The following is a 52,562-nucleotide window of genomic DNA, read 5'->3' as shown; positions in this document are numbered from 1 at the left end:
TCCAAACAAAAACTGTTTCAGAGCAATCTGAACCAAACGCCAGTCAAAAACCAGCATCAAAAAAACACCACACCCCCAACACGGGGCGTCAAGAATGTGGCAAAAAACAACAACAAACAAAAACCACCAAACACACTATTGAGTTCTCAAACAACACGCCCGACTGAGAGCGCAACCTACCGCCGGCATTTAGCCGCTGGTCGGTGCTGCGGACAGTCAGAATCCGGTCTGATTCTCTCGAATCGTTCCGGGGTGTCTCTGGGGCTTCCGTTTCCGGCCGCTCCCTGCGACGTGGATTAAGTTACGCGAGGGGAATCTGAGAGTCAAATCGCCTGGTCAGGAGTGGTTTTGCTCGGTTCAAGATCAATCCTGAGAGCGAACCGGGGCCGGCGATCAGCCGACCCTGGTGACCCCGGCCACAGTCCGTTTGCCGCGGCGCACTACCAACCAACGCCCGTGCAGGAAATCGGCGGTATTCGGCGTCCATTCCTCGCTGTCGACACGCACGTTGTTGACCGAAACCCCGCCCTCGCCGATCGTCCGCCGCGCCGCACCCCGGCTCGCCGACAGTCCGGTGGCGACCAGGAGGTCGACGATGCCGTCCGGGGCACCGTCGGCCAGCTCGGCCACGGTGGTCTCCCGCAGCGCGGCCGCCAGCGTCGGCTCGTCGAGCCGCGACAACTCCCCGCGGCCGAAAAGCGCCTGGCTGGCCAGCTCCACGGCCTCGGTCGCCTGCTCGCCGTGCACCAGGGTGGTGAACTCCTGCGCCAGCCGGCGTTGCGCCGCCCGCTCGTGCGGGCGTGCGGTCGTCGCCTCCTCCAGCTCACCGAGCTCGTCGGCGTCCAGGAACGTGAACCAGCGCAGGTAGCGGATGACGTCGGCGTCGGCGGTGTTGAAAAAGTACTGGTAGAAGGCGTATGGGCTCGTCATGTCCGGGTCCAGCCAGAGGCTGCCGCCGCCGGTGGATTTCCCGAACTTGGTGCCGTCCGCGGCGGTCACCAGCGGCACCGTCAGCGCATGGACGGTGGCCCCCAGCTTCTGGCGGACCAGGCGCACGCCGGCGATGATGTTGCCCCACTGGTCGGAGCCGCCGATCTGCAGCGTGCAGCCGTGCCGCTGATGCAGCTCCACGTAGTCGTTGGCCTGCAGCAGCATGTAGCTGAACTCGGTGTAGGAGATGCCCTCGGAGTCCAGCCGGCGCCGGATCGTGTCGCGGTCCAGCATCACGTTGACCGAGAAGTGTTTGCCCACGTCGCGCAGGAATTCCACCGCCGACATCCGGGCGGTCCAGTCCAGGTTGTTCTCGATGATCGCACCGGTCGGGGTGTCGTCGAAGTCGACGAAGCGCTCCAACTGGCCGCGGATTCGCTCGGCCCAATCGGCCACGGTGTCGGCGGTGTTCAGTGACCGTTCGCCGGTGTCGCGGGGGTCGCCGATGAGGCCGGTGGCCCCGCCGGCCAGCACGATCGGCCGGTGCCCGGCACGCTGGAAACGGCGCAGTGCCAGCAGCGGGACCAGGTTGCCGGCGTGCAGGCTGGGTGCCGTCGGGTCGAACCCGGCGTAGACGGTGATCGGGCCGCGGGCCGTTTCAGCCGCCAGCGCGTCGGCGTCGGTCGACTGGGCGATCAGGCCGCGCCAGGTGAGTTCATCGAGGATCGTCGTCGTCGGCATGGGTTGATTTTCCCGGATCAGTCGCTGGCGCCCGGCGCCGGTGCCCGCGGGCTGCGCCGAAACGCCGAGACCTCCGGGCACCCGGCCACCCACAGCCGCCACGGCCGGTCCGCGGCCTGACTCACGCCGACCCGGGGGCCGGCCAATCCGGGCACTGCGTCGTTGAGCTGCAGGCGCACCGGACTGCCCGGGTCGAACAGGTCGATTCCGTTGTCGTCCATGGTGATTCCCAGTGCGGCACACAGGTTGCCGGGTCCGCGGGCCAGGGCGGCGTCGGCCGCCGCACCCCGTCTGGCGCGGGCCGCCGCCAATCCGTCGACGACCACGCCGGAACGCATCAGCACGGCGGCCGCGGTTCCGTCCGGCCCGCAGGCGACGTTGGCGCAGACGTGGATCCCGTAGCTGCGGTAGGTGTACAGGTGCCCCGGCGGGCCGAACATCACCGTGTTGCGGCCGGTGGGGCCGCGGTAGGAGTGCGCGGCCCGGTCCGGCCACGGCCCGTCGGCCACTCCCCCGTAGGCCTCCACCTCGACCACGGTGATCTGCACGTCGCGGCCGGTCAGCGTCGCGCCCAGCAGTCGGCGCGCAGCAGCGACCGGGTCGACGGCAAGCTGCTCGGCGCTCACCGGTCTGATTCTGCCCGTAACCCTTGACAGCGCTGCACGCCGGGGCGATATTCATCGCATGGTGAATTCCTTCGACGGTGTGCACCCGGTCGCCGTCGACATCGATCGGCTGCGGGTGGTCCGCGGTGGACGCCCGGTGCTGCACGACCTGTCGATGCGGCTGCCGGCACACGCCATCACCGGGATGCTCGGCCCGTCCGGATGCGGCAAGACCACGTTGATCCGCTGCATCGTCGGCAGCCAACTCACCGCCTCCGGCACGGTCACGGTGCTGGGTGAACCGGCCGGGTCGGCGTCACTGCGGCACCGGGTCGGCTACATGCCGCAGCGCGCCACCGTCTACGACGACCTGCGGGTCATCGACAACGTGCGGTACTTCGCGGCGCTGCTGGGCGCCGACGCGGGCGCGGTCGACGGGGCGATCGCCGCGGTCGACCTGCAGCACCAGCGCACCGACTACTGCGGCAACCTGTCCGGCGGTCAGCGGGCGCGCACCTCACTGGCCTGCGCGCTGGTCGCCGCACCTGACCTGCTGGTGCTCGACGAGCCGACCGTCGGCCTGGATCCGGTGCTGCGCAGCGACCTGTGGCAGCAGTTCCACGAGCTGTGCCGGCGCGGGACGACGCTGCTGGTGTCCAGCCACGTGATGGACGAGGCGGACCGCTGCGGCGGGCTGCTGCTGATGCGCCAGGGCCGGCTGCTGGCCCACACCACACCTCGCCGTCTACGAGAGGACACCCGATGCACGTCACTGGAGGACGCATTCCTGTCCATCATCAGGCGCAGCACCGCGCCACGAGCCGGCTGACCGCGAGAGCGTATCTGGCCACCACCTTGCGGATCCTGCGTCAGCTGGCCGGCGACCACCGCAGCGTCGCGATGATCCTGCTGCTGCCCAGCCTGGTGATCGCCCTGATGTATTTCATGTTCCAGAACACGCCGCACCCGCCCGGCACGCCGTCGGCGTTCGATGTCGCCTGCCTGATCCTGCTGGGGATCTTCCCGCTGTTCCTGATGTTCGTGATCACGTCGATCACGATGCAGCGCGAACGAGCCTCCGGGACGCTGGAGCGCATCCTGACCACGCCGTTGCGGCGGTTCGATCTGCTGGCCGCCTACGCGACGGCGTTCTCGATAGCCGCGGCGGCGCAGGCGATGCTGGCGTGCGCCGTGTCGTTCGGACTGCTGGACTTCCACACCTCGGGCAGCCCGCTGTGGGTGTTCGCGATCGCGATCGTCAACGCGGTGCTCGGCGTCGGTCTGGGGCTGCTGTGCAGTGCGTTCGCGCGCACCGAGTTTCAGGCCGTGCAGTTCATCCCGGCGGTGATGGTGCCGCAACTGCTGCTCGCCGGGATCATCGTGCCGCGCGCGGCGATGCCCGACTGGCTGCAGTGGATCAGCGACGCGATGCCCGCCAGCTACGCCCTCGAGGCGGTCCAGCAGGTCGGTGCGCACCCGGACCTGACCGGGCTCACCGTCCGCGACATCGGCGTCGTGTTGGCCTGCACCGCGGTGACGCTGTGCCTGGCCGCGGCGACACTGCGACGGCGGACCGCGTGATGTCGAAACCCCGGCGTCCGGGCCGGCCACCCGGATCCTCCGACACCCGCCGACGCATCCTGGACTGCGCCCGGGAATTGTTCGCGCGCAACGGAATAGCACACACCTCCGTGCGGGCCGTCGCGGCGGCGGCGGGCGTGGACGCCGCGCTGGTCCACCACTACTTCGGCACCAAGCAGCAGTTGTTCACCGCCGCCATCGACGTTCCGATCGATCCGATGGCGGTCGTCGGAGCGCTGCGCGAGGTGCCGATCAGTGAACTCGGCCACCGGATCCCGTCGATCCTGTTGCCGCTGTGGGACTCCGAACTCGGTTCGGGATTCATCGCCACCCTGCGATCGATACTGGCCGGTTCGGAGGTGAACCTGTTCCGCACCTTCATCGACGACATCATCACGGTGGAGGTCGGTCCCCGGGTGGATCAGCCGCCGGGCAGCGGAACCGTCCGCATCCAGTTCGTGGCATCACAACTGGTGGGCGTGCTCACCGCCCGCTACATCCTGAAGCTCGAACCGTTCGCGTCGCTGCCGGCCGAGCAGATCGCCGCCACCATCGCGCCGAACCTGCAGCACTACCTCACCGGGGATCTGCTGGACCTGTCTGCGCCGTGAGCCGGGCGTGCTCGTCGTCGTCGACGGAGCGGGCCTCATCGACCAGCAGCACCGGAATGCCGTCGTCGATGCGGTAGGCCCGACGCAGGCGCGGGTTGTAGAACACCTGTCCGTCGTCGGTGTCCACCAGCAGCAGCGGACCCCGGTCAGCCGGGCAGACCAGGATCGCCAACAACGCCTCGTCGATCACGAGTGACCCCCGGCCAGTTCGGTGCGCACCGCCGCCGTCAGCCGTTTGAACTGCCGGGTACCGGCGTCGAGGTACCACGCGTTGCGCCCGGCCTTGGGCAGCCCGGATTCCTTGAGCATCGGACGGTAGACGGTGCTCAGCGGCAGGTCCGCCACCACGTGCACCACATCCGGCCCGATGCCGACGGGCATCTCCGCGACCGCCTCGGTCAGGTCGGCGGCGGTGACCGTCGCACCCGGCTGCAGCATGACGGCCGAGACCGCCAGGTGACTGTCGCCGACCGCAACCCGATAGGTGACCGCCAGATCGACGCCGGTGACAGCGCCCAGCGTGTCGGTGACCAGCATCGGGTACACCACCCCGCGCTCGGTGTGGATCGTCGACCCGCGCCCGCCGGCCAGCCAGTAGTCGCCGTCGGCGTCGCGCCGGAACAGGAACTCGGTGGAGATCCAGGTGTCGGCGGGGGCGAACACGCCGCGCTTGACCGACGCCGACGGATCGATCGGCCCACGCGGCTTGGCGAGCAGCACTCCGACCTCGCCCGCCTCGGCAACCTGCACGAAACCCCGCTCGTCCTCCAGGATCAGGTCATGCTCGGAGTCATAGGCCGCCAGCTCCACGGTCACCGCGCCGGGCAGCGGGCGGCCCTTGCTGCCCACCTTGGCGCCGGACACGTTGGCGAGCACCGCCTGACCATCGGTGGTGGCGAAGAACTCCACGATGTGGGCCGGCGCGAACGCGTCGGTGACCCGCTGCCAGAGCCCGGTCGGCATGCCCGACCCGATGAACAGCCGCACCGGGTGGTTACCCTGCAGCACGAAATCCGGGTCGTCGATGACCTCGCGCAGCATCGCCCAGGTGTAGGTCACCACGCTGACGCCGTACTGGCGGACCTCCGCGACGAAGCGGTCCGGGTGCAGCCCACGCGAGAGCGCGATCCGGGCGCCGCCCACCACCGCGCCGCCCAGGCTGACCAGCAGGCCGGACTCGTGGTGCAGCGGGGTGAGGCAGTACACCGTGTCGGTGGGGCCCAGCGCCGCCGCCGATGCGGTGCCGAACGCCGACAGCGCCCAGCGGTAGTTGGTGATCTGCTTGGCCACCAGTTTGCCGCCGACGGTCCCGAACGCCACGTACGCCAGGTCCTGCGCGAAACCGGGGTTGGGCCGGTACCAGCCGGGCAGTTCGACCGCGTCGGGGTCGATCTGCTCCATGTCGACGACGTCCACGTCGTCGGGCAGGTCCAGATCCCGGGTCTCGCCACCGCCGAGCACCAGCACCTGGCAGTTCAGTTCCCGCGCCGCGCCCGCCGCGCGTTCGAGATTGACCGGGCCGGTGATGATCTCGGCGACACCGCCCAGGCGGGCGGCGGCGACCAGGTCCCCGTCCGGCGGCATCAGCACCGCCACCGCACCCAACCGCGACAGGGCGGCGATCGCCACCAGCGCACTGGGCCGGGTCGCCATCAGCACACCGACGTGCACGCCCTGGCGCACCCCCATGTCGATCAGGCCGTGCACCACGTTGTTGATGCGCCGGTTGACCGCCTCATAGGTGTGCACCCGCCCGTCGAACAGCAGGAATTCGCCGTCGGGCGAATCCGCGGCCTGCTCGTCGATGATCCGGCCCAGCGAGATCCGGGTGTGGTCGTTGATCTGACCGAGCCGTGCCAACCGGGGCAGTGTGCGGGCCGTCTCGATTGCGATGGTGCGCACCGACTTCCGCGCCGCACCGACCGCGTCGGCGGCGCCGCGCGCCAGCGTCATCGCGACCCCGGAGGCCTCCCCCAGCCCGTGGGCGATGCGCGACGTCATCGCCACCCCGCTGGCGGTGTGTGCGGCCGGGTGGTCGACCATCGGCGCCACCCCCGCCGGCCGCGGACCGCGCCCGGTCTGCCACATGATCCACTGGGCGACGGTCGGCCAGGTCTCATCGGCCGCCTTCGACCCCACGACGAGCCCGAAATGGCCTGCCCGGATGAGGTATTCGTAGACCTCCGCGTTGGAGGCCGCACGCCGGATGCCGCGCACCGCGACCGGCTGGCCGATGTCGTCGACCTCACCGACGAACGCCAGGATCGGGCAGGTGATGTCGGTCAGCGTGACCAGCTGCCCGTTGATGGCGAAACCGCCGGTCATCATCCGGTTGTGGGCGATGAACTGCTTGAGCAGCTCCGAGATCGCCGGGCCGGACCAGGCGATCCAGCCCTCCGACTCCAGGAATCGGCGCTGCGCCTCGCGCGGCAGCAGCGCCTCCCGGTCATGCAACTGGCGCAGGAATTCCAGCCGGGCCTTCGCCGTCTTCAGCGGGTCCATCATCTGGAAGCCGATCCGCGCCTGCCAGCCGGAGATCTCCAGCCGGTTGAAGACGTGGTCGGCCATGAAGTCGGCGACCGTGGAGGCGATGTTCGCCGGAACACCCATCGGCAGACCGGCCAGCGTGTCCACCGGGGAGCCGAACGTGATGATGCTGGCGAGGCTCTTCGAACGCCGGTAGGCCCCAACCTGATAGGCGAACATGCCGCCCTGCGAGTAGCCGGCCAGGTGTACGTCGCAGCCGGCCGTCTCGGCCACGGTGTCGATCGCCTCGCTGAGTGCGACGATGTGGTCGGCCAGGTTGCGCCGCATCCCGCCTTCGACCTCGTCGGGCGAACCGAAGTCGATCACCCAGACGTCGCAGCCGCTGGCGTGCAGGATGCCGACCGCACCGTCCTCGCGGGTGACGTCCCACATGTTCGCCGACATCATCATCGGGTGCACCAGCAGCACCGGCGGCCCGGGCTGCGGCTGTCCGGGCCGGTTGTCCGGCGGGAAGTAGCGTCGCAGCTTGTACATCGGGACGCTCTCGACGATCTGGAACGGCGACGGCACCGCGCCGGTCTCCAGGCCGCCCCAGCGCAAGACCTCCAGGCCGTTCTGCGCAGTGGCAACCAACCACTCGACCGGCCTGGTAATGGCCGACAACTTCAGATCCACCGTCGCTCCCCTGCCTCGATGACGTGCACATTCTGGCACACCAGCACCGTCGCCCCGATGGGTTCAGTCACCGCAGTAACGTTCACGCGGTGGCACACCTGCTCGGAGCCGAGGCTCTGCACCTGCAGTACCCCACCGGTGTGGTGCTGGACGCGGTGACCCTGGGGGTCAACGACGGCGCCCGGATCGGCATCGTGGGTCGCAACGGCGACGGCAAATCCAGCCTGCTGCGACTGCTCACCGGCCGGTCGAACCCCGATTCCGGCCGGGTCACGCGACGCAGCGGGCTGCGGGTCGGCCTGCTCGATCAGTCCGACACCCTCGACGACGACAGCACGCTCGGCGCGACGCTGGTCGGCGACGCGGCCGATCACGAGTGGGCTTCCGATCCCCGGATCCGCGACGTCGTCGACGGGCTTGTCTCCGACATCGCTTGGGATGCAACCATTTCCGGACTGTCCGGCGGGCAGCGCCGGCGGGTGCAGCTGGCCGCGCTGCTGATCGCCGACTGGGATGTGATCGGGCTCGACGAACCCACCAACCATCTGGACGTGCAGGGCATCACCTGGCTGGCGGCGCACTTGAACGCGCGCTGGGCCCGCAACACCGGTGGCCTGCTGGTGGTCACCCACGACCGCTGGTTCCTCGATGAGGTCGCCACCACCACCTGGGAGGTGCACGACGGGATCGTGGAGCCGTTTCAGGGCGGGTACGCGGCCTACGTGCTGCAGCGGGTGGAGCGCGACCGGATGGCGGCGGCGTCCGAGGCCAAACGGCAGAACCTGATGCGCAAGGAGTTGGCCTGGCTGCGCCGCGGCGCCCCGGCGCGCACCTCCAAGCCGAAGTTCCGCATCGAGGCGGCGAACCAGCTGATCGCCGACGTGCCGCCGCTGCGCAACAGCGTGGAACTGGCGAAGCTGGCCACCGCGAGGCTGGGCAAGGACGTCATCGACCTGCTGGACGTGTCGGTGTCCTTCGGCGGGCGTCCGGTGCTGCGCGACATCGAGTGGCGGATCGGCCCGGGTGAGCGCACCGGGATCGTCGGCGCGAACGGCGCCGGGAAGTCGACGCTGCTCGGACTGATCGCCGGGACGGTGACGCCGGACAGCGGGCGGGTCAAACGCGGCAAGACGGTCCGGCTGGGGATCCTCGACCAGCAGTCCGGCGAGTTGGCGGCGGTCACCGGCGATCGGGTCTTCGAGGTGCTGGGCCGGCTGCGCGCCGAATTCATGGTGGACGGCCGCGAACTGACCCCCGCCCAGTTGCTGGAGCGGCTGGGCTTCGCGCGCGATCAGCTGTCGGCGCGGGTCGGTGAGCTCTCCGGCGGTCAGCGCCGCCGGCTGCAGCTGATGCTGACGCTGCTGGCCGAGCCGAACGTGCTGATCCTCGACGAGCCGACCAACGACGTCGACACCGACATGCTCACCGCCACCGAGGATCTGCTGGACTCCTGGCCGGGCACGCTGATCGTCGTCTCGCACGACCGCTACCTGTTGGAGCGGGTCACCGACCAGCAGTACGCGATCCTCGACGGCCGGTTGCGGCATCTGCCGGGCGGGGTCGACGAGTATCTGGAGCTGTCCGCGGCCGTGGCGCCGGCCGCCAAGGCGGTGACGGCTCCGGCGTCGGCCGGCCTGTCCGGGGCCGAGTTGCGGGCCGCGCAGAAGGAGATGACGGCCGTGGACCGGCGGCTGGCGCGGCTCGCCGAGGCGGTCGACGCCAAACACCACGAACTGGCGGCACACGATCAGTCCGATCACACCGGGCTGGCGCGGCTCACCGCCGAACTGCGGGCGATCGAGGCCGAGATCGAGCAGCTGGAAATGCGCTGGCTGGAGTTGTCGGAAACGGTCGAGTAACGAGCGGGCCAATCGGTGGCAGGCCCCGTTCGGCTGTTTTACGCTAGCCGTCTAACGCCAAGACTTTTTGTCCGACTGTGGGCGTGAGATCGCAGGAGCCCGATGAACCCGAAACCGAGACGGCTTCTCGGCGTGTGGTGGAACGAACCGCCCAACGACTGGCTGCGGGATTTCCTCGAATCTCGGGACGTGCTGGTCTGGTTCCAGCGCGGCATCGCGAGTTGCGGGGCGGCGTTGAGCGTTTTCTCGGGACTGGCCGCGTGGAGCCAGACCAACGCCCACCAGACGACGGCGCGGCTGGCGACGGCGGTTCTGGTCACCCTGATCCTGATGTGGTCGCTGCGCTGGGTGGTGCGGCCCTGGCCGACCCGGCAGGAGTCCGGGTGGCTGCTGGGTGCAGCTGATGCGGCGATCGCCGCGGGCTGCTGGCTTGAGGGGAATCGGCTGGCCGGCCTGGACAGCACGGTGACGTTCCTGTTGACCGGGATCTACCTGATCTTCTTTCACGGCCCGCGGGCTCAGACCGCCCACGTCGTCGTCACGCTGGCCACCACTGCGGCCCTGGCGGTCCGGCTGGGTCTGTCGGAGAACGACGCCGCCGGGTGGGCGCTGGCCGGCGCGCACGCTCTGCTCTGTCTGACGGTCAGCGTCGGGGTGCTGCCGGTGCTGCAGGTGGGGTTCTGGACGATCCGCCGCAACGACGCCGACGCGCTGATCGATCCGCTCACCGGGCTGGCGAACCGGCGGGGGCTGGACCAGTTGCTCAACCGCCGCCCGCGGCGCACGCAGTGCGGCATGATGTGCGTCTTCGCCATCGACCTGGACAACTTCAAGAGCATCAACGACCGCTACGGGCACCTGGTCGGTGACGACGTGCTGGTCCGCACCGCCGCACGCATCCAGTCCGCCGTGGGTCCGGGCGGGGTCGTCGCCCGGATCGGCGGGGAGGAGTTCGTGGCGGTGGACCTGCTGCAGCCGTCGTCGGTGCAGCCGTTGGCCGAACGCATCCGGTCCGCGATCGCCGACACCACCGAACCGCAGGTGACCGCCAGCATCGGGGTCGCGATCACCGCGGCGCAGACCCTGCCCGACAGCCGCGGCATCGCGATGGCGCTCAAGTGCGCCGACAACGTGATGTACGCCGCGAAACGGCGCGGCGGCAACGCGGTCAACCTGCACCCGTGCACGGCGTACAGCCAGCTGGTCGGGCCCGCGTAGCCGGTTCAGCGCCGGATCAGCGCCGGATCAGCGCCGCTCGAAATGCTGGTAGTCCACCGGTGACCGCCAGGCGCCGCCCCACGCCCAGCCGCGGTCGGTGAACGCGCGAACCGCCGGGTCGCCGGCGTGCAGCAGGCCCGGTTCGATCCGGTGCCGGTCGGTGTACACCGCGGCGTTGACCGGTTCGATGCGGGTGCCGGTGACCGAGGGGTTCAGCAGCGGGTTGACGTCGATCGCCCGGCCGTAGGCGTGCAGCGCCCAGCTGCCGGAGCCGGGGATGCGCCGGCAGTTGAACGCCGAGGTGTTGTCGTCTTCCATCGACAGTTCGTCGGAGGCGTGCGGGTAGGCGGCCGCCGTGCGCATCTTCTCGATCGGGAAGCCCAGCCGGTACAGCTGGTCGAACACGGTGACGACCTGGTCCACCAGCTGCGCGTGCACGATCAGCTGACCGCGATGCGGCTTGGCGTCGAACCCCAGGTGGGTGAGCGTGACCCGGCGCAGCTGCGCCGGGGAGACCGGGCAGCCGGGATGCCAGCTCGCGCCGAGGTCGGCGGCGGTGACGGGGGTGACGACGGCGGGTTGGGGTGGGGTGTCGACGGGCGGTGCCGCGGATGCTGTTGCGGGCGGTTCCGGCGGCGGTTCCGGTGCCGCGCATTGCGGCAGTACACCGCAGATCACGGCCAGGATCGTCAGCTCGGCGACACGTCGGCGGAGCGGTGTGCGGGTAGCAATGCGCCTGAGGCTAGCGCACGGCCCTGCGAACGCAGGCAGACTGGGGTATCCGCTTGTCATCACCCCCAGGAGGACAGCATGAAGATCAGCACGATGATGAAATCCGCCGTCGCGACCGTCGCCGTGGCAGCCGTCCCGGTGACCGTCGCACCGCTCGCGTTCGCGGCCTACCCGATCACCGGCAAGCTGGGCAGCACCCTGCAGGAGACCGACAGCGTCGGTCAGGTCGTCTTCTCCTGGAATGTCGGCGGCCTGCAGCCCAGCAGCGACACCATGCCGGACTTCCCGGTGGCCGGGAAGGTCTGGGAGGCCACCGCCACCGTCCGCGCCATCCACGGTCCGGTGACCCCGGCGATCTCGCAGTTCAACGCCGTCGCCCCGAACCAGGCGAGCTACCGGGTGCTGTGGGAGGTCGCGTCGCCGAAGGGCATCAGCGGCGCCACCATTCCCGAGGGCGCGCAGTCGACCGGGAAGATCTACTTCGACGTGACCGGTCCCGCGCCGACGACGGTGACGATGAACAACGGCATGCAGGATCTGATGATCTGGGGGCCGTGAGCGGGGATCAGCCCCGCAGCGCGGCGCGCAGCCGACCTTCCTCGGCGCGAACGATCTCCAGCTGCCGCTGCACCTGACTCGATGCGGTGCCGCCGCGGGCGTCGCGGGCGTTGACCGAGCCGGTCACGGTGAGCACCTCGCGCACCTCCGGGGTCAGCTCCGCGCTGATCTCCGCGAGTTCGGCGTCGGTGAGCTCGTCGAGTCCGACGCCGCGCCGCTCAGCGGTCTGCACCGCCGCACCGGCCGCCTCATGCGCCACCCGGAACGGAACGCCTTGGCGCACCAGCCATTCGGCGATGTCGGTGGCCAGCGTGTAGCCGGCGGGCGCCAGTTCAGCCATCCGGTCGGTGTGAAAGGTCAGGGTGCCGACCAGGCCGGCCATTGCCGGGCAGACCAGCTCCAGCTGCGCCGCGGAGTCGAACACCGGCTCCTTGTCCTCCTGCAGGTCCCGGTTGTAGGCCAGTGGCTGCGCCTTCAGCGTGGCCAGCAGTCCGGTCAGGTTGCCGATCAGCCGGCCCGACTTGCCGCGGGCCAGCTCGGCGATGTCCGGGTTCTTCTTCTGCGGCATGATCGAGCTGCCGGTCGACCAGGAGTCGTGCAGGGTGACGTAGCCGAATTCCGTTGAGCTCCACAGGATGATGTCCTCAGAGAGCCGGGACAGGTCCACCCCGATCATCGCGAATACGAACGCGGCTTCGGCGGCGAAATCCCGCGCGGCGGTGGCGTCGATCGAATTGTCCGCGGCCGCAGTGAAACCCAGGTTGGCAGCGATCGCGTCGGGGTCCAGGCCCAGGGATGAGCCAGCCAGCGCACCGGATCCGTACGGCGAGATCGCCGCGCGTCGGTCCCAGTCCACCAGCCGGTCCACGTCGCGCAGCAGCGGGTGCGCGTGCGCCAGCAGGTGGTGCGCCAGCAGCACCGGCTGCGCCGACTGCAGATGGGTCTTGCCCGGCATCACCGCGTCCGGATGCGCGGCGGCCTGCGCGGCGAGGGCGTCCACGATCTGCAGCACCCCAGCGGCGACCCGGCGCACCGCGTCGCGCAGCCACATCCGAAACAGCGTGGCCACCTGGTCGTTTCGGGACCGTCCGGCCCGCAGCCGGCCACCGAGATCCGGCCCGACCCGGTCGATCAGGCCGCGCTCCAGCGCGCCGTGCACGTCCTCGTCACTGGGCAACGGCAGGAAGCTGCCGTCGGCGACATCCTCGCCGAGACTGTCCAGCCCGGCCAGCAGTCCGTCGCGCTGATCCTCAGTGAGCAGCCCCGCACCGAACAGCACCTGGACGTGCGCCTTGGACGCGGTGACGTCGTAGGGCGCCAGCACCCAGTCGAAATGGGTGGACTTGCTCAACGCGGCCAGCGCGTCGGACGGGCCGTCGGCGAACCGGCCGCCCCACAGCGAACCCTCGTTGGTGCTCATCGGGTCACCTTTCTTCGGCGAGCAGACGCGAACGGCCCCAAAATGGTGCCGCAAAGGGTGCTTTCGCGTCTGCTCGCGCCAACAAAATCAGGCCAGGTCGCGGCGGGCGGAGATCTTCGAGCTCAGTCCGTGGATCTGCACGAAGCCCCGCGCGGCGGACTGGTCGAAGGTGTCACCCTCGTCGTAGGTGGCGAGGTTGAAGTCGTACAGCGACTGCGCGCTGCGCCGGCCGTTGACGATGATGTGCCCGCCGTGCAGCACCAGCCGGATGTCGCCGGAGACGTGCTGCTGGGTGTCCTCGACGAACACCTCCAGCGACCGCTTCAGCGGGCTGAACCACAGGCCGTCGTAGGTGAGCTCGCCCCACTTGCGGTCCACGCCGCGCTTGTAGCGGCCCAGTTCGCGTTCCAGGGTGACGTGCTCCAGCTCGGTGTGTGCGGTGATCAGCACCATCGCGCCGGGGGCTTCGTAGATCTCGCGGCTCTTGATGCCGACGAGTCGGTCCTCGACGACGTCGAGCCGGCCCACGCCCTGCGCACCGGCGCGGGTGTTGAGCTCCTGGATGATCTGCAGCACGGACAGCGGCCGGCCGTCGATCGCCACGGGAGTTCCCTTGTCGAAGCTGATGATCAGCTCGTCGGGGGCGTTGAAGTGGACGGTCGGGTCCTCGGTGTAGTCGTAGACGTCCTTGGTGGGCGCATTCCACAGGTCCTCCAGGAACCCGGTCTCCACCGCGCGGCCCCACACGTTCTGGTCGATCGAGAACGGCGAGCGCTTGGTGACGTTGATCGGGATCGCGTTCTCCTCGGCGAACTTGATCGCCTTCTCCCGGGTCCAGGCGTAGTCGCGGACCGGGGCGATGACGTTGAGTTCCGGTGCCAGCGAAGCGAATCCGACCTCGAACCGGACCTGGTCGTTGCCCTTGCCCGTGCAGCCGTGCGCGACGACGGTGCCCCCGTGGCTGCGAGCGGCGTCCACCAGATGCTTGACAATCAGCGGCCGGCTGATCGCCGACACCAGCGGGTAGCGGTCCATGTACAGCGCGTTGGCCTTGATGGTCGGCAGGCAGTACTGCTCGGCGAACTCGTCGCGGGCGTCGACGACGACGGCTTCGACGGCGCCGCAGTCCAGTGCACGCTGACGGACCACCTCCATGTCCTCGCCGCCCTGGCCGAGGTCGATGGCGACGGCGACGACCTCTTTGCCGGTCTCCTTGCCGATCCAGCTGATCGCCACCGAGGTGTCCAGGCCACCGGAGTACGCCAGGATGACGCGTTCGGACATCAGTCAATCTCCTTGTTTCGATTGTTCGAGAGCTCTTCCAGCGCGGCGGCGAGTTCAGCACCGGTCATCGGCTCGCGCGCTGCCACGAAGATCGTGTCATCCCCGGCGATGGTGCCGACGACGGACGGGAGTGCCGCGCGGTCGACCGCGCTGGCCAGGTAACCGGCCGCGCCGGGCGGGGTGCGCAGCACGGCGAGATTACCAGTGGAGTCGACGGAGACCAGCAGGTCACCGAGGAGCCGGGCCAGCCGGTCGGTGCCGCCGGACATGCGCAGCGGGTTGCCGTCCTCGGGGATGACGTAGCCGCCGGCTCCCCCGTCGGGCCCGCGCAGCTTCACCGCGCCGAGTTCCTCCAGGTCGCGGGAGAGGGTCGCCTGGGTGACCTCGATGCCGTCGGCGGCCAGTTTCGCGGCCAGTTCGGTCTGGCTGCGCACCGGCGTCGACGACAGCACCTCCACGATGCGCGCCTGTCGGCCCACCCGGGTGATGCCGCCGTCGGGCCGGGTCATCCCGAGCGCTCCAGCAGCCACACCAGCAGCGCCTTCTGTGCGTGCAGCCGGTTCTCGGCCTCGTCCCACACCGCGCTGCGCGGTCCGTCGATCACCGCGTCGGTGATCTCGTCGCCGCGGTGCGCGGGCAGGCAGTGCAGCACGGTGACGTCGGCGGCGGCGCGGGCCACCAGGGCGTCGTTGATCTGATACGGCCTAAACGGCGCCACCCGGTCCAGCCCGTCGTCCTCCTGGCCCATCGACGTCCAGGTGTCGGTGACCAGCACGTCGGCGCCGTCGGCGGCGGCCGCCGGATCCTCGGTGAGCGTCACCGACCCGCCGGTCTGCGCGACCCGCCGTTGTGCCGCTTTCACCACTTCCGGGTCGGGGGTGAAACCGGCCGGGGCGGCGACGGTGACGTGCATGCCGGCGGTCACCCCGCCGAGCATCAGCGAATGCGCCATGTTATTCGCGCCGTCGCCGAGGTAGGTCATCTTCAAACCGGGCAGTGCGCCTTTGCGTTCGGCGATCGTCTGCAGGTCGGCCAGCACCTGGCAGGGGTGGAAGTCGTCGGAGAGCGCGTTGACGATCGGCACGGTGGCGGTGCTGGCCATGTCGATCAGGCGCTGCTGGGCGAAGGTGCGCCACACGATCGCGTCCACGAAGCGGGACAGCACCTGACCGGTGTCCTCCAGGGTTTCGTCACGGCCCAATTGGGTGGAGCGGCCGTCGACGACGACGGCGTGCCCGCCGAGCTGGGCGACGCCCATCTCGAACGAGAACCGGGTGCGGGTGGAGTTCTTGTCGAAGATCACCGCGACCCCGCGCGGCCCTTCCAGCGGGCGCCGGCTGAACGGGTTCTTCTTCAATTCGGCTGCCAGCGCCAGGATTTCGGCTTGTTCGGCCGGGGTGACGTCGTCGTCGCGCAGGAAGTGCCGGATCATGCTGCGCCCCCGGCGTTGTCGAGTACCTGCGGCAGCGCGGTGATGAAGCTGTCGACCTGGGCGTCGGTGATGACCAGCGGCGGGGCCAGCCGGACCACGTTCGCGGCGGCGGCGTTGACCAGGAACCCGGCGTCGCGGGCAGCGGCCTCCACGGCCTTGGCGGCCGGTGCGGTCAGCACCACGCCCTGCAGCAGCCCCTTGCCCCGCACATGGTCCACCAGCGGGTGGCCCAGTTCCTCGATGCCGGCGGTGATCGTCTTGCCGAGCAGCCCGGCGCGCGCGATCAGGTCCCCGTCGGCCAGTGCGGTGAGCACCGCCAGCGCGGCGGCGGTGCAGACCGGGTTGCCGCCAAAGGTGCTGCCGTGCATGCCCGGTGCCATCAGGTCGGCCGCCGGGCCGACGGCCAGACAGGCGCCGATCGGCATGCCGCCGGCCAGTCCCTTGGCCAGGGTGACCACGTCGGGGGTGATGCCGTCGTGCTGGTGGGCGTAGAACGTGCCGGTGCGCCCGACACCGGTCTGCACCTCGTCGAGGATCAGCAGCGCACCGTGTTTCGTGGTGATCTCCCGGGCCGCGGCCAGGTAGCCGTCCGGTGGGACGACGACGCCGCCCTCCCCCATGATCGGCTCCAGGAACACCGCGGCGGTGGTGCCGTCGACGGCGCCGGCCAGCGCGGCGGCGTCGCCGTAGGGCACGTGGGTGACGTTGCCGGGCAGCGGCTCGAACGGCGCCCGTTTCTCCGGCTGCCCGGTGAGCGCCAGCGAACCCATCGTGCGACCGTGGAATCCGCCTTGGGCGGCAACGATGTTCGTCCGACCGGTCAGCCGACTGATCTTGAACGCCGCCTCGTTGGCCTCGGCCCCGGAGTTGCAGAAGAACACCCGGGCGGGTGCGCCCAGATGGGCGACCAACTGTTCGGCCAGGGCGATGCCCGGCTCGGTGGCGTACAGGTTGGAGGTGTGGCCCAGGGTGCCCAGCTGCGCGGTGACCGCCTCGATGATCGCCGGGTGACGGTGGCCGAGCACGTTGACGGCGATGCCGCCGAGCAGGTCGACGTAGTCCTTGCCGGTGTCGTCGGTGACGACGGCGCCGTCCCCGGAGACCAGTGCCAGCGGCGGGGTGCCGTAGTTGTTCATCATCACCGCTTCCCAGCGGGTCTGGAGGCTCATGGGGTGACCACTTTCGTTCCGGTGCCGGCATCGGTGAACAACTCGACCAGCACGCAGTGTTCGACCCGGCCGTCGATGATGTGGGCGCTGGGCACCCCGCCGCCGACCGCCCGCAGGCAGGCTTCGACCTTGGGGATCATGCCGGATTCCAGACTCGGCAGCAGTTGTTCCAGTGCGGCCGTGTCGATCTCGCTGACCAGGGAGTCGCGGTTCGGCCAGTCGGTGTAGAGGCCGTCGACGTCGGTCAGCATCAGCAGCTTCTCGGCGGCCAGCGCTTCGGCCAGTGCGGCGGCGGCGGTGTCGGCGTTGATGTTGTGCACCACGCCGTCGGCGTCGGGGGCCAGCGTGGAGACCACCGGGATCCGCCCGGCCGCAATGAGATCCAGCACCGCGGCGGTGTTGACCTGGTCGACGTCACCGACCAGACCGATGTCGGTGGCCACGCCGTCGACGGTGACGCTGCGGCGCACCGCGGTGAACAGTGCGGCGTCCTCCCCGGTGATGCCGACCGCGTACGGGCCGTGCGCGTTGATCAGGTTCACCAGTTCCCGGCCGACCTGACCGAACAGCACCATCCGCGCCACGTCGAGCACTTCCGGTGTGGTGACCCGGAATCCGCCCTTGAAGTCACCCTCCACGCCGAGGCGTTTGAGCATCGCGCTGATCTGCGGGCCGCCACCGTGCACCACCACCGGGTGGATGCCGCAGTTGCGCAGGAACGCCATGTCCGCGGCGAACGCGTGCTTGAGGGTGTCGTCGGTCATGGCGTTGCCGCCGTACTTGACGACGACGATCTTGTCGTGCAGTTGCTTGAGCCACGGCAGGGCCTCGGCGAGCACCTGGGCTTTGACGGCGGTGCTGAGTGCTTCGGTCATGAGCTGTACGCCGAGTTCTCTTCGACGTAGGCGTGCGACAGGTCGGTGGTGCGCACGGCCGCGCTGCCGCTGCCCTGGTTGAGTTCGACGGTGACGTGTACGTCCGGCCCGGACAGGTCGACCTCCCGGGCACCGGGCTGCGGGGCGCCGCCGGTGAACACCGCGAATCCGTTGAACGACACCGTGATCGCATCCGGGTCGATGGTGAACGGCACCATCCCGGTCGCGGCCAGCACCCGGCCCCAGTTCGGGTCGGAACCGAACAGCGCGGTCTTGACCAGGCTGTCGCGGGCGATGAGCCGGGCGGCCACCAGTGCGTCGTCCTCGGTGGCGGCGCCACTGACGGTGATCGTGATCCGCTTGGTCACGCCTTCGGCGTCGGCCTGCAGCTGCGCGCACAGGTCGTCGCAGGCCTGCAGCACGGCGGCGTCGAGGTCGGCCTGGCTGGGCGTGATCTCACTGGCCCCGGAGGCCAGCAGCAGCACGGTGTCGTTGGTGGAGCAGCAGCCGTCGATGTCGAGGCGGTCGAAGGTGTGCGCGGTGGCGCGCCGCAGCGCGGTGTCCAGTGCGGCCGCATCGACTTTCGCGTCGGTGGTCAGCACCACCAGCATGGTGGCCAGCGACGGCGCCATCATGCCGGCGCCCTTGGCCATCCCGCCGAGCGTCCAATTGTCCCGGTGGTGCACCGCAACCTGTTTCGGCACGGTGTCGGTGGTCATGATGGCGCGGGCGGCCTCGTCGCCGCCGACCAGTCCACCGGCCATCTCGTGCACGATCTCCGCGGCGCCGGCCAGCACCTTGTCCATCGGCAGCCGGTCGCCGATCAGCCCTGTCGAGCAGACCGCGACCTCGACGGCGCCGGTGTCGGTACCCCAGTCGCTCAACGCGGCGGCGACCGCTTCGGCGGTGGCATGGGTGTCCTGAAAGCCGCCGGGGCCGGTGCAGGCGTTGGCGCAACCGGAGTTCAGGATGACCGCCCGCAGCCGGGCGCTGTTCAGGACCTGCCTGCTCCACTGCACGGGTGCGGCCTTGACCTGGTTGCTGGTGAACACCCCGGCCGCCGCGTAGTCCGGGCCTTCGTTGAATACCAGTGCCAGATCGAGTTTTCCGGAGGCTTTGATGCCGGCGGCGATGCCCGCGGCCCGGAAGCCTTCCGGGGCGGTGACGCCCTGCGCCCGCACCAGCCGTGTTGCACTCACGGTGCCACCCCCACTGTGGTCAGCCCATCGGTCTCCGGCCAGCCCAGGGCCAGGTTCATCGCCTGCACGGCGGCGCCCCCGGTGCCCTTGACCAGGTTGTCGATCGCGGCGATCGCGATGAACGTCGAGGCGTCCTCGTCGACCGCCACCGCGATGTGCGCGGCGTTGCTGCCGATCACCGATCCGGTCCTGGGCAGTTGCCCTTCCGGCAGCAGATGCACGAACGGCTCGGCGCCGTACGCCTTTTCGTAGGCGGCCCGCAGTTCTGACAGCGGCGCTTGTGTGCGTGCCGTGCAGGTGGCGAGGATGCCGCGCGACGTCGGGATCAGCACCGGGATGAAGGACACGGTGACGTCCTTGTCGGTGGCCGCCCGCAGCCCCTGGCTGATCTCCGGGGTGTGCCGGTGCACGCCACCGACACCGTAGGCCCGCGCCGACCCGATCACCTCCGAGCCGAGCAGGTCGACCTTGGCCGCCCGGCCCGCACCGGAGGTGCCGCTGACGGCGACGACGTTGACGTTCGGCTCGATCAGCCCGGCCGCCACCGCGGGCAGCAGCGCCAGCAGGGCCGCGGTCGGGTAGCAGCCGGGGACGGCGATCCGGCGGGCGTCTTGCAGCCGCTCCCGGTGTCCGGGCAGCTCCGGTAGCCCGTAGGGCCACTTGCCGGCGTGCGCCGAGCCGTAGAACCGCTCCCAGTCGCCTGCGTCGTCGAGGCGGAAGTCGGCGCCGCAGTCCACCACCAGGGTGTCCGGGCTGAGTTGTTCGGCCAGCGCCGCGGAATGACCGTGCGGCAGGCCGAGGAACACCACGTCGTGGCCGGCCAGCACCTCGAGTTTGGTCGGTTCGATGACCCGGTCCGCCAACGGGACCAAGTGCGGATGCTGCTCCCCCATGGTGCTGCCGACACTGGACGCCGCGGTCAGCCTGCCGATCTGCAGCCGGCCGTCGGCGTAGGCCGGGTGCCCCAGCAGCAGCCGCAGAATCTCGCCGCCGGCGTACCCACTGGCACCGGCGACCGCCACTTTCACCATGCGAGCATTCTGCATGTATATGCAATACAACGCAAACCGATACAGACCGCCCTCCGCGAGAGTGCAGAAATGTTCGGCAAACCCCCTGGTGGAGATGGACCGTTGTGCACGCTCGCCGGTCGAGAGGAAGGGGCTACCCCCTCAGGGTTGCGCCGACGCGTTCCGCGGCGCAAGCCACCGCGGCGTCGCGGGCCGCGCTCGCCTCGTCCTCGGTCAGAGTGCGGTCCGCCGCCCGGAACCGCAGCGCGAACGCCAGCGACTTGTGCCCGTCGCCGACCTGCGGGCCGGTGTAGACGTCGAACAGCGACACGTCCTCCAGCAACTCCCCCGCGCCGTCGCGCACGGCGTCGGCCACCGCCTGGGCGGTCACGCTCGACTCCACCACCAGGGCGACGTCCTGGAACACCGCCGGGAACGGTGACACCCGCGGCGCGGGCAGCGCCTGCGCGAGCGGGACGGCGTCCAGGTTCAGCTCGACGGCGCAGGTGCCCTTGGGCAGCCCGGTGCGTTCGATGACGGCCGGGTGCAGCTGCCCGGCGTGGCCGATCACGACGCCGTCGGCGAGCACCTCGGCGCACCGGCCCGGATGCCACGGCAGGTGCTGCGCGGCGCGCAGTTCGACCTCGACCCCGCAGGCGCGGGCGATGACCCGGGCGGCCTCGATGGCGTCGGCGGCCTCCACCGGACGCCCAGGCCCCCACGGTCCACGCGGTTCGGCCAGCCCGGTCAGCGCCACGGCGACGTGCTGCGGCTGACGCGGCAGAGCCCCGTCGACCGCGGCGATCTCGGCGTCGTCGGGCCGACGGTCCACCGGGATCGGGTCGATGCCGCGGGCCGGCCCGGCCGGCTGCACCACCTGCGCGATCCCGAACAGCGCGACGTCGACGATGCCGCGGGACACGTTGCGCCCCAACGCCTCCAGCAGCGCCGGCAGCAGGGTGGTGGCCAGTTCGGGTCGCTCGGCCTCCAACGGGTTGAGCACCGAGGTGGTGACCCGGCGCGGATCGTCGTCGGGCAGCCCCCAGGCGTCGAACACCCCGGCGGGCAGGAACGGCGTGGTGAGCACCTCGACGTAGCCGGCCAGTGCCAGCGACTTGCCGACGGAACGTTTGCGCCGCTGCGCCGCGGTCAGTCCGCGCCCGGCCGGGGCGGTGGGCAGCACCGACGGGATGCTCTCCAGGCCCTGCAGCCGCAGCACCTCCTCGACCAGGTCGGCGGGCTGACGCAGGTCCGGCCGCCAGCTCGGCGGGGTGACGGTCAGTTGATCGGATCCGGTTACCGTGCACCCGATCTGGGTGAGCCGACGCACGGTGGTGCCGGCCGGGTAGTCGACGCCGGCGATCCGGTCGGGCAGGTCGGCGGCGATCGTGATCGTCGGTTGGCTCCAGTCGGTGCTGCCCGCGGCCTGCCAGTCGGTCAGTGTCGGTTCCACGCTGCCGCCGGCGATCTCGGCCAGCAGGCTCGCGCAGCGGTCCAGGACGGCAACCGAGATGGCCGGGTCCACCGAACGTTCGTACCGCCGCGCCGCCTCGCTGGGCAGGTGCAGCCGACGGGCAGTGCGCGACACCGCGGCCGGCTCCCAGATCGCAGCTTCGAGCAGCACATCGGTGGAGTCAGAACGCATCTCAGTGGAGCCCGAGCCCATTACCCCGCCGATCGCGGCGGTGGCGACGTCGTCGACGATCAGCACATCGACGGCCTCCAGGGTGCGTTCCACGTCGTCGAGGGTGGTGACCTTCTCCCCCGCCCGGGCGAACCGCACGTCGAAGGCGCCGGTGATCCGGGCGCGGTCGTGGGCGTGCATCGGGTGGCCGAGTTCGACCATCACGTAGTTGGTGGCGTCGACCGCGGGCGAGATGGCCCGGATGCCGCAGAGCATCAGCCGCCGCTGCAGCCACCACGGCGACACCGCCGCCGGGTCGATACCCGTCACGCCGCGCAACGCGAAGCGGCGCACCCCGGTGTCGGGCTGCACGGTCAGCGGCCACGCCTCACCGGTGGCCGGCAGCGCCGGCACGTCCGCCGGGTCGGCGAAGTCCAGGTCCAGCGCACACGCGACGTCGCGGGCCAGGCCGCGCACCGACATGCAGTAGCCGCGGTCCGGGGTGATCGCCAGTTCGTAGACCACGTCATCGAGACCGAGCACCTCCGCGCCGTCGGCGCCGGGTTCGGCGGTGCCCGCGGGCAGCACGATGATGCCGGCATGGTCGGTGCTCAGGTGCAGTTCGGCGGCCGAGCAGATCATCCCGTCGCTGGTGCGCCCGTAGGTCTTGCGGGTGGCGATGGCGAAGTCACCGGGCAGGATGGCACCGGGCAGTGCGACGACCACCAGGTCACCGGTCGTGAAATTGCGCGCGCCGCAGACGATGTCGCGTGGTTCGGCTTCGCCGACGTCGACCTTGCAGGCCCGGATCGGTTTCTTGAACTCGGTGAGTTCTTCGATCTCGGCGACTCGGCCGACCTTCAGCGGCCCCGTGACCGGGCCGAGGGTGTGCACGGCTTCGACCTCGTGGCCGATGCGAAGCAGTGCCTGCTCCAATTCCGCTGGGGTGGCGCTGAATCCGGGGGCGCCGACGGTGAGTGCCTCGTGCAGCCAGCTGTAGGGAATGCGCATCAGGCACCCACCCCGAACGGCAGGGAGAATCGGACGTCGCCCTCGACCATGTCGCGCATGTCGGGGATTCCGTTGCGGAACTGCAGGGTTCGCTCCAATCCCATGCCGAATGCGAAGCCGGAGTACTCGTCGGCGTCGATGCCGACGGCGCGCAGCACGTTGGGGTGCACCATGCCGCAGCCGCCCCATTCGACCCAGCCGGGCCCGCCCTTCTTGCCCTCGAACCAGATGTCGACCTCGGCCGAGGGTTCGGTGAACGGGAAGAAGTGCGGCCGGATGCGGGTGCGCGCCGCGGGCCCGAACTGGGCGCGGGCGAACGCATCCAGGGTGCCGCGCAGGTGCGCCATCGTCAGGCCGCGATCCACGGCCAAGCCCTCCACCTGGTGGAAGACCGGGGTGTGGGTGGCGTCGAGTTCGTCGGTGCGGAAGGTGCGGCCGATGGAGACGACGTACACCGGCAGTTCGCGGGCCAGCAGGGCGCGGATCTGCACCGGGGAGGTGTGGGTGCGCAGCACCTGCCGGGAGCCGGCCGGGGCGATGTGGAAGGTGTCCTGGTCGCTGCGGGCGGGGTGGTCGACGGGGAAGTTCAGTGCGTCGAAGTTGAAGTGCTCGGCTTCGACCTCGGGGCCGTCGGCCAGTTCCCAGCCCATCGCGACGAACGTGTCGGCGACGTTCTCGGCCAGCATCGTGATCGGGTGCCGCGCCCCCAGCGGCTGGCGGGTGGACGGCAGCGTGACGTCGATGCTCTCGGCGACCAGCGCCGCCGCGTCACGTTCGGCCCGCAGCACGGCCAGCCGCTCGTCATAGCCCCGCTGGGCGTCGGTGCGCGCGGCGTTGACCCGCTTGCCCGCATCGGCCCGGTCGGCCTTGTCCAGGGTGGCCAATGCCTGACGTGCCAGGGCCAGCGGCGCACGGTCGCCGAGGTGCTCGGTTTTGGCGCGGGCCAGGCCGTCGAGGTCGGCGGCCTGGGTGAAGGCCTGCTGCGCGGCCTGTACCGCTGCGGTCAGGGCCGCCTCGGTGAGGACGGACGGGTCGACTGGTTGTTCGCCCACGCGACGAGACTCTCCTTGCTGGTGCTGGTGCGGGCCGCGGCGACGACGTGCGACCACGTACGTCGACGGCCCCGAGGTGACGCAAGGGCAAATCCTATCGGGCCGGGGTCCGGTCCCGATTCGTCGGTGCGGACGGGTTACGGCGTGGCCGTCTTGGGCTGAGCACCCGCCCCGCCGGCCGTGCCGCTGGCCCCGGTGGTGTCGGTGGGTGCGGTGGGTGCCTTAGCCGTGGCGCCGGCCGTGGAACCGGACGCGCCGCCCGTACCACCGGTGCCTCCGGTTCCGCCCTTGAGGGTGCCGGCGCCATCGCCGCCGTTGCCGCCCGCACCGCCGGTGCCGCCGGTAGCGGCATCGGTGCCGGCCTTGTCGCTGCCGGTGCTGGCGCCGCCCGCACCGCCGGCCCCGCCGTTGCCCACGGTGGTCGCCAGCTGGCTGTTGGTCGGTAGCTGGTTCGCGCTGGTGCCGCCGTTGCCGCCGTTGCCGCCGTCGCCGCCGTCGCCGGTGACACTGGCACCGCCGGCCCCGCCGGCACCGCCATCGTGGGCACGCCAGGTTCCGTCTCCGCCGGTGCCGCCGCTGCCACCGGCACCACCGTCACCACCGCTGGTGCTGGCTCCACCGGCACCGCCGGCACCGCCCGTACCGCCGGTGCTGAACATGCTGGTACCGCCGGTCAGGCCCTGGCCGGCGTTGCCACCGCCACCGCCCTGCCCGCCGGTGCCAGAGACCGTGGTGCCGCCCGCGCCGCCGGCCCCGCCGTCACCGCTGAACGCCAGAGTCGACCCCTTGCCGGTGAGCGTGCCGTTGCTGTCAGTCCAGCCGCCTGTCGGTGCCCCACCGGTGCCACCGTTGCCACCCTGTCCGCCGATGCCGCCAGTGCTGGCACCACCGCTGCCGCCCACGCCACCGCTCCCGGCGGTCAGTGAACCAGTACCTCCATTGCCGCCGTTACCGCCTGCACCGCCGGTGCCGTCGCCGCTGGCCTCGGTGTCGCCGCTGGCGGGGGTGCCGCTGGCACCACCCGCGCCGCCGGTGCCGCCGTTGCCGCCCCAGGTCACCGCACCGTTGCCGGTGGACCCGGCCCCACCGGCGCCGCCGCTACCGCCCGCGCCGCCCTCGCCGGTGACGCTGGCTCCGCCGCTACCGCCGTTACCGCCGTTACCGGCCGTGCCCATCAGGGTGCCCTTGGGGAAGTTGGTGTTGAAACCGGCGACGCCGTGAGTGCCGTCGGAAGCGAAGCCCTGGGCTCCCCCGCCCGCACCACCGTCGCCGCCCTTACCGCCGGTACCGCCGGTAGCAGTGCCACCGTTACCACCGAGACCGCCGCTGCCGCCCTGGGAGTTGCCCGCGCCGGCCGCACCACCGGCACCGCCGTTGCCGCCGTTACCGGTGTCGGTGCCGCCCGCACCGCCGTTGCCACCGATGCCGCCGTTGCCGCCGGTGGCCGCGCTGCTTGCACTGGCGCCGAGACCACCGGACCCGCCCGCGCCGCCATTGCCGCCGGTGCCGGTGGTGCCGCCGCTGCCGCCGTCGCCGCCATGGCCGCCGGCCAGGTTCGTGCTGCCGCTGCCGGCGGCACCGGCGCCGCCGGTGCCGCCGCTGCCGCCGTTCTCCACCTTTGCCCCGGTCTCATTCACCAGGTGCCCGTCGGTTCCAGTCTTACCGACTCCTCCCTCCGTACCTCCGGTGCCCGCCACACCAGCCGCACCGCCAGAGCCGACGGTGCCGTCGGCGCCTGCGTCACCGCCCTTACCGCCCGAGCCGAGGCCGTACTGCCCCTGCGCGTTCCAGGCGCCGGCGGCACCGTTCTCGCCGCTGCCACCAGCCCCGCCGTTACCGCCATCGCCACCATTGCCGCCGGTACCGTTCAGACCCGCGGTGCCGTCTTTACCACCGGCTGCCCCGGCATTACCGCCTGCACCGCCCGCGCCACCGTTGTAACCGTTGGTGCCGTTGGCGCCGTTGTTACCAGCACCATTAACGCCGGTCCCCGCTCCGTTGGCGCCCCCGACGCCGCTAGCCCCCATACCGCCGTTACCACCGGCGCCGCCGTTACCGCCGCTGCCGGACTCCGTGCCGCCCGCGCCACCATTGCCGCCGACACCACCAGCACCACCCGCGCCGGAACCATCGGTGCCACCGTCGCCACCGTTGCCGCCGTTACCACCGTTACCGGTCAGACCGCCGGTACCGCCTCCGCCACCGTTACCGCCAGCACCGTCGTCTACGCCCTTGCCACCGTTACCGCCGTTAGCGCCGTTCGCATGGTCGGCGTCAGCGTCGGCGCCACTGCCACCGTTACCACCGGTGCTGCCGTCCGCCGGCGCCGATCCAGCCACCCCCGTAGCTCCTGGCGTTGCAGTGCCGTCGGCGCCGACGTGGCCCACACCGCCAGCACCGCCTGTCCCAGCGGTGCCATTGTGCCCGGCATCACCGCCGTTGCCGCCGTTACCACCGTTGGCAGTCCACACGCCCTGGGCACCGGCACCGCCGTCACCTCCTGCACCGGCGTTACCGCCGACACCACCGTCACCACCGGAGCCGTGAGCTGCTGCACCGCCGATACCACCAGCACCGCCACTGCCGCCAGCAAAGCCGGTGCCACCATTGCCGTCACCGCCGTTAGCGAAGCTGCCCGCCTGTCCAGACGCACCTACGCCGCCAGTCCCGCCGGCACCGCCGGCGCCACCGTTCCCAGCCTCCGTACCGCCGGCGCCACCGGTGCCGCCCTGCCCACCGGTACCGCCGTTGTGGTCGTCGGCACTGGTACCGGTACCGCCGGTGCCGCCGGTGCCGCCGTTGCCGTTCAGACCACCGCTGCCGCCGGTTCCACCGTTACCGGCCGCACCGTCGAAGCCATTGCCGCCATTGCCGCCGGTGCCGTACTGGTCGTTGGCGCCACCATCGGTTCCCTTATCACCGGAACTGCCGAGTGCGCCACCTTTACCGCCTGCACCGCCAGCACCACCGGTCTCACCGCCCTTGCCAGCCTCACCACCGATACCACCATTGATGTGATCAGCCGTACCGTCCGCACCAGCCCCACCGGTGCCACCGATGCCGGCCTCGCCGCCGTTGCCCCCGGCACCACCGACACCGATCATCGATCCGTTAGCGTCGCCACCGGCGCCGCCCTTACCGCCAACACCACCTGCATTACCCACGCCGCCGACACCGTCACCGTCGTTGGCCCAGGTACCAGCTGTCCCGGCCGCCCCAGCCAGCCCCTGACCACCGTTGCCACCGGCACCACCAATGCCGAACAGCCAGCCGTTGGCGTTGCCGCCGTCACCACCGTTGAAGCCCACGCCGCCGACACCGCCGGCACCGCCGATGCCCATGATCGAGCCGCCGGTACCGCCCGCGCCGCCGTCCATGCCGACAGTGCCCGCAGGCACATCGGTGCCGGTGACGATGCCGGAGCCACCCGCACCGCCGTCACCGAACATGCCGGCGTTGCCGCCGGCGCCAGCCACCCACTTGCCATCAACGAGCCCCGAGTAGCCGGCTCCGCCGTCGCCGAGCCAGGCGCCACCGTTCCCACCGGTCGGGTCTGCCGCCGTGCCGTCCGCCCCGTCACCGATCAGCACCTGGCTCGGGTCCAGCTTGTTGATCATCTCGATCAGCGACGCGTTCGCCGAATTGTTGATCCACGCCTCGATCTGCGCGTGCATCGGCTGGTAGACGAAGGTGTCCCACAGCGCGGACGCGTCGAACGCGGCCGAACCGGACGTGTCGGCGGCCGAGGCGGCGGTGTCCGAGCCGTCGAACCACGACGCGAGGTCCCAGTTTCCGGCGTCCGCGCCACCGGTGACGTCGGGGGTGAACAGGTCGGTCAGCCAGCTGAAGTCGAGGTCGGCCTGCGCGGGCGGCGCGGCGATCGGGGCCATGCCGAACGCCAGGAACGCGGCGGCGGCACTGCCGGCACCCGCCACCCGGTTCATGCGACGGTTCTTGCCCTTGCCCTGCTGCCGACCCGACATCGGAAAATCCCCATTTCTACGCTGAACGAGACCCGTGCAGACTATGTCACGGAACACAGTTGTTCCACCCGCACGCTCAGACCTGCGACGGAACGGCCAGGTCAGACGGCGGGTACCGCGCGAAACCGGGCGAACCGATATCCCAAGACCGCCCCAAGCGCTCCCAGCAGCGCCCCGACCAGCACCGAGGACCCGGTGTGGGCGAGCACCACGAACCCGAAGATCGACGACACGCCCAGCAGCAGGCACCGCACCGCCGTCCAGCGCACCGGCCCGGTCAGCCGGGTGGCCACCAGCATGCCCAGCAGCAGCGCCACCACGTGCCCGATGTCGGTGAACTCCACGCACGTCACCGAGGTGCCGACGGCCAGCGCCAGCCACCAGCCGATCCACGCCGCCCGGAAGCGCCGTGGGATCGCGGCGGTCAGCGCGCCGACCACCGCGGCCGCCCCGTAGCTCATCCCGACGTCGCGGGCGAACGCGACCGTCCACGGCAGCCAGCCGAGCCGGACCGCCCCGGTCAGACCCGCCGCCACCAGAAGCGACGCCCCGACGTGCCCGGTGGCGAACACCGCCGCCAGCCGGCCGCTGCGCCACAGCAGCTCGGCCAACGCCAGCAGGCACACCAGTCCGGGCAGCCACAGGTAGATCGGGCCGCTGTCGGCGTCGACCACCAGCGCGCTGCTGAACAGGGTGCCCAGCCGCCCGTGCCGCAGGTTGTCGAGGTTGGTGCTGGCCTGGGTGACGATCTGGCCGCGGGAACGCGGTTCCAGCATCAGCAGCGTCACGGCGACGGTCGCGACCGTCACCGCGTAGGTGACGGTGAAGCGGACTCGGGCCAGCCGCATCAGGACGGTCGATAACATCGCGATAACACTATGCCCACGAAACGGTCTCGGCGAATCAGTCCGCGGCTGGCAAATCCCTGCGAGTTCGGAGCCGGTACATGGTGAGGTCGGGTGGCACTCCGGTCGGTTTGGCCGACAGCACCTGCCGGCGGGCCCGCTTGGCCACCACGCCGAGCGCGTCGAGGTCGGCCGGGTCGATGCGCTGCAGCGTCGGCCCGGACACCATCACCCCGCCCTTGACGGCACGTTCCATCACCCGGGCGGCGATGTTGACGTCCACCCCCAGCCAGTCGTCGGCCAGCCGGTGCGGGTGGCCGGTGTGGATGCCGGCCCGCATCTTCGGGGTGTAGCCGTCGACGTCGACGGATCCGATCGCCTCGTGCGCGGCCAGCACGGCGCCCACCGCCACCAGCGGGTCGCGGAACACCGCCATGATCCCGTCGCCCATCCGTTTGACGATCCGCCCGCCGGCGTCGAGCATCGGCGGCTCCACCGCCCGCGACACCCGGCGCAGCAGGGTGAGGGTGGCGTCGTCGCCGGCCCGCAGCGACCACGTCGAGAAGCCGACCAGGTCGGTGAAGACCAGCGTCGCCTCGGCGTTCACCGGCTCGCGCGACACCCACTCCCGCATCGCCTGCCAAACCTGCAGCGCCCCCAGGCTGAGCTCGCGCGACGCCGCGGAGCGGTCACCGATCAATCGGTCCGCGGCACGCGCCGCCACCCGCGGGCCGCCCTCACCGGCGGTGGACAGCGGGTCGCCGAACTCCGGGTCACCGGGCAGCGCCCGCCGGGCACGCCGCACCAGCGCCACCACCTCGCGGTTGTTGCTGGTGCGGTTCAGCCAGGCGGCGGCGTTGTCCAGCGAGAACGACGGGCGCCGGAACCTGCGCCGTCCGGTGGTTTCACCGTCGTTCTCGAGCTCGTCGTCCTGCCGACTGGACGGCTCGAGATCCATGAGCGTCAGCGTAAGTGGCCCGATCCGGCACCGCCAACGACTCCCTCAGCGGGTCCACCGCAGGTGGCGTGATTAACATCACGCGACGCGCCGCCAAGATGTAGACAACGGGTGTTGTCACAATTATCGTTGTGTCAGGTTTCGCCCGACAGGAGATGCCATGACCGTGACACCGACCACATCCGCCGAGCCGACCGCACCCGCCGGGACCGGCGACGCGGCGAAGGCCCGCCCCCCGCGCGAATCCGCCCCGAAGGTGGCCGTCGAACCGCTCGGACCGGACTCCTTGACCTGGAAATACTTCGGCGACATCCGCAGCGGCTTGATGGGCATGTGGATCGGTGCGATCGAGAACATGTACCCGGCACTCGGCGCGGGTGTGCAGGAGCACTCGACGCTGTGGCGGGAGCCGCTGCAGCGGGTGTCGCGGTCGGTGTACCCGATCATGGGGGTGGTGTACGACGGTGCCCGCGCCCAGCAGACCGCCGAGGAGATGCGCGACTGGCACAAGGAGATCAAGGGCGTCGACGAGCAGGGCCGGCGCTACCACTCCCTGGACCCCGAGACCTTCTACTGGGCGCACGCCACGTTCTTCATGATGGTGGTGAAGCTGGCCGAGTACTTCGGCGGCGGGCTGACCGAAGCCGAGAAGCATCAACTGTTCGACGAGCACGTGCAGTGGTACCGGATGTACGGGATGAGCATGCGCCCGGTGCCCAAGACGTGGGAGGACTTCTGCGAGTACTGGGACCGGATCGGCCGCGAGGAACTGGAGTTGACGCCGGCCGCCCGCAAGATCCTCTACATGCGGATCCCGAAGCCGTCGTTCGTGCTGATGCCGACCGCGGTGTGGAATCAGATGTTCGCGCCGATGCTCGGCGTGCAGCGCTGGGTGGCCGCCGGCCTGTTCGAACCGGCGGTGCGGGAGAAGGCGGGGCTGCGCTGGTCCGAGGGTGACGAGGTGCTGTTCCGGTTGCTGGGCAAGGTCAGTCAGCTCGCGTTCACGTTCGTACCGGACGAGATTCGGCTGCACCCGCGGGCCCTGGCCGGCTACCGGCGTGAGCGCGGTGAGATCCCGGTCGACGCCCCACTGGAGGAGGCGCCGTGGTTCATGGCACCGCCGAAGGACCGCCGCGACGACGGCATGCACTACGTCCCACGACGACGGATGAGTCTGATCGAACGGGCCGGATCGCTGGTGCACAGCACGTTCTCGCTGGCCGGGGGGCGCCGCCCGACCCGCCCGAAAGCGGCGTAGTCAGCGGGCGCGCTGCGCGCGCGAACTCTGATACAGGCAGATCGCCGCTGCCGCAGCCACATTGAGGCTCTCGGCGGCACCGGACATCGGGATGTGCACCCGGTGGTCGGCCGCCGCAGCGGCGCTCTCCGGCAGGCCCTGGGCTTCCGGTCCGAACAACCACGCGGTGGGCCCGGTCAGTTGCGCATCGTCCAGCGACACCTCACCGTCCAACGCCGTCGCCAGCACCTGCAGACCCGCTTGCTGCAACGCCGCGAGAACCGCATCGGTGTCGGGGTCGACGACGACCGGGACGTTGAAGATGCTGCCGGCCGATGACCGCAGGCATTTGCCGTTATAGGGGTCGACGCTGTTGCCGGTCAGCACCACCAGGCCGGCGCCGGTCGCGTCGGCGACCCGGATCAGGGTGCCGGCGTTACCGGGCTCCCCCACCCCGACGGCGACCGCCACCACTGTCGGCGAATCCGCCAGCAGCACACCGAGATCCGGTTCGGGAACCTCGCAGACCGCGATCAGCCCGGCGGGGGTGACCGTCTCCGACAGCGCCTTCGCCGCCCGTTCGGTGACCGGGTGGACCGGGACAGCCGAGTCCGCCAGCAGGGCGCCGTAGCGCCCCGCGGCGGACTCGGTTGCGAAGATCTCCCGGGCCAGGCCGCGGCGTACCGCGGCCTCGACCAGGTTGGGCCCCTCGGCCAGGAAGCGCTGTGCGCGCCGCCGGCCGACGTGCCGGTGCAGCTTGACCGCCGCGACCACCCGGGCCGAACGTTCGGTCAGCATGTCCGGGAGGGTCAGGCGGCCTCGCCGGACGGCGCGTTGACGTCCGCCGGCAGTGCGGCGCGGGCAACCTCGACCAGGGCGGTGAACGCGGCCGCGTCGCTGACGGCGATCTCGGCCAGGTTCTTACGGTCCACCTCGACGCCGGCGGCCTTGAGGCCCTGGATCAGGCGGTTGTAGGTGATGCCGTTGGCGCGGCCGGCCGCGTTGATGCGGGCGATCCACAGCTTGCGGAACTCACCCTTGCGCGCCCGCCGGTCACGGTAGGCGTAGGTGAGCGAGTGCAGCTGCTGCTCTTTGGCTTTGCGGTAGAGCCGCGACCGCTGACCGCGGTAGCCCTTCGAAGCCTTCAGGACGGTACGGCGCTTCTTCTGGGCGTTGACTGCCCGCTTCACGCGTGCCATGGGGTTTTCCTACTCTCGTTGGTACGTAAGGGATCTGCGATGGACGGGGCGGCTGTTAGCCGTTCAGCATCGCGTTGACGCGCTTGGTGTCGCTGGCCGCCACATCGGTGCGGCCGTCGAGCCGGCGGGTGCGCTTGGTCGGCTTGTGCTCGAGCAGGTGGCGACGGTTCGCCTTCTGCCGCACGATCTTGCCGGTTCCGGTGCGCCGGAACCGCTTCGAAGCGCCACTGTGGGTTTTCGCCTTGGGCATGTTTCCTCAGTTCTGGTGTCGGGTCTGACTGTTTTCAGTTCTCGGGCTTGGGCTCGGCAGCACTCGCGTCGGCGGTGGTGTCCGGACCGGGTGCCGGTCGGACCGCTCCGCCGGTTCCGGCCTGCTCGGCCGCCTTGGCGCGGGTCTTGGCGCCACGGTGCGGAGCCAGCACCATCGTCATGTTGCGTCCGTCCTGCTTGGCCGAGGTCTCCACGAAGCCGTAGTCGGCGACGTCGGCGCCCAGCCGCTGCAGCAGCCGGTAGCCGAGCTCCGGCCGGGACTGCTCGCGGCCGCGGAACATGATCGTGATCTTGACCTTCGATCCGGCTTCGAGGAAGCGGACCACGTGGCCCTTCTTCGTCTCGTAGTCGTGATCGTCGATCTTCGGCCGCAGCTTCTGTTCCTTGACGACGGTCTGCTGCTGGTTCTTCCGAGACTCACGCGCCTTCTGGGCCGCCTCGTACTTGAACTTGCCGTAATCCATGATCTTGCAGACCGGCGGCTTGGCGTCCGGAGCGACTTCGACCAGGTCGAGATCGGCGTCCGCGGCGACGCGGAGTGCGTCCTCGATGCGCACGATGCCTACCTGTTCCCCACCCGGACCGATCAAGCGGACCTCAGGTACGCGAATGCGCTCGTTGACACGGATCTCAGTGCTGATGGGACCTCCCTGGGTAGTCTTTGCGCACGCCCGCCGCGGGTGCTCCCCCGGGACTCAAGCGGCGTCGACACCACCTCAGCAACGAAAAAGCCCTGCATAAAGCAGGGCCCGATGCCGACCGATCACGGCCTGAGATACTCAAGCCGCCCGCACGCACGGTGCGGAGCAGGCGGTTCGCACCGCCTGCGACCGGACCACTGTGCCGCTGGGAATTTCTTCCTGGCCAGTGGTGGGAGGGGACTCCACTTGCTGTCCTGGCGTCAGCCGGGACGGTCGCGCAATGGAGTCTAGCAGCAGTTCAGCCGCCCTATCGCCACGGCGCCGCGCCGGGAGCCGATCCTCACACCAAATTGCCGGGTTTGATTGCCTATCCTCGCGCCTTATGACCGTCACTCGTCCCCGTTCGGGCAGCCGCCCCACCACCCGGTTGCACTGGGTTCCCGCGGCCGCCGCCTGGGCGGTCGGGATCGCCGCCGCCCTGACCCTGACGGGCAGTCTGTCACCGCTGATCCGCTGGGCCATCAAGGTGCCGCGCGAGTTCATCGACCGCTACCTGTTCAACTTCCCCGACACCAGCCTGGCCTGGGCTTTCGTACTGGGCCTGCTGGCGGCGGCGCTCAGCGCGCGCAAACGCATCGCCTGGCTGCTGCTGATCGCCAACCTGCTGGTGGCCGGCGGGTTCAACGTCGCCCGGCTGCTGTCCGCCGACGCCACCGCGCTGCCGTCGATCGGCGCCGTCATCGGCCTGGTGCTGCACGCCACCGCCATCGTGCTGCTGGTGGCGGCCCGCGACGAGTTCTGGGCGAAGGTGCGCCGCGGCGCCCTGATCAAGTCGGCGGCGGTGCTGGTCGCCGGTTGGACGATCGCCATCGCACTGTGCTGGGGCCTGATCGAGTTGTTCCCCGGCACCGTCGAACGTCCGCAGCGGCTGACCTACGTGGTGAACCGGGTGATCGGGTTCGGCCTGCTGGAACCGCACTTCTTCGCCGGCAAACCAGATCTGGGGTTGAAGGCCCTGTGCGGGCTGCTCGGGGCGCTGGCGCTGATCGCCGCCGCGATCACGCTGTTCCTGTCCCAGCGCTCCGACAACGCCCTGACCGGTGAGGACGAATCCGCGATCCGCGGGCTGCTGGAGCAGTACGGCAAGAACGACTCACTGGGCTACTTCGCCACCCGCCGCGACAAGTCGGTGGTGTTCGCCCCCAACGGGCGCGCGGCGATCACCTATCGGGTCGAGGTGGGGGTCTGCCTGGCCAGTGGCGACCCGGTCGGTGACCCGCGGGCCTGGCAGCAGGCGATCAGCGCCTGGTTGCGGCTGTGCAAGGTGTACGGCTGGACGCCCGGCGTGATGGGCGCCAGCCACCAGGGGGCGCAAGCGTTCAAGGAGGCCGGGCTGAGCGCCCTGGAACTCGGCGACGAAGCGATCCTGCAGGCCGGCGACTTCCGGCTGTCCGGGCCGGACATGCGGGCGGTGCGTCAGGCGGTGACCCGGGCCCGCCGGTCGGGGCTGACGGTGCGGATGCGCCGGCACGGCGACATCGGCGCCGACGAAATGGCCAAGGTGCTGGCGCGGGCGGACGCCTGGCGCGACACCGAGTCCGAACGCGGCTTCTCGATGGCGCTGGGCCGGCTCGGCGACCCCGCCGACGGCGACTGCCTCCTGGTCGAGGCGGTGCGCGGCGACCAGAACGCCGGCGAGGTGGTGGCGATGCTGTCCCTGGTGCCGTGGGGCACCAGCGGCGTCTCGCTGGACCTGATGCGCCGGTCGCCGCAATCGCCCAACGGCACGATCGAGCTGATGGTCAGCGAACTGGCGCTGCAGGCCGCTGACATCGGCGTCAGCCGGATCTCGCTGAACTTCGCGATGTTCCGGGCGGCGTTCGAGCAGGGCGCCGCACTGGGCGCGGGCCCGGTGCTGCGGCTGTGGCGGCGGGTGCTGATGTTCTTCTCGCAGTGGTGGCAGCTGGAGACGCTGTACCGGTCGAACATGAAATATCAGCCGCAGTGGGTGCCGCGCTACGCCTGCTACGAGGACGGCCGGATGATCCCGCGGGTCGGGGTCGCCTCGGTGATCGCCGAAGGCTTTCTGGTGCTGCCGTTCTCCCGGCGCAATGAGCAGCACACCGGTCACCACTCGTCGGTGCCCTCGGCGGTGGCGGCGACCGGCCGGCTGCACAGCGACGGCAGCGCCCCGGACGTCGGCGTGCCCGCCGACGACGCCGAGACGCTCGATGCGTCCGCCGACGGTCCGCGCCTGCCCGAGCAGGTGCGGGTCCGGCTGGCCAAGCTGAAGTCGTTGCAGTCCAGCGGTGTTGACCCGTACCCGGTGGGCAGCCCGCCCAGTCACACCGTCGCGCAAGCACTGTCCGAGGAGGATCCGGATACGACGATCTCGGTCGCCGGCCGGGTGCTGCGACTGCGCGACTACGGCGGGGTGCTCTTCGCCCAGCTGCGCGACTGGTCCGGCGAAGTGCAGTTGCTGCTGGACAATTCGGTGCTCGCGGAGACCTCGGCAGGCTGCGCCGCGGACTTCAACGCCGCGATCGACCTCGGCGACCTGATCGAGGCCACCGGCCGGATAGGCACCAGCCGCAACGGCACCCACTCACTGCTGGTGACGAGTTGGCGGCTGACCGGCAAGTGCCTGCGCCCGCTGCCGGACAAGTGGAAGGGCCTGACCGACCCGGAGGCCCGGGTGCGGGCCCGCTACGTCGACCTGGCGATCAACACCGAGTCACGCGAGCTGATCACCGCCCGCAGCAACGTGCTGCGTTCGATTCGGAACACGCTGTCCGACAAGGGATTCCTGGAGGTCGAGACCCCGATCCTGCAGCAGCTGCACGGCGGCGCCAACGCCCGGCCGTTCATCACCCACATCAACGCCTACGACCTGGACCTGTACCTGCGGATCGCACCGGAGCTGTACCTCAAGCGGCTGTGCGTCGGCGGGGTGGAGCGGGTGTTCGAGCTGGGCCGGGCGTTCCGCAACGAGGGCGTCGACTACAGCCACAACCCGGAGTTCACCCTGCTGGAGGCCTACCAGGCGCACGGCAACTACCTGGCGTGGATCGACGGCGCCCGGGAACTGATCCAGAACGCCGCGGTGGCCGCCAACGGCGCGCCGGTGGTGCTGCGCCCCAGCGGTGACGGCGACCGGCTGGAACCGGTGGACATCTCCGGGGAGTGGCCGGTGCGGACCGTGCACGACGCGGTCTCCGACGCGTTGGGCGAGCACATCGACGCCGACACCGACCTGGCCACACTGCGCCGACTGTGCACCGCCAACGGAATCCACTTCCTGCGGCAGTGGGATGCCGGCGCTGTGGTGCTGGAACTCTACGAGCACCTGGTCGAAGCCCGCACCGAGCGGCCCACCTTCTACACCGACTTCCCCACCTCGGTCTCCCCGCTCACCCGGCCGCACCGGTCCAAGCCGGGGGTGGCCGAACGCTGGGACCTGGTGGCCTGGGGCGTCGAGTTGGGCACCGCCTACAGCGAACTCACCGACCCGGTGGAGCAGCGCCGCCGGCTGCACCAGCAGTCGCTGCTGGCCGCCGGCGGCGACCCGGAGGCGATGGAACTCGACGAGGACTTCCTGCAGGCGATGGAGTACGCGATGCCGCCGACCGGCGGCCTGGGGATGGGCGTGGACCGGATCGTCATGCTGATCACCGGCCGCAGCATCCGCGACACACTGCCGTTCCCGCTGGCGAAACCGCGCTGATCGGTCACGATATGGGCGTGACGCCGCTCGCCGCCGAGCACACCTCGCTGATGCACGGCTGGGTTCCGATCACCGCACAGGCCGTCGCCGCCGCGGTGCTGGCGCTGGCGGCCGGGTGGCGGCCGGGCCGCATCCCACGGCGGATCATGCTGCCGGTGGCCGCCGCACTCGGTGTGGCGCTGGCGGTCGGTGCGCACTGGTACGTCACCGACGACGGGCTGGCCGACGGGTCCGCCCCGGTCGCGGTGTGGGTGTGGATCGCGCTGGCCGGGGTCGCGGTGGGCGTCGCGCTGCTGGGCTGGCCGGGTATTCGCTGGTGGCGGCGCGGCATGTCCCTGCTGACGGTGCCGCTGTGTGCGCTCTGCGCGCTGCTGGCGGTCAACGGGTGGGTCGGCTACTTCCCCACCGTCCAGGCCGCCTGGAACCAGCTCAGCGCCGGTCCGCTGCCCGACCAGAGCGACCTGTCCACGGTGACCGCACTCGCCGCGCTGCAGACGGCGCCGGCCCGGGGCCGGGTGCTGCCGGTGACGATCCCCGCCGACGCCTCCCACTTCAAGCACCGCGGCGAACTGGTGTATCTGCCGCCGGCGTGGTTCGGCCACAGCCCGCCGCCGCCACTTCCGGCGGTGCTGATGATCGGCGGCGAGTTCAACACCCCGGCGGACTGGTTGCGCGCCGGCGGGGCGGTGCAGGCGGTCGACGGCTTCGCTGCCGCGCACGGTGGCAACGCCCCGGTGCTGGTGTTCGCCGACTCCGGCGGCTCGTTCAACAACGACACCGAGTGCGTCAACGGCCCACGCGGCAACGCCGCCGACCATCTCACCGAAGACGTTGTGCCGTACCTGATCTCGCATTTCGGTGTCAGTTCGGAGCCGTCGCACTGGGGTGTCGCCGGCTGGTCGATGGGCGGCACGTGCGCGGTGGATCTGACCGCCATGCACCCGGAGCGGTTCAGTGCGTTCGTCGACATCTCCGGTGACCGCAGCCCCAACACCGGCACCCGGGCGCAGACGGTGGCGCGGCTGTTCGGCGGCAGCGGGGACGCGTGGGCGGCGTTCGACCCGGCGACGGTGATCGCCCGGCACGGCCGGTATTCCGGGGTGGCGGGATGGTTCGCGGTCAACGACAGCGCCGTCGGCGACGCCGGTGGGCAGTTGGCCGCGGCGGAGTCGCTGTGCGGGCTGGGCCGGGTCCACGGGATCGACTGCGCCGTCGTCACCGAACCCGGCCGGCACGACTGGCCGTTCGCCGGCCGCGCATTCGCCTCCGCCCTGCCGTGGCTGGCCGGGCGGCTGGGCACACCGCAGGTGCCACCGGTCGCGTTCCCGGCGCCGTCGGGAGTCCTGACCTCGCATCAACGATCCGCGGGGCGGTGAACACCCTGATGCTGTCGTTCGCCCGCGTGCGCCGCGCCGTGTTCGCGCGGCACGCCAACCCGTGGAGCGCATGGACCCGGTGGGCGACGACACCGTTGGTCCTGCTGCCGGTGTGGCGGCGGTCCTGGCGGGACGCAGCGTGGGTGGGCGCCTGGTTCGCACTGAACCCAGTCGTCTTCCCCGAGCCCACCGACCGGTCCGCCTGGTCCACCCGGGCGATGCTCGGCGAGGAACAGTGGATCGTCAACCGGCCGCGGGATTTCGCGCTGCTGCTGAACGTCTTCGGCAGCGTCGCCCTGCTGGCGGCGCTGGCCGGCGCCTGGCGACGACGCTGGCGGCCGACGGTAATCGCCACCGCCGCGGGGATGGCGGTGACGCTGGGCTACTGGGCGATGATGACCCGCTATCTGGACCGCCGCCGGTAACGTGGCCGGCATGGCCGACGACCCCGGCGACGACGCTTTCGACAGCTCCGGTGTACCGACGTTCGATGCGGTCCGGGAGAAGATCGAGGCCCGCTATCAGACCGCGCAGGGTGGCGCCGAACTCGACGCCGAGACCCCGGAAGGCCGCGGCGTCGAGGAGCAGTACGACGAGCGGCAGCGGGCGGCCGCGGAACGGCTCGCCCAGATCCGCGAGTCCATGCGCACGGACGGCACCTAAGTTATGGCACCGGTATCGCACGTGACGGGCGGCCCGAATCCGAGTACTTCCGCGAAGCCTTCCACCTCGCCGCGCTGCACAGCGCGGGATGATCGTCATCGGGGACACTTCCGGGCTGGTGGCCGCATTCAACTCCGCCGACCCGGAGCATCTGGCCGTGCGGCGGGTTCTGATCGAGGCAGCACTCACCGTCATCTCCCCCTGGTGTTCCTCGAGATCGAACAGGTCACCACCCGAAACGTCGGTCGCCGCCAGGCGGTGGCGATCAAACGCAGTGTTCACGATCGACCGGCGAGACTTTCGCGCGGTGTCTCCCCTGACCGGCGCTCCGGCGTTTCGCGTGCTGCCCGATGACAGTTAGGCGCCTAGATCACTAACGCGACAATCATCGCGATCAGCACCACGCCCAGCAGCACCAGATAGGCGATCGCGTGCACCCGGTCCGGGATGCGCCCGCTCGCAACACGTCTGGTCAGTGCGATCGTTGGCAGCGACCCGCCGAGCAGGGCCGAAGCGGCGAGCAGGTTGACGTGCCCGACCTGCCCGGGTTCGCTGCCCGTCGTCGTCGCGAGCGCATACACCGCGGTCCCGGCGACGGCGACCGGGATGCTCAGCGGGTTCGCCAGCGCTGCGGCCTGGGTCATCGACACGCCGCGGCGGCGCAGCAGCGGAACCGTCAGGACACTGCCACCGACGCCGAGAAAGCTTGCCACCGCGCCGATCCCGGCGCCGCCGACGGAGGACTCGACCGGGCTCAGCGGTCTGCTGGCCTCCGCACCGCCGACGAAACCGCGGCGCAGCGCGCCGTCGGCGATGACCCCGGCCAGATAGGCGATGAACAGCACGTGCAGCAGCAGCTCCGGCGCCCGATCCGCCGCCGCTGCCCCGAGCACAGCACCCGCTCCGATGAATACGACCAGGGGCCACAGGTATTCGGTGCGCAGGCCACCGTGCCGGACGCTGGACAGCGTCGCCACCGACGCGTTGACGATCATCACCGCCGTGGAGGTGGCTACCGCGGTGTGCATCGCGTCGGGGCCGCCGGTGGCCTGCACCGCGGCGTACACCGCCGGCACGGTGACGAAGCCGCCGCCGAACCCGAACAGCACGGTGGTCACCCCGATCAGGCAGCCGACCACCAGCAGCACCGCAACCGTGGTCACGGTGCGTCCGCCACCTGCACCCGCCCGTCGGCCGCCGCCCGCTGCAGCGCCTGATAGTCCGCCAGCGCGGAGCGGCGGAGCACCGCGCGCACGGCCCGGCCCGTCTCGCGCCGTTCCGTCACCGTCATGGTCGGGAGTCTAGGAGCCTGTGGATGAACGCACTCGTCGGCGGACCGTCTGGCGTACCCTCGCAGCCATGCCGGACGACGAACTGGAACCGCGGGTCGAAGCGCTCGAAGAGCAGGTGGGCGAGCTCAGCGAGCAAGTGCGCGCCAGTCGGGAGGACGCCGCGGCGGCACGCATCCTGGCGGGTGCCGCCGACCGCGACGTCGAGGAGTTCCGCAGCGAACTGCGCGGCGTTCGCGGCGAAGTGCACGGGCTCCGCGGTGACATCAGCGCACTGCAGGGCGACGTCAGCACCCTGCGGGGCGACGTCAGCACCCTGCGGGGCGACGTCAGCACCCTGCAGAGCGATGTCAGCACCCTGCGGGGCGACGTCAGCACCCTGCAAGACAATGTCGCAACCCTGCACCGCGACGCGAGTGCCTTCCGCAAGGCCACCACCGCGAGTCTCAACGCGCTGCGCGCGGACCAGATCGACCTGCGTCACCACGTCGACAAGGGGTTCATCGAGATGCGTGGCCGGTTCGACGCGACCGCCGCCGGTCAGCAGCGCATCGTCGAACTCCTGGAAAGCCTGGGCGCCGGCCATCAGGGCTGACCGCTACGCGCTGGCCTTGCGCCGCCGTCCCCCGGTTTTCGCCGGCTTGACGGGCGCCTCCAGCACCTCGGCGAGGAACGTGCCGGTGTAGCTGCCCGGCACCGCCACGACGTCCTCGGGTGTGCCGGCCGCCACCACCGTCCCGCCACCGGAACCGCCCTCGGGACCCATGTCGACGATCCAGTCGGCGGTCTTGATGACGTCCAGGTTGTGCTCGATCACGATCACCGTATTGCCTTTGTCGACAAGGCCGTTGATGACGTCGAGCAGTTTGCGGATGTCCTCGAAATGCAGGCCGGTGGTCGGCTCGTCGAGGATGTACACGGTGCGCCCGGTGGACCGCTTCTGCAACTCCGAGGCCAACTTCACCCGCTGCGCCTCACCACCGGACAGCGTTGGCGCCGGCTGCCCCAGCCGCACGTAGCCCAGGCCGACGTCGACCAGCGTGCGCAGGTAGCGGTGGATCGAGGTGATCGGCTCGAAGAAGTCGGTGGCCTCCTCGATCGACATGTCGAGCACCTCGGCGATGGTCTTGCCCTTGTAGTGCACCTCGAGGGTCTCCCGGTTGTACCGGGCGCCGTGGCAGACCTCGCAGGGCACGTACACGTCGGGCAGGAAGTTCATCTCGATCTTGATGGTGCCGTCGCCGGTGCACGCCTCGCAGCGGCCGCCCTTGACGTTGAACGAGAATCGGCCGGGCTGATACCCGCGCACCTTGGCCTCGGTGGTGGCGGCGAACAGGGTGCGGATCTTGTCGAACACCCCGGTGTAGGTGGCCGGGTTGGACCGTGGCGTGCGCCCGATCGGTGACTGGTCGACGCGCACGAGTTTGTCCAGCTGATCGAGTCCGGTGACCCGGGTGTGCCGGCCCGGCACCTGGCGGGCGCCGTTGAGTTTGTTGGCCAGCACCGCGGCCAGGATGTCGTTGACCAGAGTCGATTTGCCCGACCCGGAGACCCCGGTGACCGCGGTGAGCACCCCGAGCGGGAACGACACGTCGATGCCGCCCAGGTTGTGTTCCCGGGCACCGACGACCGTCAGCTGCCGGTGCTTGTCGACGGGCCGGCGAACCACCGGAACGTCGATTCGCTTCGTACCGGAAAGGTAAGCGCCGGTGATGGATTCGGAGTTCGTCAGCAGATCGGTGTAGGTGCCGCTGTGCACGATCCGCCCGCCGTGCTCGCCGGCCGCCGGCCCGATGTCGACGATCCAGTCGGCGTGGGCGATGGTGTCCAGATCGTGCTCGACGACGATCAGCGTGTTGCCCAGATCCCGCAACCGGACCAGTGTGTCGATCAGTCGGCGGTTGTCCCGCTGATGCAGCCCGATCGACGGCTCATCGAGCACGTAGAGCACCCCGACCAGCCCGGAGCCGATCTGGGTGGCCAGCCGGATGCGTTGCGCCTCACCGCCGGAGAGCGTCCCGGCCGCCCGCGACAGGGTCAGGTATTCCAGGCCGACGTCGAGCAGGAAGCTCAGCCGGGACTGGATCTCCTTGAGCACCTGCCCGGCGATCGCGGCCTCGCGCGGGCCGAGGGTCAGCGCGCCGAGGAAGTCCGCGCAATCACCGATCGACAGATCACACACCTGCGCAATGGATCTGTCGCCATAGTCCCCCGCCGCCAGCGTCACCGCCAGGATCTCCGGCTTGAGCCGGGTGCCCAGGCATTCCGGGCACGGCACGTCGCGCATGAAGCTGGCGTACCGCTCCTTCATCTGCTCGGACTCGGTCTGCTCCATCTTGCGCTGCAGGAACGCCATCACACCTTCGAAATCGGTGTAATACGAACGGGTTCGGCCGTACCGGTTGCGGTAGCGCACGTGGATCTGCTCGTCGGAGCCCTCCAGAATCGCCTTGCGCGCCTTGGCTGGGAGCTTGCGCCACGGGGTGTCGACGTCGAACGCCATCGCCTCACCCAGGCTGGCCATCATCCGGGTGAAGTACTCCGACGTCGGCCCCATCGACCACGGTGCCACCGCGCCTTCGGCCAGCGTGCGATCCGGGTCGGGCACCACCAAGTCCGCGTCGACCTCCTTGCGGATCCCCAGTCCGGTGCACTCCGGGCAGGCCCCGTAGGGCGAGTTGAACGAGAACGACCGCGGTTCGAGGTCGTCGACGGCCAACGGGTGCGCGTTGGGGCAGGCCAGCTTCTCACTGAACCGCTGCTCGCGGTGCTCGTGGTCCTCCGGACGGTCGACGAACTCCAGCACCACGATGCCGTCGGCCAGCCCCAGGGCGGTCTCCACCGAGTCGGTGAGCCGCTGCTTGGCCGACTCCTTCACGGTCAGGCGGTCGACGACCACCTCGATGTCGTGCTTCTCCTGCTTCTTCAGCTTCGGCGGATCGGTCAGCGGGTGCACGGTGCCGTCGACCCGAACCCGGCTGTAGCCCTGCGAGTTCAGCTTCTCGAACAGGTCCGCGAATTCGCCCTTGCGGGTGCGCACCACCGGAGCCAGCACCTGGAACCGGGTGCCCTCCTCCATCGCCAGCACCTGGTCGACGATCTGTTGCGGGGTCTGCCGGGCGATCCGCTCGCCGCAGACCGGGCAGTGCGGGGTGCCGGCGCGGGCGTAGAGCAGCCGCAGGTAGTCGTAGACCTCGGTGATGGTGCCGACCGTCGAGCGCGGGTTGCGGTTGGTCGACTTCTGATCGATCGACACCGCCGGCGACAAACCCTCGATGAAGTCGACGTCGGGTTTGTCCATCTGGCCGAGGAACTGCCGGGCGTAGGCCGACAGCGACTCCACGTACCGGCGCTGCCCTTCGGCGAAGATCGTGTCGAAGGCCAGTGAGGATTTCCCGGACCCGGACAGGCCGGTGAACACGATCATCGCGTCCCGCGGCAGGTCCAAGTCGACGCCGCGCAGGTTGTGCTCGCGGGCGCCTTTGACGATCAGACGGTCAGCCATCGCCCACCATGCTAGGTGCATCAGTACCGTGGTCAGCGTGACTGCCCTCGCTGACGACTACACCGGCCATGTGGACCCCGGCACCGCGACCCGCCGCACCCTGCCGGGCGCGACGATCATCAAGGCATCGGTCGGGCCGTGGGACAACAACGTCTACCTGGTGACGTGCACGAACACCGGCCAGACGCTGCTGATCGACGCGGCCAACGACGCTGAGGCGCTCACCGCGCTGGTGCGCGAATACACGCCGAACGTGGCGCTGATCCTCACCACCCACCAGCACTTCGACCACTGGCAGGCGCTGGCGGCGCTGGCCGAGGCGACGGGGGCGCCGACCGCCGCGAGCGCCATCGACGGCGCCGCGCTGCCGGTCGCCCCGGCGAAGATCCTGGCCGACGGCGACACCGTGCAGGTGGGTGATCTGGTGTTCGACGTGATCCACCTGCGCGGCCACACCCCCGGCTCGATCGCGCTGGCGCTGGACGGCGACGCGACCGGCGGCGTGACGCAGCTGTTCACCGGCGACTGCCTGTTCCCCGGCGGCGTCGGGAAGACGACCGACCCCGCCGACTTCGACTCGCTCTACGGCGACGTGACGACGAAGCTGTTCGACCGGTTCGGCGATGACACGATCGTCTACCCCGGCCACGGCGACGACACCACGCTCGGCGCGGAGCGTCCGCAACTGGCGGAGTGGCGCGAGCGGGGTTGGTGAGGCAACGAAGCGTTACCGGCCAGCGGTAAAGCCAAATGGCAGCTTACGGCTGCGGACGGCGCGACGCTCGCGGTCTACGCTCTCCTGGCGAGCCTCGTCATTCGCATCACGCCAAATGCGCGCGACCGCCTCGTCAGAGGAAATGTCAGCAGTCTGGCGCGCTTCACGGTTGTTGTCATACATGGAACGCTTCTCCTTCCGCCCTGACGATCCCGAGTGTAAACGTCCAGCCTGACTAATCGCGTTCCCGCACGGAGGCAAACGCGATGGCCAGCAGGTCTGCCACCAGCATGACCAAGTACGTATCGGATTTCAGCAGGTCCCCGGGATTGGGCGCGTCGACCGTCAACATTCCGTACGTACGTTGCTGGTCCGCGACTGGGGCCGAGATGAAGGTGCGATACCCGGCACGGCTGCCGTGGTAGGCGCCATCAACAGCCGCGACGGCGTCTCCGTTGCCAACATCGTGCACGAAGACGGGTTCGCGTCGCTCGATGGACAGGAACGCCGCATCACCGCGAGGGTCGCCTCGTCTGAAGGGTTGCGGCATACGATCACTTCGTCCCCGGCATTCAAGAACATTCAGAGCGTCACCCTCCTCCCGGTAGACCACAGATCGCAACCCGGAAATCCGCGCCATCACGAGCGCCAGAGCCTCTGCGCCCCGGCCGGCAATCTCATTCGCACGGTCCCGGCGCTTATCTTTGGGCGAGGTCTGCATGTCCGCAATGGCGGTTGCGATTGGGCGCAGCGCGTCACGCAAGGTCACGACCCTGGCGGCTGCATCCGCATCATCCGACTCCCGGAGATGTTTGCCGTAGACCTGTCGAACAACCTCCGCGACCGCCATGAGCAGAAGCACCAAACCACCCAGGATCAGGCACACTGACCTACCACGGCCATTGACGATTCCGGCAAGCCCAACGGGCGTAGCGGCAATTGTCGGCGCGAGAACGTAGAGAACCCGAACCCAAAGCGCTCTGTCGAGGTGCGGTCCTACCCAGTCCACGAACCCACCCCAAAAGGACGAGCCGCTGACATCTGCCATCTCGCCATGCTAGGAATCAGCACTGACAAGCGGCGCGACGGCAACAGGCGTGACTCCGCCGCGTCTACCCCGTGGTGTGGACGATCAGCACGTCGACCTTGGCCCGCCGCGACACGTTCGCCGGCACCGAGCCGAGCAGTCGCCCGGCGATGGTGCTCAGGCCGACGTTGCCGACGACCAGCAGATCAGCCTTGACATCCTCGGCCAGCTCGACCAAGGCGTCCACCGGCGCACCGACGATCGGCCGCTCCTCGACCTCGGTGGCGCCGGCCTTCAGCGCACGCTCCTTGGCCTCCTTGAGGATGGCGTAGATGGGGGCGTTGCCCGACGCCTGGTAGCCCTCTTCCTTCAAGGCGTCAGCGGCCCGCGGGTCATCGGCGTGCGGCAGGTACGCGGTGGCGATGATCACCTTCGCCCCCGGCCCGCTGGCCAGGTGACCGGCGCGGTCCACGGCACGCAGTGAAGAATCCGAGCCGTCCGTCCCGACCACCACGGTCTTATAGCCGCTCATCCGTACCCTCCCGATGACTAGTTGCAGTGCTCCCTTGAAGCCATGGCGACATTAACGCCTAAGCGGCCATCATGGGTGCAATTAACGACACATGTCCGTGTCATCCGGAGTACATTGCCCGACCTGACCGGCCCCGAAGCGCTCATTTCCGCCCGGCGTGACGTCCCTGACAGTCACCCGTTGCCGATGTCCGCCACCGGATACGGGCGGTAACGTAGATCTCTCCCCCATCCGCATATACCGATAGCGCACACCCGTGAGCCTGGTGCTGGCCCCCCAACAGACCGGCGCGACCGGCGAGGCCGAGCCGCCCGGCGTCCCGCGCCGCCGGCCGGATGCCGTGCTGATCGCGGTGCTGGCGGTCGTCGTCAGCGGCGTCGGTGCGAGCCGGCCGTCGATGTGGTTCGACGAGGCGGCGACGATCTCGGCGTCGACGCAGCGCTCACTGCCCGAACTGTGGCGCCTGCTGACCCACATCGACGCGGTGCACGGCCTGTACTACCTGCTGATGCACGGCTGGTTCGCCGTTTTCCCGGTCACCGAGTTCTGGTCGCGGCTGCCTAGCTGCCTGGCGGTCGGCGTCGGGGCCGCCGGCACCGTGACCCTGGCCGGACAGTTCGCCCCGCGTCGGGTCGCGGTGTGCGCGGGCGTGCTGTACGCGGTGCTGCCGCGGATGACGTGGGCCGGCATCGAGGCCCGCCCGTACGCGTTCGCCGCGATGGCCGCGGTCTGGACCACCGTCCTGTGCGTCACCGCCGCCCGCCGCAACACCGTGCCGATCTGGTTGGGCTACGGCTTGGCCCTGGTGCTCTCGACGGTCCTGAACACGTTCACGGTGCTGTTGGTGCCGGTCCACGCGGTGCTGATCCGCGTGCTGGTGCCCGGTCGGGCTGTCACCCGGCGCTGGACGGTGACCGCCGGCACGGCCGTGGCCGCCCTGATCCCGTTCCTGGTGTTCGGCCAGAGCCAGATCAGGCAGATCGGCTGGCTCCGGCGGCCGAACTGGCACACGGTCGTCGAGGTCGTTCAGCAGCAGTACTTCGACAAGAGCGTCCTGTTCGCGGTGCTGGCCGCGGCGGTGCTGCTCACCGCGGCCGTCGCGGTACGCAAGGGCGCCCGGCCGGCGCCGGCTGCCGGGATGCGGCAGCTGGCGGTCGTCTGCACGGCGTGGATCACGCTCCCCACCACGATCACGGTGCTGTACTCGGCACTGGCGAAACCCGTCTACTACCCGCGGTATCTGATCTGCACCGCACCCGCGATGGCGATCGCACTGGCCCTCGCTGTCACCGTGATCGTCACGTCGCGCCGGTCCGCCATCGCCCTGACCCTGCTGTTCACGATCGCAGCGATACCCAATTACGTTGTCGTCCAACGTGATCGGTACGCCAAGGAGGGCTGGGACTACAGTCCCGCGGCCGACGTGATCGCGACACACGCGGCTCCCGGGGACTGCCTGCTGATCGACAACACCACCCGGTGGGCACCCGGACCGATCCGGGCGCTGCCGACCGGGCGGGCCGACGCGTTCGCGAAGCTGAGCGATCCGGGCCGCGGACCGCACCGGCAGACGCTGGGCCGGCTGTGGGACGGGCACTACTCGGTCGAAGCGCTGGCCGACGACCTCGATCAGTGCCCGACGATCTGGACGATCACCGACCACGACCGCGCGCTGCCTGCCCACCAGGCCGGTGCCTATCTACCGCCGGGGAAACGGTTCGCCCGCACCCCGGACGGCCGGATGCTGCACCAGTTGGGGTTCCACGCCGTCGAACGCTGGCAGTTCACCTTCACCCAGGTGATCAAAGCCGTCCGTTGAACCCCCGGCGGTTCAGCGAGGCTCGACGAAGGAGAGGCGACGCTGGGACCGCCGCATCAGCACGACCTCAGGTGGTGGCCTCGATCAGTGCGGCCGATCCGCGGGTAGCCCGGTAGGAGACCAGGGCGGTCACCGCGGCGAAGATCGCGAACAACACGAACAGCGAGCGGGCGGCCGGTAGCTGCGCACCCATCGCGGCGTTGAACACCAGGCCGGCCACCCCCGCACCGAACGCGCCGCCGATCAACTGCACGGTGTTGATCGCGGCGGCGGCGACACTGCCCTCGGCCGGGTCGTCGACGCAGCCCATCGCCCAGGCCGACAGGTGCGGCCAGCCGGCGCCGACACCGATGCCGACCACCAGCAGCGCCACCGCCCAGACGACGCCGACGGCGGTCGGGTTGTAGTGGTTCATCTGGGTGAGTCCGACCGCGGCGAGGCCGGCGGCCATCACCAGCGGGGTGGTGATCACCAGCGCGATGATCACCCGGGTCTTGCTGACCGAGGCGCTGGCGATCTCACTGAACGTCCACCCGGTCGACAGCGCCGCCCCCAGGAACCCGGCCACCGCCGGCGCCAGGTGGGCGAGCCGCTGACCGAGCAGCGGGATGTACAGGTTGGCCTTCGTGGTGGCCATCAGCAGGCCGAGCGACAGGTAGATCCACTTCTCCCGGCCCGGGTGGAAGGCGCTGCGCGGCAGCACCGCCGTGGTGGCACGCCGGTCCACGTAAAGGAAGCCGGCAAGCAGCAGTCCGGCCGTGGCGAGCAGCACCGTCGCCACCGCCAGGTTGCGCGGCAGTTGCGCGGCGCTCACCGTCAGGGCGGCACCGCCCAGCAGCGCCAGGGACAGCACCGGAACCCTGATCGGGTCGCCGGTGTGCTCACTCTTACCGGGGGTCAGCACCACCAGCACCAGTCCGACCATCGCGACGGTGAGCCCGACCATCCCGCCGAACGCCCACCGCCAGGCCCCGAACTGGGCGAACACCCCGCCGACCGCGGGGCCGAGCAGCGTCCCGACCCCCCACATCGCCGAGACCAGACCCGATGCGCGGGTCCACAGCGAACTGGGTAGGAACGCGTTGATCAGCGCATATCCGAGCCCGGCCAGCAATCCGCCGCCGAGCCCTTGCAGCACGCGCCCGCCCAGCAGGATCTCCATCTTCGGCGCCAGCGCGCACACCAGACAGCCCAGTCCGTACGACAGCAGCCCCAGCAGGTACGCGAGCCGTGCGCCCACCCGGACCAGCACCGGGTTCACCACCGCCGCGGCCAGCACGGACGCCACCAGGTACAGCGTCGTCACCCACGCGTACAGCCGCTCGCCGCCGATGTCCTTCACCGTGCTGGGCAACAGGCTGATCGTCAGGAACTCGTTCGTCGCGTACAGCGCGACCCCACCGGCCAGCACTGTTGTCGTGCCCAGATACCGGTGCCCGAGGAGTGCTCGCCAGCTGCCGGTGACGCCGGTGGCCTCAGTCGTTGCGTCTGTCAGATCCACCACCACTCGCAGTCAATCACGGATACCCGCGACACGCGAAAACGCCCCTGCCGCGGGCGTCATTTCAGCCCGGCCGCGTCCATGCCGCGCAGTTCCTTCTTCAGGTCCGCGATCTCGTCGCGGATCCGGGCCGCCAGCTCGAATTGGAGGTCGCGTGCGGCGTTCATCATCTGGTCGCTGAGGTCCTTGATCAGGTCGGCGAGTTCGGCGCGCGGCATGTTGGCGGTGTCGCGGCCCTCGATGACCCCGGCGCTGACCGACCGGCCCGGTTCGCCCTGGGCACGCCGGCCGCGGGAGGCGTTACGGCCGGATCCGCCGACCCCGACCGTCTCGGTGTCCTCCACCTCCCGGTACACCTGGTCGAGGATGTCGGCGATCTTCTTGCGCAGCGGCTGCGGGTCGATGCCGTGCGCCTCGTTGTAGGCGACCTGCTTGGCCCGGCGCCGCTCGGTCTCGTCGATCGCCTCGCGCATCGAGTCGGTGATCTTGTCGGCGTACATGTGGACCTCACCGGAGACGTTGCGGGCCGCCCGGCCGATGGTCTGGATCAGGCTGCGCGTCGACCGCAGGAAGCCCTCCTTGTCGGCGTCGAGGATCGACACCAGCGACACCTCCGGCAGGTCCAGGCCCTCCCGCAGCAGGTTGATGCCGACCAGCACGTCGTAGTCGCCGAGCCGCAGTTGGCGCAGCAGCTCCACCCGGCGCAGCGTGTCGACCTCGGAGTGCAGGTAACGTACCCGGACGCCCATCTCCAGCAGGTAGTCGGTGAGGTCCTCGGCCATCTTCTTGGTCAGCGTGGTGACCAGCACCCGCTCGTCGACGTCGGTGCGTTTGCGGATCTCGGCGATCAGGTCGTCAATCTGCCCCTTGGTCGGTTTGACCACGACCTTCGGGTCGACCAGCCCGGTCGGGCGGATGACCTGTTCGACGAACTCACCCTGCGCCTGCGCCAGCTCGTACGGCCCGGGGGTGGCCGACATGTACACCGTCTGGCCGATTCGGTCGGCGAACTCCTCCCAGGTCAGCGGCCGGTTGTCGCACGCCGACGGCAACCGGAAACCGAACTCCACCAGGTTGCGCTTACGCGACATGTCCCCCTCGTACATGCCGCCGATCTGCGGCACGGTGACGTGTGACTCGTCGATGATCAGCAGGAAGTCCTCGGGGAAATAGTCGATCAAGGTGGCGGGCGCCGTGCCGGCGCCGCGGCCGTCGATGTGCCGCGAGTAGTTCTCGATGCCCGAGCAGAACCCGACCTGGCGCATCATCTCGATGTCGTAGCTGGTGCGCATCCGCAGCCGCTGCGCCTCCAGCAGCTTGCCCTGGTTGTCCAGCTCGGCCAGCCGCTGCTCGAGTTCCTCCTCGATGGTGGAGATCGCCTGCAGCATCCGGTCCGGACCCGCGACGTAGTGGGTGGCCGGGAAGATCCGCAGCGAGTCGACCTGGCGGATCACGTCGCCGGTGAGCGGATGCAGGTAGTACAGCGCTTCGATCTCGTCGCCGAAGTACTCGATGCGGATCGCCAGTTCCTCATACGACGGGATGATCTCGACGGTGTCGCCGCGCACCCGGAACGAGCCGCGGGTGAACGCCAGGTCGTTGCGGGTGTACTGCACGTCGACCAGCAGCCGCAGCAGCCCGTCCCGGGGCACCTCGGCGCCCACCTGCAGTTCGACCGACCGGTCCAGGTAGGACTGCGGCGTGCCCAGACCGTAGATGCACGACACCGACGCGACCACCACCACGTCACGCCGGGACAGCAGGGACGACGTCGCCGAGTGCCGCAGCCGCTCCACGTCGTCGTTGATCGAGCTGTCCTTCTCGATGTAGGTGTCGGTCTGGGCGATGTACGCTTCCGGCTGGTAGTAGTCGTAGTACGACACGAAGTATTCAACGGCGTTGTGCGGCAACATCTCCCGCAGTTCGTTGGCCAGCTGGGCGGCCAGCGTCTTGTTCGGCGCCATCACCAGGGTGGGTCGCTGCACCCGTTCGATCAGCCAGGCCGCGGTGGCCGACTTGCCGGTGCCGGTGGCGCCCAGCAGCACGATGTCCTTCTCGCCGGCGTTGACCCGGCGCTCCAGTTCGGCGATGGCGGTGGGCTGGTCCCCCGCCGGCTGGTGCGGGCTGACCACCTCGAACTGCGCACCGGTGCGCACGATGTCACCGACCGCGCGGTACTCCGAATGCGCGACGACCGGATGCTCCGTTGCGAAAGCCACGCGACCAGCCTAGGCGCGCACGCCGACAACCCGCCGTATGCTGGCGCTATTCACCCGCCCAAGCACGAGACGTTCGACATCGCCGCCCGCACCAACACCGATCCGAAAGGTGTGGCACGGGCGGTCGACGTCTATACCGTGCAGCCCTGGGGCCTGTATCTGGCCCGCCCGACCCCGGGCCGCGCACAGTTCCACTACCTGGAGTCGTGGCTGCTGCCGGCACTGGGGTTGCGGGCCAGCGTCTTCCACTTCAACCCGGGCCACGAGCGCGATCAGGATTTCTACCTCGACATCGGCGAGTACGTTCCCGGTGCGACGGTCTGGCGGTCGACCGACCACTACCTGGACCTGGTCGTGCGCACCGGCGTGGACGTGACGCTCACCGACGCCGACGAGCTGATGGCGGCGGTGCACCAGGGCCTGCTGGGTACCGATGACGCCGAACGGGCGGTGACCCGGGCGGTGACCGCGGTCGACGGGCTGGCCCGGCACGGCTACGACCTGCACCGGTGGCTGTCCGGCAACGGCATGGAACTCACCTGGCGCGGGTAAACTCGGCGGCTATGAGCATGAGCCTGCGATCGACGGGCGCAGTGGCGGCGGCCCTGCTCGTCGGTGCCACGCAACTGTCGCCGGCCCCGGCGTCGGCCGCCAACGAGATGCACAACGTCACCTACATCGCCAAGGTCGACGCCTGGACCACCGGCAGCGTGGTCACGTTCATGCGCACCGACACCGAGACCGCCAGCGCCGATCTCGACGGGTTCGGCGCACCGTTCGAAGCCAACACGGTGATGGCCGACCCCAGCCGAGCGGGGATGGTGATCCGGCTGCGGTTCCCGGCCACCGCGAACGTGCACTGCGAGATCAAGGTCGATGACGTCGTCACCGTCAAGAGCGACCGGTTCGTCAACACCTGGGGCAACACCAACGACCCGCACGTCGGGGCGATGCTCTGCGGCGCGCTGATCACCAGCATGGCCTGA

Annotated in this window: 47 protein-coding genes; 17 read left to right on the top strand and 30 right to left on the bottom strand. The window is 70.0% G+C overall.

The window, feature by feature from the left end; translation table 11 throughout:
• Positions 1-393 precede the first annotated feature (393 nt).
• Together tyrS and KIH27_RS05740 are read right to left on the bottom strand one after the other, a co-directional pair.
• On the bottom strand, positions 394-1,671 hold the full coding sequence (gene tyrS / locus KIH27_RS05745; protein WP_214091963.1) for a tyrosine--tRNA ligase: 1,278 nt from the start codon (positions 1,669-1,671) through the stop codon (positions 394-396).
• Between the two features lie 17 nt (positions 1,672-1,688).
• On the bottom strand, positions 1,689-2,297 hold the full coding sequence (locus KIH27_RS05740; protein ID WP_214091962.1) for a DNA-3-methyladenine glycosylase: 609 nt from the start codon (positions 2,295-2,297) through the stop codon (positions 1,689-1,691).
• A 58-nt stretch (positions 2,298-2,355) separates the two neighbouring features.
• Between KIH27_RS05740 and KIH27_RS05735 the strand changes: the two genes are divergently transcribed.
• The 3 genes from KIH27_RS05735 to KIH27_RS05725 are packed head-to-tail and all read left to right on the top strand — an operon-like array spanning position 2,356 to position 4,468.
• Positions 2,356-3,105 carry an ABC transporter ATP-binding protein gene (locus tag KIH27_RS05735; RefSeq protein ID WP_214091961.1) on the top strand — a complete coding sequence of 250 codons (750 nt, stop codon included), beginning with the start codon at positions 2,356-2,358 and terminating at the stop codon, positions 3,103-3,105.
• Positions 3,039-3,857 (top strand): ABC transporter permease, encoded by an 819-nt coding sequence (locus tag KIH27_RS05730; RefSeq protein WP_214091960.1) that lies wholly within the window; start codon positions 3,039-3,041, stop codon positions 3,855-3,857. Before KIH27_RS05735 ends, KIH27_RS05730 begins: the two co-directional genes overlap by 67 nt.
• Positions 3,857-4,468: a TetR/AcrR family transcriptional regulator gene (locus tag KIH27_RS05725; RefSeq protein ID WP_214091959.1), complete on the top strand. Its 612-nt coding sequence runs from the start codon at positions 3,857-3,859 to the stop codon at positions 4,466-4,468. The genes KIH27_RS05730 and KIH27_RS05725 overlap by 1 nt, the downstream gene beginning before the upstream one ends.
• Here KIH27_RS05725 and KIH27_RS05720 read toward each other — a convergent pair.
• Positions 4,434-4,658 carry a Trm112 family protein gene (locus KIH27_RS05720; protein ID WP_214091958.1) on the bottom strand — a complete coding sequence of 75 codons (225 nt, stop codon included), beginning with the start codon at positions 4,656-4,658 and terminating at the stop codon, positions 4,434-4,436. The two genes, KIH27_RS05725 and KIH27_RS05720, sit on opposite strands and share 35 nt — an antisense overlap.
• A complete protein-coding gene (locus tag KIH27_RS05715) occupies positions 4,655-7,669 on the bottom strand; it encodes an acyl-CoA synthetase (RefSeq protein WP_372451308.1) in 3,015 nt (1,004 codons plus the stop codon). The genes KIH27_RS05720 and KIH27_RS05715 overlap by 4 nt, the downstream gene beginning before the upstream one ends.
• 50 nt (positions 7,670-7,719) lie before the next feature.
• Here KIH27_RS05715 and KIH27_RS05710 point away from each other — a divergent pair, with 50 nt between their 5' ends.
• Together KIH27_RS05710 and KIH27_RS05705 are read left to right on the top strand one after the other, a co-directional pair.
• Positions 7,720-9,489, top strand: a complete 1,770-nt coding sequence (locus tag KIH27_RS05710; RefSeq protein ID WP_214091956.1) for an ABC-F family ATP-binding cassette domain-containing protein — start codon at positions 7,720-7,722, stop codon at positions 9,487-9,489.
• 102 nt (positions 9,490-9,591) lie between these two features.
• Positions 9,592-10,707: a GGDEF domain-containing protein gene (locus KIH27_RS05705; RefSeq protein WP_214091955.1), complete on the top strand. Its 1,116-nt coding sequence runs from the start codon at positions 9,592-9,594 to the stop codon at positions 10,705-10,707.
• Between the two features lie 27 nt (positions 10,708-10,734).
• Here the strand turns inward: KIH27_RS05705 and KIH27_RS05700 are convergent, their stop codons facing one another.
• Positions 10,735-11,394, bottom strand: a complete 660-nt coding sequence (locus tag KIH27_RS05700) for a M15 family metallopeptidase (protein WP_372451309.1) — start codon at positions 11,392-11,394, stop codon at positions 10,735-10,737.
• A gap of 123 nt (positions 11,395-11,517) precedes the next feature.
• On the opposite strand from KIH27_RS05700, the gene KIH27_RS05695 reads away from it, so the two are divergent.
• Positions 11,518-11,997 carry an MPT63 family protein gene (locus KIH27_RS05695; RefSeq protein WP_214091953.1) on the top strand — a complete coding sequence of 160 codons (480 nt, stop codon included), beginning with the start codon at positions 11,518-11,520 and terminating at the stop codon, positions 11,995-11,997.
• A 7-nt stretch (positions 11,998-12,004) separates the two neighbouring features.
• On the opposite strand, the gene argH is transcribed toward KIH27_RS05695, so the two are convergent.
• From argH to KIH27_RS05630, 13 genes are all read right to left on the bottom strand, one after another.
• Positions 12,005-13,417, bottom strand: a complete 1,413-nt coding sequence (gene argH, locus KIH27_RS05690; protein WP_214091952.1) for an argininosuccinate lyase — start codon at positions 13,415-13,417, stop codon at positions 12,005-12,007.
• An 87-nt stretch (positions 13,418-13,504) separates the two neighbouring features.
• Positions 13,505-14,701 carry an argininosuccinate synthase gene (locus KIH27_RS05685; protein ID WP_214091951.1) on the bottom strand — a complete coding sequence of 399 codons (1,197 nt, stop codon included), beginning with the start codon at positions 14,699-14,701 and terminating at the stop codon, positions 13,505-13,507.
• The gene (locus tag KIH27_RS05680; protein ID WP_214091981.1) at positions 14,701-15,210 is read right to left on the bottom strand and encodes an arginine repressor; all 510 of its coding nucleotides are present in this window, start codon (positions 15,208-15,210) and stop codon (positions 14,701-14,703) included. Before KIH27_RS05680 ends, KIH27_RS05685 begins: the two co-directional genes overlap by 1 nt.
• Positions 15,207-16,133 (bottom strand): ornithine carbamoyltransferase, encoded by a 927-nt coding sequence (argF, locus tag KIH27_RS05675; protein ID WP_214091950.1) that lies wholly within the window; start codon positions 16,131-16,133, stop codon positions 15,207-15,209. The genes KIH27_RS05680 and argF overlap by 4 nt, the downstream gene beginning before the upstream one ends.
• Entirely contained in the window at positions 16,130-17,302 is a 1,173-nt protein-coding gene (locus KIH27_RS05670) for an acetylornithine transaminase (RefSeq protein ID WP_214091949.1), read from the bottom strand. Before KIH27_RS05670 ends, argF begins: the two co-directional genes overlap by 4 nt.
• Entirely contained in the window at positions 17,299-18,177 is an 879-nt protein-coding gene (argB, locus tag KIH27_RS05665) for an acetylglutamate kinase (RefSeq protein ID WP_214091948.1), read from the bottom strand. Before argB ends, KIH27_RS05670 begins: the two co-directional genes overlap by 4 nt.
• Entirely contained in the window at positions 18,174-19,376 is a 1,203-nt protein-coding gene (argJ, locus tag KIH27_RS05660; RefSeq protein ID WP_214091947.1) for a bifunctional glutamate N-acetyltransferase/amino-acid acetyltransferase ArgJ, read from the bottom strand. The genes argB and argJ overlap by 4 nt, the downstream gene beginning before the upstream one ends.
• Positions 19,373-20,422, bottom strand: coding sequence for an N-acetyl-gamma-glutamyl-phosphate reductase (argC, locus tag KIH27_RS05655; RefSeq protein ID WP_250149615.1), 1,050 nt, complete (start codon positions 20,420-20,422; stop codon positions 19,373-19,375). Before argC ends, argJ begins: the two co-directional genes overlap by 4 nt.
• Before the next feature lie 118 nt (positions 20,423-20,540).
• Positions 20,541-23,021: a phenylalanine--tRNA ligase subunit beta gene (gene pheT, locus KIH27_RS05650; RefSeq protein ID WP_214091945.1), complete on the bottom strand. Its 2,481-nt coding sequence runs from the start codon at positions 23,019-23,021 to the stop codon at positions 20,541-20,543.
• Positions 23,021-24,073, bottom strand: coding sequence for a phenylalanine--tRNA ligase subunit alpha (gene pheS, locus KIH27_RS05645; RefSeq protein ID WP_214091944.1), 1,053 nt, complete (start codon positions 24,071-24,073; stop codon positions 23,021-23,023). Before pheS ends, pheT begins: the two co-directional genes overlap by 1 nt.
• Before the next feature lie 137 nt (positions 24,074-24,210).
• Positions 24,211-28,056, bottom strand: coding sequence for a PE family protein (locus KIH27_RS22950; RefSeq protein WP_214091943.1), 3,846 nt, complete (start codon positions 28,054-28,056; stop codon positions 24,211-24,213).
• Positions 28,057-28,157: 101 nt separating this feature from the next.
• Positions 28,158-28,922 (bottom strand): rhomboid-like protein, encoded by a 765-nt coding sequence (locus tag KIH27_RS05635; RefSeq protein WP_214091942.1) that lies wholly within the window; start codon positions 28,920-28,922, stop codon positions 28,158-28,160.
• Positions 28,923-28,959: 37 nt separating this feature from the next.
• On the bottom strand, positions 28,960-29,859 hold the full coding sequence (locus KIH27_RS05630; RefSeq protein ID WP_214091941.1) for an adenylate/guanylate cyclase domain-containing protein: 900 nt from the start codon (positions 29,857-29,859) through the stop codon (positions 28,960-28,962).
• Between the two features lie 160 nt (positions 29,860-30,019).
• On the opposite strand from KIH27_RS05630, the gene KIH27_RS05625 reads away from it, so the two are divergent.
• Complete coding sequence (locus KIH27_RS05625; RefSeq protein ID WP_214091940.1) at positions 30,020-31,117, top strand: oxygenase MpaB family protein; 1,098 nt, start codon at positions 30,020-30,022, stop codon at positions 31,115-31,117.
• On the opposite strand, the gene KIH27_RS05620 is transcribed toward KIH27_RS05625, so the two are convergent.
• The 4 genes from KIH27_RS05620 to infC are packed head-to-tail and all read right to left on the bottom strand — an operon-like array spanning position 31,118 to position 33,206.
• Positions 31,118-31,894, bottom strand: coding sequence for a TrmH family RNA methyltransferase (locus KIH27_RS05620; RefSeq protein WP_214091939.1), 777 nt, complete (start codon positions 31,892-31,894; stop codon positions 31,118-31,120). It abuts the gene before it with no gap.
• A gap of 11 nt (positions 31,895-31,905) precedes the next feature.
• On the bottom strand, positions 31,906-32,295 hold the full coding sequence (gene rplT, locus KIH27_RS05615) for a 50S ribosomal protein L20 (RefSeq protein ID WP_214091938.1): 390 nt from the start codon (positions 32,293-32,295) through the stop codon (positions 31,906-31,908).
• A 55-nt stretch (positions 32,296-32,350) separates the two neighbouring features.
• Entirely contained in the window at positions 32,351-32,545 is a 195-nt protein-coding gene (rpmI, locus tag KIH27_RS05610) for a 50S ribosomal protein L35 (RefSeq protein WP_214091937.1), read from the bottom strand.
• Positions 32,546-32,579: 34 nt separating this feature from the next.
• Positions 32,580-33,206, bottom strand: coding sequence for a translation initiation factor IF-3 (infC, locus tag KIH27_RS05605; protein ID WP_307856796.1), 627 nt, complete (start codon positions 33,204-33,206; stop codon positions 32,580-32,582).
• A gap of 382 nt (positions 33,207-33,588) precedes the next feature.
• Here infC and lysX point away from each other — a divergent pair, with 382 nt between their 5' ends.
• From lysX to KIH27_RS05580, 5 genes are all read left to right on the top strand, one after another.
• On the top strand, positions 33,589-36,930 hold the full coding sequence (lysX, locus tag KIH27_RS05600) for a bifunctional lysylphosphatidylglycerol synthetase/lysine--tRNA ligase LysX (RefSeq protein ID WP_214091936.1): 3,342 nt from the start codon (positions 33,589-33,591) through the stop codon (positions 36,928-36,930).
• Between the two features lie 50 nt (positions 36,931-36,980).
• Entirely contained in the window at positions 36,981-38,306 is a 1,326-nt protein-coding gene (locus KIH27_RS05595; RefSeq protein WP_250149651.1) for an alpha/beta hydrolase, read from the top strand.
• The gene (locus KIH27_RS05590; RefSeq protein WP_372451307.1) at positions 38,303-38,731 is read left to right on the top strand and encodes a DUF6653 family protein; all 429 of its coding nucleotides are present in this window, start codon (positions 38,303-38,305) and stop codon (positions 38,729-38,731) included. The genes KIH27_RS05595 and KIH27_RS05590 overlap by 4 nt, the downstream gene beginning before the upstream one ends.
• 10 nt (positions 38,732-38,741) lie before the next feature.
• The gene (locus KIH27_RS05585) at positions 38,742-38,969 is read left to right on the top strand and encodes a hypothetical protein (RefSeq protein WP_214091934.1); all 228 of its coding nucleotides are present in this window, start codon (positions 38,742-38,744) and stop codon (positions 38,967-38,969) included.
• Positions 38,970-39,057: 88 nt separating this feature from the next.
• On the top strand, positions 39,058-39,330 hold the full coding sequence (locus tag KIH27_RS05580) for a hypothetical protein (protein ID WP_214091933.1): 273 nt from the start codon (positions 39,058-39,060) through the stop codon (positions 39,328-39,330).
• 4 nt (positions 39,331-39,334) lie between these two features.
• Here KIH27_RS05580 and KIH27_RS05575 read toward each other — a convergent pair whose 3' ends face one another.
• Positions 39,335-40,132 carry a sulfite exporter TauE/SafE family protein gene (locus KIH27_RS05575; RefSeq protein ID WP_214091932.1) on the bottom strand — a complete coding sequence of 266 codons (798 nt, stop codon included), beginning with the start codon at positions 40,130-40,132 and terminating at the stop codon, positions 39,335-39,337.
• Positions 40,129-40,260: a hypothetical protein gene (locus tag KIH27_RS22945; RefSeq protein WP_284144688.1), complete on the bottom strand. Its 132-nt coding sequence runs from the start codon at positions 40,258-40,260 to the stop codon at positions 40,129-40,131. Before KIH27_RS22945 ends, KIH27_RS05575 begins: the two co-directional genes overlap by 4 nt.
• A gap of 68 nt (positions 40,261-40,328) precedes the next feature.
• Here KIH27_RS22945 and KIH27_RS05570 point away from each other — a divergent pair, with 68 nt between their 5' ends.
• Positions 40,329-40,853, top strand: coding sequence for a hypothetical protein (locus tag KIH27_RS05570; protein ID WP_214091931.1), 525 nt, complete (start codon positions 40,329-40,331; stop codon positions 40,851-40,853).
• Positions 40,854-40,856: 3 nt separating this feature from the next.
• On the opposite strand, the gene uvrA is transcribed toward KIH27_RS05570, so the two are convergent.
• Positions 40,857-43,763, bottom strand: coding sequence for an excinuclease ABC subunit UvrA (uvrA, locus tag KIH27_RS05565; protein WP_214091930.1), 2,907 nt, complete (start codon positions 43,761-43,763; stop codon positions 40,857-40,859).
• A 37-nt stretch (positions 43,764-43,800) separates the two neighbouring features.
• Between uvrA and KIH27_RS05560 the strand changes: the two genes are divergently transcribed.
• Positions 43,801-44,478 (top strand): MBL fold metallo-hydrolase, encoded by a 678-nt coding sequence (locus KIH27_RS05560; protein WP_214091929.1) that lies wholly within the window; start codon positions 43,801-43,803, stop codon positions 44,476-44,478.
• 12 nt (positions 44,479-44,490) lie between these two features.
• Here KIH27_RS05560 and KIH27_RS05555 read toward each other — a convergent pair whose 3' ends face one another.
• From KIH27_RS05555 to KIH27_RS05545, 3 genes are all read right to left on the bottom strand, one after another.
• Positions 44,491-44,661, bottom strand: coding sequence for a hypothetical protein (locus KIH27_RS05555; protein WP_214091928.1), 171 nt, complete (start codon positions 44,659-44,661; stop codon positions 44,491-44,493).
• A gap of 52 nt (positions 44,662-44,713) precedes the next feature.
• A complete protein-coding gene (locus KIH27_RS05550; RefSeq protein ID WP_214091927.1) occupies positions 44,714-45,526 on the bottom strand; it encodes a GAF domain-containing protein in 813 nt (270 codons plus the stop codon).
• Positions 45,527-45,590: 64 nt separating this feature from the next.
• Positions 45,591-46,037 carry a universal stress protein gene (locus KIH27_RS05545; RefSeq protein WP_214091926.1) on the bottom strand — a complete coding sequence of 149 codons (447 nt, stop codon included), beginning with the start codon at positions 46,035-46,037 and terminating at the stop codon, positions 45,591-45,593.
• Positions 46,038-46,293: 256 nt separating this feature from the next.
• Here KIH27_RS05545 and KIH27_RS05540 point away from each other — a divergent pair, with 256 nt between their 5' ends.
• A complete protein-coding gene (locus KIH27_RS05540; protein ID WP_214091925.1) occupies positions 46,294-47,856 on the top strand; it encodes a glycosyltransferase family 39 protein in 1,563 nt (520 codons plus the stop codon).
• A gap of 67 nt (positions 47,857-47,923) precedes the next feature.
• Here KIH27_RS05540 and KIH27_RS05535 read toward each other — a convergent pair whose 3' ends face one another.
• The gene (locus KIH27_RS05535; protein ID WP_250149647.1) at positions 47,924-49,351 is read right to left on the bottom strand and encodes an MFS transporter; all 1,428 of its coding nucleotides are present in this window, start codon (positions 49,349-49,351) and stop codon (positions 47,924-47,926) included.
• A 65-nt stretch (positions 49,352-49,416) separates the two neighbouring features.
• Entirely contained in the window at positions 49,417-51,576 is a 2,160-nt protein-coding gene (gene uvrB / locus KIH27_RS05530) for an excinuclease ABC subunit UvrB (RefSeq protein ID WP_214091923.1), read from the bottom strand.
• 48 nt (positions 51,577-51,624) lie between these two features.
• On the opposite strand from uvrB, the gene KIH27_RS05525 reads away from it, so the two are divergent.
• Both KIH27_RS05525 and KIH27_RS05520 read left to right on the top strand, forming a co-directional pair.
• Positions 51,625-52,128: a ribonuclease FAU-1 family protein gene (locus tag KIH27_RS05525; RefSeq protein WP_214091979.1), complete on the top strand. Its 504-nt coding sequence runs from the start codon at positions 51,625-51,627 to the stop codon at positions 52,126-52,128.
• 11 nt (positions 52,129-52,139) lie between these two features.
• Positions 52,140-52,562 carry a hypothetical protein gene (locus tag KIH27_RS05520; RefSeq protein ID WP_214091922.1) on the top strand — a complete coding sequence of 141 codons (423 nt, stop codon included), beginning with the start codon at positions 52,140-52,142 and terminating at the stop codon, positions 52,560-52,562.

Origin of the sequence: Mycolicibacter acidiphilus, from assembly GCF_018455725.1 — a bacterium.
Classification (GTDB): domain Bacteria; phylum Actinomycetota; class Actinomycetes; order Mycobacteriales; family Mycobacteriaceae; genus Mycobacterium; species Mycobacterium acidiphilum.
Note: the sequence above shows the minus strand (reverse complement) of the source record. Positions and strands in the feature narration are given on the sequence as shown.

Excerpts from the sequence above, each read along its gene's own strand:
- tyrS (WP_214091963.1), bottom strand. The coding sequence starts at position 1,671 with ATGCCGACGACGACGATCCTCGATGAACTCACCTGGCGCGGCCTGATC.
- KIH27_RS05735 (WP_214091961.1), top strand. The coding sequence starts at position 2,356 with ATGGTGAATTCCTTCGACGGTGTGCACCCGGTCGCCGTCGACATCGAT.
- KIH27_RS05730 (WP_214091960.1), top strand. The coding sequence starts at position 3,039 with ATGCACGTCACTGGAGGACGCATTCCTGTCCATCATCAGGCGCAGCAC.
- KIH27_RS05725 (WP_214091959.1), top strand. The coding sequence starts at position 3,857 with ATGTCGAAACCCCGGCGTCCGGGCCGGCCACCCGGATCCTCCGACACC.
- KIH27_RS05705 (WP_214091955.1), top strand. The coding sequence starts at position 9,592 with ATGAACCCGAAACCGAGACGGCTTCTCGGCGTGTGGTGGAACGAACCG.
- KIH27_RS05695 (WP_214091953.1), top strand. The coding sequence starts at position 11,518 with ATGAAGATCAGCACGATGATGAAATCCGCCGTCGCGACCGTCGCCGTG.
- argH (WP_214091952.1), bottom strand. The coding sequence starts at position 13,417 with ATGAGCACCAACGAGGGTTCGCTGTGGGGCGGCCGGTTCGCCGACGGC.
- KIH27_RS05685 (WP_214091951.1), bottom strand. The coding sequence starts at position 14,701 with ATGTCCGAACGCGTCATCCTGGCGTACTCCGGTGGCCTGGACACCTCG.
- KIH27_RS05680 (WP_214091981.1), bottom strand. The coding sequence starts at position 15,210 with ATGACCCGGCCCGACGGCGGCATCACCCGGGTGGGCCGACAGGCGCGC.
- argF (WP_214091950.1), bottom strand. The coding sequence starts at position 16,133 with ATGATCCGGCACTTCCTGCGCGACGACGACGTCACCCCGGCCGAACAA.
- KIH27_RS05670 (WP_214091949.1), bottom strand. The coding sequence starts at position 17,302 with ATGAGCCTCCAGACCCGCTGGGAAGCGGTGATGATGAACAACTACGGC.
- argB (WP_214091948.1), bottom strand. The coding sequence starts at position 18,177 with ATGACCGAAGCACTCAGCACCGCCGTCAAAGCCCAGGTGCTCGCCGAG.
- argC (WP_250149615.1), bottom strand. The coding sequence starts at position 20,422 with ATGCAGAATGCTCGCATGGTGAAAGTGGCGGTCGCCGGTGCCAGTGGG.
- pheT (WP_214091945.1), bottom strand. The coding sequence starts at position 23,021 with ATGCGCATTCCCTACAGCTGGCTGCACGAGGCACTCACCGTCGGCGCC.
- KIH27_RS22950 (WP_214091943.1), bottom strand. The coding sequence starts at position 28,056 with ATGTCGGGTCGGCAGCAGGGCAAGGGCAAGAACCGTCGCATGAACCGG.
- KIH27_RS05635 (WP_214091942.1), bottom strand. The coding sequence starts at position 28,922 with ATGTTATCGACCGTCCTGATGCGGCTGGCCCGAGTCCGCTTCACCGTC.
- KIH27_RS05630 (WP_214091941.1), bottom strand. The coding sequence starts at position 29,859 with ATGGATCTCGAGCCGTCCAGTCGGCAGGACGACGAGCTCGAGAACGAC.
- KIH27_RS05625 (WP_214091940.1), top strand. The coding sequence starts at position 30,020 with ATGACCGTGACACCGACCACATCCGCCGAGCCGACCGCACCCGCCGGG.
- KIH27_RS05620 (WP_214091939.1), bottom strand. The coding sequence starts at position 31,894 with ATGCTGACCGAACGTTCGGCCCGGGTGGTCGCGGCGGTCAAGCTGCAC.
- rplT (WP_214091938.1), bottom strand. The coding sequence starts at position 32,295 with ATGGCACGCGTGAAGCGGGCAGTCAACGCCCAGAAGAAGCGCCGTACC.
- rpmI (WP_214091937.1), bottom strand. The coding sequence starts at position 32,545 with ATGCCCAAGGCGAAAACCCACAGTGGCGCTTCGAAGCGGTTCCGGCGC.
- lysX (WP_214091936.1), top strand. The coding sequence starts at position 33,589 with ATGACCGTCACTCGTCCCCGTTCGGGCAGCCGCCCCACCACCCGGTTG.
- KIH27_RS05595 (WP_250149651.1), top strand. The coding sequence starts at position 36,981 with ATGCACGGCTGGGTTCCGATCACCGCACAGGCCGTCGCCGCCGCGGTG.
- KIH27_RS05585 (WP_214091934.1), top strand. The coding sequence starts at position 38,742 with ATGGCCGACGACCCCGGCGACGACGCTTTCGACAGCTCCGGTGTACCG.
- KIH27_RS05580 (WP_214091933.1), top strand. The coding sequence starts at position 39,058 with ATGATCGTCATCGGGGACACTTCCGGGCTGGTGGCCGCATTCAACTCC.
- KIH27_RS22945 (WP_284144688.1), bottom strand. The coding sequence starts at position 40,260 with ATGACGGTGACGGAACGGCGCGAGACGGGCCGGGCCGTGCGCGCGGTG.
- KIH27_RS05570 (WP_214091931.1), top strand. The coding sequence starts at position 40,329 with ATGCCGGACGACGAACTGGAACCGCGGGTCGAAGCGCTCGAAGAGCAG.
- uvrA (WP_214091930.1), bottom strand. The coding sequence starts at position 43,763 with ATGGCTGACCGTCTGATCGTCAAAGGCGCCCGCGAGCACAACCTGCGC.
- KIH27_RS05555 (WP_214091928.1), bottom strand. The coding sequence starts at position 44,661 with ATGTATGACAACAACCGTGAAGCGCGCCAGACTGCTGACATTTCCTCT.
- KIH27_RS05550 (WP_214091927.1), bottom strand. The coding sequence starts at position 45,526 with ATGGCAGATGTCAGCGGCTCGTCCTTTTGGGGTGGGTTCGTGGACTGG.
- KIH27_RS05545 (WP_214091926.1), bottom strand. The coding sequence starts at position 46,037 with ATGAGCGGCTATAAGACCGTGGTGGTCGGGACGGACGGCTCGGATTCT.
- KIH27_RS05520 (WP_214091922.1), top strand. The coding sequence starts at position 52,140 with ATGAGCATGAGCCTGCGATCGACGGGCGCAGTGGCGGCGGCCCTGCTC.